The 56047-nt window shown below is 49.6% G+C and carries 67 protein-coding genes, 1 tRNA gene and 1 pseudogene (1 of these 69 cut by a window edge); 57 read left to right on the top strand and 12 right to left on the bottom strand.

The features are described from left to right. From rpoC to GN241_14870, 42 genes are all read left to right on the top strand, one after another. Positions 1-1779 carry the final stretch of a DNA-directed RNA polymerase subunit beta' gene (gene rpoC / locus GN241_15075; GenBank protein XAT58567.1) on the top strand. 2439 nt of this gene lie to the left of the window's left edge, so the window shows 1779 of its 4218 coding nt (coding positions 2440-4218); its start codon lies off the left edge, out of view; the stop codon is at positions 1777-1779. A 702-nt stretch (positions 1780-2481) separates the two neighbouring features. Beyond that, positions 2482-2853, top strand: coding sequence for a 30S ribosomal protein S12 (locus GN241_15070; GenBank protein XAT59309.1), 372 nt, complete (start codon positions 2482-2484; stop codon positions 2851-2853). Between the two features lie 12 nt (positions 2854-2865). Continuing rightward, the gene (gene rpsG, locus GN241_15065) at positions 2866-3336 is read left to right on the top strand and encodes a 30S ribosomal protein S7 (GenBank protein ID XAT58566.1); all 471 of its coding nucleotides are present in this window, start codon (positions 2866-2868) and stop codon (positions 3334-3336) included. A 20-nt stretch (positions 3337-3356) separates the two neighbouring features. Further along, positions 3357-5474 (top strand): elongation factor G, encoded by a 2118-nt coding sequence (gene fusA, locus GN241_15060; protein ID XAT58565.1) that lies wholly within the window; start codon positions 3357-3359, stop codon positions 5472-5474. 85 nt (positions 5475-5559) lie between these two features. After that, positions 5560-6735, top strand: a complete 1176-nt coding sequence (gene tuf / locus GN241_15055) for an elongation factor Tu (GenBank protein ID XAT58564.1) — start codon at positions 5560-5562, stop codon at positions 6733-6735. 151 nt (positions 6736-6886) lie between these two features. Then, a complete protein-coding gene (rpsJ, locus tag GN241_15050) occupies positions 6887-7195 on the top strand; it encodes a 30S ribosomal protein S10 (protein XAT58563.1) in 309 nt (102 codons plus the stop codon). 13 nt (positions 7196-7208) lie between these two features. Further along, positions 7209-7931, top strand: coding sequence for a 50S ribosomal protein L3 (gene rplC / locus GN241_15045; GenBank protein XAT58562.1), 723 nt, complete (start codon positions 7209-7211; stop codon positions 7929-7931). Continuing rightward, positions 7928-8545, top strand: coding sequence for a 50S ribosomal protein L4 (rplD, locus tag GN241_15040; GenBank protein ID XAT58561.1), 618 nt, complete (start codon positions 7928-7930; stop codon positions 8543-8545). Before rplC ends, rplD begins: the two co-directional genes overlap by 4 nt. Further along, positions 8542-8838, top strand: coding sequence for a 50S ribosomal protein L23 (locus GN241_15035; protein ID XAT58560.1), 297 nt, complete (start codon positions 8542-8544; stop codon positions 8836-8838). The genes rplD and GN241_15035 overlap by 4 nt, the downstream gene beginning before the upstream one ends. 147 nt (positions 8839-8985) lie before the next feature. Further along, positions 8986-9828 carry a 50S ribosomal protein L2 gene (gene rplB / locus GN241_15030; GenBank protein ID XAT58559.1) on the top strand — a complete coding sequence of 281 codons (843 nt, stop codon included), beginning with the start codon at positions 8986-8988 and terminating at the stop codon, positions 9826-9828. A 3-nt stretch (positions 9829-9831) separates the two neighbouring features. Further along, positions 9832-10110 carry a 30S ribosomal protein S19 gene (rpsS, locus tag GN241_15025; protein ID XAT58558.1) on the top strand — a complete coding sequence of 93 codons (279 nt, stop codon included), beginning with the start codon at positions 9832-9834 and terminating at the stop codon, positions 10108-10110. A 3-nt stretch (positions 10111-10113) separates the two neighbouring features. Further along, entirely contained in the window at positions 10114-10494 is a 381-nt protein-coding gene (gene rplV, locus GN241_15020) for a 50S ribosomal protein L22 (GenBank protein ID XAT58557.1), read from the top strand. After that, a complete protein-coding gene (gene rpsC / locus GN241_15015) occupies positions 10494-11201 on the top strand; it encodes a 30S ribosomal protein S3 (protein ID XAT58556.1) in 708 nt (235 codons plus the stop codon). The genes rplV and rpsC overlap by 1 nt, the downstream gene beginning before the upstream one ends. Before the next feature lie 12 nt (positions 11202-11213). Continuing rightward, positions 11214-11627 carry a 50S ribosomal protein L16 gene (gene rplP, locus GN241_15010; GenBank protein ID XAT58555.1) on the top strand — a complete coding sequence of 138 codons (414 nt, stop codon included), beginning with the start codon at positions 11214-11216 and terminating at the stop codon, positions 11625-11627. A gap of 100 nt (positions 11628-11727) precedes the next feature. Further along, the gene (rpmC, locus tag GN241_15005) at positions 11728-11940 is read left to right on the top strand and encodes a 50S ribosomal protein L29 (GenBank protein ID XAT58554.1); all 213 of its coding nucleotides are present in this window, start codon (positions 11728-11730) and stop codon (positions 11938-11940) included. 3 nt (positions 11941-11943) lie between these two features. Next, positions 11944-12174 carry a 30S ribosomal protein S17 gene (gene rpsQ, locus GN241_15000; protein XAT58553.1) on the top strand — a complete coding sequence of 77 codons (231 nt, stop codon included), beginning with the start codon at positions 11944-11946 and terminating at the stop codon, positions 12172-12174. Between the two features lie 73 nt (positions 12175-12247). Beyond that, a complete protein-coding gene (gene rplN / locus GN241_14995; protein XAT58552.1) occupies positions 12248-12616 on the top strand; it encodes a 50S ribosomal protein L14 in 369 nt (122 codons plus the stop codon). Beyond that, complete coding sequence (locus GN241_14990) at positions 12616-12927, top strand: 50S ribosomal protein L24 (GenBank protein ID XAT58551.1); 312 nt, start codon at positions 12616-12618, stop codon at positions 12925-12927. The genes rplN and GN241_14990 overlap by 1 nt, the downstream gene beginning before the upstream one ends. Beyond that, entirely contained in the window at positions 12920-13483 is a 564-nt protein-coding gene (rplE, locus tag GN241_14985) for a 50S ribosomal protein L5 (GenBank protein ID XAT58550.1), read from the top strand. The genes GN241_14990 and rplE overlap by 8 nt, the downstream gene beginning before the upstream one ends. Positions 13484-13504: 21 nt before the next feature. Then, positions 13505-13810, top strand: a complete 306-nt coding sequence (gene rpsN / locus GN241_14980) for a 30S ribosomal protein S14 (protein ID XAT58549.1) — start codon at positions 13505-13507, stop codon at positions 13808-13810. A 12-nt stretch (positions 13811-13822) separates the two neighbouring features. Beyond that, on the top strand, positions 13823-14215 hold the full coding sequence (rpsH, locus tag GN241_14975; protein XAT58548.1) for a 30S ribosomal protein S8: 393 nt from the start codon (positions 13823-13825) through the stop codon (positions 14213-14215). Between the two features lie 11 nt (positions 14216-14226). Next, positions 14227-14760 carry a 50S ribosomal protein L6 gene (gene rplF / locus GN241_14970; GenBank protein XAT58547.1) on the top strand — a complete coding sequence of 178 codons (534 nt, stop codon included), beginning with the start codon at positions 14227-14229 and terminating at the stop codon, positions 14758-14760. 12 nt (positions 14761-14772) lie between these two features. Then, a complete protein-coding gene (gene rplR / locus GN241_14965; protein ID XAT58546.1) occupies positions 14773-15132 on the top strand; it encodes a 50S ribosomal protein L18 in 360 nt (119 codons plus the stop codon). 12 nt (positions 15133-15144) lie between these two features. After that, positions 15145-15720: a 30S ribosomal protein S5 gene (gene rpsE, locus GN241_14960; GenBank protein ID XAT58545.1), complete on the top strand. Its 576-nt coding sequence runs from the start codon at positions 15145-15147 to the stop codon at positions 15718-15720. A gap of 11 nt (positions 15721-15731) precedes the next feature. Then, complete coding sequence (rpmD, locus tag GN241_14955) at positions 15732-15923, top strand: 50S ribosomal protein L30 (protein XAT58544.1); 192 nt, start codon at positions 15732-15734, stop codon at positions 15921-15923. Positions 15924-16419: 496 nt separating this feature from the next. After that, entirely contained in the window at positions 16420-16899 is a 480-nt protein-coding gene (locus GN241_14950) for a 50S ribosomal protein L15 (protein XAT58543.1), read from the top strand. Positions 16900-17009: 110 nt separating this feature from the next. Then, positions 17010-18371: a preprotein translocase subunit SecY gene (secY, locus tag GN241_14945; protein ID XAT58542.1), complete on the top strand. Its 1362-nt coding sequence runs from the start codon at positions 17010-17012 to the stop codon at positions 18369-18371. Beyond that, positions 18368-19009 carry an adenylate kinase gene (locus GN241_14940; GenBank protein ID XAT58541.1) on the top strand — a complete coding sequence of 214 codons (642 nt, stop codon included), beginning with the start codon at positions 18368-18370 and terminating at the stop codon, positions 19007-19009. The genes secY and GN241_14940 overlap by 4 nt, the downstream gene beginning before the upstream one ends. A gap of 193 nt (positions 19010-19202) precedes the next feature. Beyond that, entirely contained in the window at positions 19203-19571 is a 369-nt protein-coding gene (rpsM, locus tag GN241_14935) for a 30S ribosomal protein S13 (protein XAT58540.1), read from the top strand. Positions 19572-19586: 15 nt separating this feature from the next. Next, on the top strand, positions 19587-19979 hold the full coding sequence (gene rpsK / locus GN241_14930; GenBank protein XAT58539.1) for a 30S ribosomal protein S11: 393 nt from the start codon (positions 19587-19589) through the stop codon (positions 19977-19979). 113 nt (positions 19980-20092) lie between these two features. Then, entirely contained in the window at positions 20093-21109 is a 1017-nt protein-coding gene (locus GN241_14925; GenBank protein XAT58538.1) for a DNA-directed RNA polymerase subunit alpha, read from the top strand. A 128-nt stretch (positions 21110-21237) separates the two neighbouring features. Next, positions 21238-21657 (top strand): 50S ribosomal protein L17, encoded by a 420-nt coding sequence (gene rplQ, locus GN241_14920; protein XAT58537.1) that lies wholly within the window; start codon positions 21238-21240, stop codon positions 21655-21657. Positions 21658-21787: 130 nt separating this feature from the next. Then, on the top strand, positions 21788-23176 hold the full coding sequence (locus GN241_14915) for a PDZ domain-containing protein (GenBank protein XAT58536.1): 1389 nt from the start codon (positions 21788-21790) through the stop codon (positions 23174-23176). Beyond that, on the top strand, positions 23173-24483 hold the full coding sequence (locus GN241_14910) for an AAA family ATPase (GenBank protein XAT58535.1): 1311 nt from the start codon (positions 23173-23175) through the stop codon (positions 24481-24483). The genes GN241_14915 and GN241_14910 overlap by 4 nt, the downstream gene beginning before the upstream one ends. A 48-nt stretch (positions 24484-24531) precedes the next feature. Then, a complete protein-coding gene (gene crcB, locus GN241_14905; GenBank protein ID XAT59308.1) occupies positions 24532-24885 on the top strand; it encodes a fluoride efflux transporter CrcB in 354 nt (117 codons plus the stop codon). Next, complete coding sequence (locus GN241_14900) at positions 24882-25931, top strand: RluA family pseudouridine synthase (protein XAT58534.1); 1050 nt, start codon at positions 24882-24884, stop codon at positions 25929-25931. The genes crcB and GN241_14900 overlap by 4 nt, the downstream gene beginning before the upstream one ends. After that, positions 25932-26597, top strand: coding sequence for an HAD-IA family hydrolase (locus GN241_14895; protein ID XAT58533.1), 666 nt, complete (start codon positions 25932-25934; stop codon positions 26595-26597). A 3-nt stretch (positions 26598-26600) separates the two neighbouring features. Further along, on the top strand, positions 26601-27308 hold the full coding sequence (locus GN241_14890) for an ATPase (protein XAT58532.1): 708 nt from the start codon (positions 26601-26603) through the stop codon (positions 27306-27308). 200 nt (positions 27309-27508) lie between these two features. After that, on the top strand, positions 27509-28525 hold the full coding sequence (locus tag GN241_14885) for a transporter substrate-binding domain-containing protein (protein XAT58531.1): 1017 nt from the start codon (positions 27509-27511) through the stop codon (positions 28523-28525). A 153-nt stretch (positions 28526-28678) separates the two neighbouring features. Continuing rightward, complete coding sequence (locus GN241_14880) at positions 28679-29848, top strand: ABC transporter permease subunit (protein ID XAT59307.1); 1170 nt, start codon at positions 28679-28681, stop codon at positions 29846-29848. A gap of 1 nt (position 29849) precedes the next feature. Then, positions 29850-31136 carry an ABC transporter permease subunit gene (locus GN241_14875; GenBank protein ID XAT58530.1) on the top strand — a complete coding sequence of 429 codons (1287 nt, stop codon included), beginning with the start codon at positions 29850-29852 and terminating at the stop codon, positions 31134-31136. A gap of 12 nt (positions 31137-31148) precedes the next feature. Next, positions 31149-31916 (top strand): ATP-binding cassette domain-containing protein, encoded by a 768-nt coding sequence (locus tag GN241_14870; GenBank protein XAT58529.1) that lies wholly within the window; start codon positions 31149-31151, stop codon positions 31914-31916. A 6-nt stretch (positions 31917-31922) separates the two neighbouring features. Here the strand turns inward: GN241_14870 and GN241_14865 are convergent, their stop codons facing one another. The 10 genes from GN241_14865 to rpmH all read right to left on the bottom strand — a co-directional run bounded on the left by GN241_14865 (position 31923) and on the right by rpmH (position 39307). Continuing rightward, positions 31923-32441: a histidine phosphatase family protein gene (locus GN241_14865; GenBank protein XAT58528.1), complete on the bottom strand. Its 519-nt coding sequence runs from the start codon at positions 32439-32441 to the stop codon at positions 31923-31925. Continuing rightward, on the bottom strand, positions 32438-33040 hold the full coding sequence (locus GN241_14860; protein XAT59306.1) for a ferredoxin: 603 nt from the start codon (positions 33038-33040) through the stop codon (positions 32438-32440). The genes GN241_14865 and GN241_14860 overlap by 4 nt, the downstream gene beginning before the upstream one ends. A 139-nt stretch (positions 33041-33179) precedes the next feature. Continuing rightward, positions 33180-34049, bottom strand: coding sequence for an acetylglutamate kinase (gene argB / locus GN241_14855; GenBank protein ID XAT58527.1), 870 nt, complete (start codon positions 34047-34049; stop codon positions 33180-33182). Between the two features lie 70 nt (positions 34050-34119). Continuing rightward, positions 34120-34770 (bottom strand): YihA family ribosome biogenesis GTP-binding protein, encoded by a 651-nt coding sequence (locus GN241_14850; protein ID XAT58526.1) that lies wholly within the window; start codon positions 34768-34770, stop codon positions 34120-34122. After that, the gene (locus GN241_14845) at positions 34767-35522 is read right to left on the bottom strand and encodes an MOSC domain-containing protein (protein ID XAT58525.1); all 756 of its coding nucleotides are present in this window, start codon (positions 35520-35522) and stop codon (positions 34767-34769) included. Before GN241_14845 ends, GN241_14850 begins: the two co-directional genes overlap by 4 nt. Beyond that, complete coding sequence (yidC, locus tag GN241_14840) at positions 35519-37324, bottom strand: membrane protein insertase YidC (protein ID XAT58524.1); 1806 nt, start codon at positions 37322-37324, stop codon at positions 35519-35521. The genes GN241_14845 and yidC overlap by 4 nt, the downstream gene beginning before the upstream one ends. 247 nt (positions 37325-37571) lie before the next feature. Further along, positions 37572-38396 (bottom strand): tRNA 2-thiocytidine(32) synthetase TtcA, encoded by an 825-nt coding sequence (gene ttcA / locus GN241_14835; GenBank protein ID XAT58523.1) that lies wholly within the window; start codon positions 38394-38396, stop codon positions 37572-37574. Positions 38397-38485: 89 nt separating this feature from the next. Further along, positions 38486-38713, bottom strand: a complete 228-nt coding sequence (gene yidD / locus GN241_14830; GenBank protein XAT58522.1) for a membrane protein insertion efficiency factor YidD — start codon at positions 38711-38713, stop codon at positions 38486-38488. Next, the gene (gene rnpA, locus GN241_14825) at positions 38710-39096 is read right to left on the bottom strand and encodes a ribonuclease P protein component (protein XAT59305.1); all 387 of its coding nucleotides are present in this window, start codon (positions 39094-39096) and stop codon (positions 38710-38712) included. Before rnpA ends, yidD begins: the two co-directional genes overlap by 4 nt. A gap of 76 nt (positions 39097-39172) precedes the next feature. Continuing rightward, on the bottom strand, positions 39173-39307 hold the full coding sequence (gene rpmH, locus GN241_14820) for a 50S ribosomal protein L34 (protein XAT58521.1): 135 nt from the start codon (positions 39305-39307) through the stop codon (positions 39173-39175). 353 nt (positions 39308-39660) lie between these two features. Between rpmH and GN241_14815 the strand changes: the two genes are divergently transcribed. The 3 genes from GN241_14815 (at position 39661) to GN241_14805 (ending at position 42659) form a co-directional block, all read left to right on the top strand. Beyond that, positions 39661-41052, top strand: a complete 1392-nt coding sequence (locus GN241_14815) for a sensor histidine kinase (GenBank protein ID XAT58520.1) — start codon at positions 39661-39663, stop codon at positions 41050-41052. 72 nt (positions 41053-41124) lie between these two features. Then, positions 41125-41201 (top strand) — tRNA-Arg (locus GN241_14810). A gap of 159 nt (positions 41202-41360) precedes the next feature. Then, the gene (locus GN241_14805) at positions 41361-42659 is read left to right on the top strand and encodes a tyrosine-type recombinase/integrase (protein XAT58519.1); all 1299 of its coding nucleotides are present in this window, start codon (positions 41361-41363) and stop codon (positions 42657-42659) included. On the opposite strand, the gene GN241_14800 is transcribed toward GN241_14805, so the two are convergent. Continuing rightward, the gene (locus GN241_14800; protein XAT58518.1) at positions 42656-43417 is read right to left on the bottom strand and encodes a hypothetical protein; all 762 of its coding nucleotides are present in this window, start codon (positions 43415-43417) and stop codon (positions 42656-42658) included. The two genes, GN241_14805 and GN241_14800, sit on opposite strands and share 4 nt — an antisense overlap. A 165-nt stretch (positions 43418-43582) precedes the next feature. On the opposite strand from GN241_14800, the gene GN241_14795 reads away from it, so the two are divergent. The 5 genes from GN241_14795 (at position 43583) to GN241_14775 (ending at position 46282) form a co-directional block, all read left to right on the top strand. Then, on the top strand, positions 43583-43978 hold the full coding sequence (locus GN241_14795) for a DUF2306 domain-containing protein (GenBank protein ID XAT58517.1): 396 nt from the start codon (positions 43583-43585) through the stop codon (positions 43976-43978). Between the two features lie 395 nt (positions 43979-44373). Beyond that, positions 44374-44958 (top strand): hypothetical protein, encoded by a 585-nt coding sequence (locus tag GN241_14790; GenBank protein XAT58516.1) that lies wholly within the window; start codon positions 44374-44376, stop codon positions 44956-44958. A 301-nt stretch (positions 44959-45259) separates the two neighbouring features. After that, complete coding sequence (locus GN241_14785; GenBank protein ID XAT58515.1) at positions 45260-45409, top strand: hypothetical protein; 150 nt, start codon at positions 45260-45262, stop codon at positions 45407-45409. A gap of 102 nt (positions 45410-45511) precedes the next feature. Continuing rightward, positions 45512-45772, top strand: coding sequence for a hypothetical protein (locus GN241_14780; GenBank protein XAT58514.1), 261 nt, complete (start codon positions 45512-45514; stop codon positions 45770-45772). Between the two features lie 135 nt (positions 45773-45907). Beyond that, the gene (locus GN241_14775; protein ID XAT58513.1) at positions 45908-46282 is read left to right on the top strand and encodes a hypothetical protein; all 375 of its coding nucleotides are present in this window, start codon (positions 45908-45910) and stop codon (positions 46280-46282) included. Positions 46283-46807: 525 nt separating this feature from the next. Here the strand turns inward: GN241_14775 and GN241_14770 are convergent. Then, complete coding sequence (locus GN241_14770; protein XAT58512.1) at positions 46808-47080, bottom strand: DUF3764 domain-containing protein; 273 nt, start codon at positions 47078-47080, stop codon at positions 46808-46810. Positions 47081-47387: 307 nt separating this feature from the next. On the opposite strand from GN241_14770, the gene GN241_14765 reads away from it, so the two are divergent. The 7 genes and pseudogenes from GN241_14765 to GN241_14735 all read left to right on the top strand — a co-directional run bounded on the left by GN241_14765 (position 47388) and on the right by GN241_14735 (position 55906). After that, positions 47388-47588 carry a hypothetical protein gene (locus GN241_14765; GenBank protein ID XAT58511.1) on the top strand — a complete coding sequence of 67 codons (201 nt, stop codon included), beginning with the start codon at positions 47388-47390 and terminating at the stop codon, positions 47586-47588. A 260-nt stretch (positions 47589-47848) separates the two neighbouring features. Next, on the top strand, positions 47849-49675 hold the full coding sequence (gene nadN / locus GN241_14760; GenBank protein ID XAT58510.1) for an NAD nucleotidase: 1827 nt from the start codon (positions 47849-47851) through the stop codon (positions 49673-49675). Between the two features lie 120 nt (positions 49676-49795). Then, positions 49796-49999 (top strand): annotated as a pseudogene (locus GN241_14755) (hypothetical protein). 495 nt (positions 50000-50494) lie between these two features. Then, on the top strand, positions 50495-51514 hold the full coding sequence (locus tag GN241_14750; protein ID XAT58509.1) for a phosphonate ABC transporter substrate-binding protein: 1020 nt from the start codon (positions 50495-50497) through the stop codon (positions 51512-51514). Positions 51515-51663: 149 nt separating this feature from the next. Next, positions 51664-52662: an ArsJ-associated glyceraldehyde-3-phosphate dehydrogenase gene (locus GN241_14745; GenBank protein XAT59304.1), complete on the top strand. Its 999-nt coding sequence runs from the start codon at positions 51664-51666 to the stop codon at positions 52660-52662. Continuing rightward, positions 52659-53927 (top strand): organoarsenical effux MFS transporter ArsJ, encoded by a 1269-nt coding sequence (gene arsJ, locus GN241_14740; GenBank protein XAT58508.1) that lies wholly within the window; start codon positions 52659-52661, stop codon positions 53925-53927. Before GN241_14745 ends, arsJ begins: the two co-directional genes overlap by 4 nt. A gap of 314 nt (positions 53928-54241) precedes the next feature. Beyond that, positions 54242-55906 carry a hypothetical protein gene (locus tag GN241_14735; GenBank protein ID XAT58507.1) on the top strand — a complete coding sequence of 555 codons (1665 nt, stop codon included), beginning with the start codon at positions 54242-54244 and terminating at the stop codon, positions 55904-55906. Positions 55907-56047 lie beyond the last annotated feature (141 nt).

Below are 56047 nucleotides of genomic sequence, written 5' to 3'. Positions count from 1 at the left end.
GAACAATCCATCACGGCTGAAACGGCCGTCAATGATGGGGAAGTTGTTTCATCGCTGGCCGAGCGCGTGTTGGGCCGGGTTGCCGCCGAGGATATTTTACGCCCCGGATCGGAAGACGTGTTGGTCGCAAAAGGCGAGCTGATCGATGAGATTATGGCCGATAAGATCGATGATGCGGGTCTGCAAACAGCGCGCATCCGCTCTCCTTTAACCTGCGAAGCTGAAGAGGGCGTTTGTGCATTGTGCTACGGGCGTGATCTTGCGCGTGGTACCATCGTGAATACGGGCGAAGCGGTGGGCATTATCGCGGCGCAGTCAATCGGTGAACCTGGCACGCAGCTGACAATGCGGACATTCCACATTGGCGGCGTTGCGCAAGGGGGCCAGCAATCCTTCTTGGAAGCCAACCAAAGTGGTGTGATCGACTTTGAGAACCCGCAAACCTTGAAAAACGCGCAGGGCGACATGTTGGTCATGGGGCGCAATATGAAGTTGCGCATCCTAGATGAAAATGGTGATGAATTGGCCAGTCATAAATTGGGCTATGGCACGAAGTTATTTGTTGCCGAAGGGGCCAAGGTCGAACGCGGCGATAAATTGTTTGAGTGGGATCCCTATACTTTGCCGATCATCGCCGAAAAAGCCGGTGTCGCCAAACATGTGGATCTGGCCAATGGCGTTGCGGTGCGTGAAGAAACCGATGACGCTACCGGGATGACGCAGAAAATTGTGATTGACTGGCGCGCTGCCGCAAAGGGCAGCGAATTGAAGCCTGAAATTATCCTTGCTGGTGAAGATGGCGAGCCTGTGCGCAATGAGGCGGGTAATCCGATCACCTACCCAATGTCGGTTGATGCGATCTTGTCGGTGGAAGATGGTCAAGAGGTGAAAGCGGGGGATGTGGTTGCACGTATTCCGCGTGAAGGGGCCAAAACAAAAGATATCACAGGTGGTTTGCCGCGGGTTGCTGAATTGTTTGAGGCGCGCCGTCCAAAAGATCATGCGATTATCGCGGAAGTCGATGGATATGTACGTTTTGGGCGCGATTATAAAAACAAGCGCCGGATCAGCATTGAACCGGCCGATGAATCGCTGGATCTCGTCGAGTATATGGTTCCAAAAGGAAAGCATATTCCGGTTGCCGAGGGCGATTTTGTTCAAAAAGGCGATTATATCATGGATGGTAACCCAGCCCCGCATGATATTCTGGCAATTATGGGCATTGAAGCTCTGGCAAATTACATGATCGATGAGGTGCAGGATGTATATCGTTTGCAAGGCGTGAAAATCAACGACAAGCATATCGAGGTGATCGTACGCCAGATGCTGCAGAAATGGGAAATCGCCGAGAGCGGCGATACCACATTGCTGAAAGGCGAACATGTTGATAAGGCTGAATTTGACGCTGCAAATGAAAAAGCCCTTTCAAAAGGCGGGCGTCCGGCGCAGGGTGAACCTATTTTGCTGGGCATCACAAAAGCATCCTTGCAAACGCGCTCGTTTATCTCTGCCGCATCGTTCCAGGAAACCACACGTGTTCTGACCGAGGCGTCGGTGCAAGGCAAGCGGGACAAATTGGTTGGTCTTAAGGAAAACGTGATCGTTGGGCGGCTTATTCCAGCGGGCACAGGGGGCGCAACGCAACAAGTTCGCCGTATCGCCACAGAGCGTGACAATGTGGTGCTGGAAGCGCGCCGCGAGGAAGCTCAGGCTGCGGCCGCCTTAGCCGCACCCAGCGAAGATGATGTGTTTAAAGAGGCTACGACAAGCGAAAGCTAAACACCTTTTGCTGTTAAAAATTTAAAAAAGCCCGGCCTTAAGTCGGGCTTTTTTTATAAGCGTTGATCGGATCAAGCGCTGCGCATATCTGCGCCCTGAGCGCGCTGTTAAGATATCTCAAACTTGCAGAAGAGCGCTATTTCAGGCCGGTTGAAACACTGCGGAGTACTGGTTGGCAAAGGCGGAATCAAGCAGTGACGCGGGCCGTAAATCGCGGTGGCGTGTGAAGATGCTTGCAACATTGGTAAGGCGTTCTATGTTGATTTTTTATCCAGCTAAAACGCATGATCCAAACGCTGGTTGAATTTCGGGATTTGATGCATGGGCTTTGAAATAAAACCCGTAATATAAGAGGGTTGTCGCCGGATATCGCAAAGCGGTCAGACGGCGCGACCACGACTTTCTTCGGCTCGATCTGCCGGGGTAAAGCCGCAGCTTTTCAGGCTGTTGACAAGCGTTCCGACTCCCCCTATACGCACGACACGTCGAGTCATGGGATGTTTCTCTGGCTTTGGCTTCAGAATTGAAGTGGTCAAGATCCAGGCAGTGCCTCGATCCTCTGGAAAACCCACCGCGTCGTTCCCAAGAACGAGGGGACCGGTGCGGTGTTTGTGTTATGCGGACGCGTTTGGCACAGAAGAATGAACTGCATGGGCTGCGCTCATGCGCCCAGAAACGACGAGCGAACGGGGAATAACCGGAATGCCAACGATACAACAGCTGATCCGCAAGCCGCGGCAGCCCAAAGTAAAACGCTCCAAATCCATGCATTTGCAGGAGTGTCCACAAAAACGCGGTGTGTGCACGCGCGTTTACACCACCACGCCGAAAAAGCCGAACTCAGCCATGCGGAAAGTTGCAAAAGTGCGCTTAACAAATGGGTTTGAGGTGATCAGCTACATCCCGGGTGAAAAGCATAACCTTCAAGAACACTCAGTGGTTTTGATCCGCGGGGGTCGCGTAAAAGACCTTCCTGGTGTTCGTTATCATATCTTGCGCGGTGTTCTAGACACGCAAGGGGTTAAAGATCGTAAACAGCGCCGCTCTAAATATGGCGCCAAGCGTCCGAAATAAAAGGATTAACAAATGTCTCGTCGCCACGCCGCCGAAAAACGTGAAATTTTACCCGATGCCAAATTTGGCGATCGGGTTATTTCGAAATTTATGAACAACCTGATGATTGATGGTAAGAAATCGATCGCTGAGACCATTGTATATAACGCGTTGGACCGGGTTGAGGATAAAATCAAGCGCGCGCCCGTTGAGGTGTTTCACGAAGCGTTGGATAATATCAAGCCAGCCGTTGAGGTGCGTTCGCGCCGCGTTGGTGGTGCCACCTATCAGGTCCCCGTTGAGGTGCGCCCCGAGCGTCGCGAAGCGTTGGCCATTCGTTGGTTGATCAAAGCGTCTCGTAGCCGCAACGAAAATACGATGGAAGAACGCCTTGCGGGTGAGCTTTTAGACGCTGTAAATTCGCGCGGCTCCGCCGTGAAAAAGCGCGAAGACACGCATAAAATGGCCGATGCGAATAAAGCATTTAGCCACTACCGTTGGTAATTTAAAGAGGCTGCACTGAAATGGCGCGCGAATATAATCTAAAAGAATACCGTAATTTTGGCATTATGGCCCATATTGATGCGGGTAAGACCACTTGCTCAGAGCGGATTCTGTATTACACGGGGAAGTCGCATAACATTGGCGAGGTGCATGATGGTGCCGCAACGATGGATTGGATGGAGCAAGAGCAAGAGCGTGGTATCACAATCACCTCCGCTGCGACCACCACGTTTTGGGAGCGCACCGAAGATGGTGAGACGGCGCAATCGCCCAAGCACCGTATGAACATCATCGACACCCCGGGCCACGTTGATTTTACGATTGAGGTCGAGCGGTCTTTGGCGGTTTTAGACGGTGCAATCGCCGTTTTGGATGCAAATGCAGGTGTTGAGCCGCAAACCGAAACCGTGTGGCGTCAAGCTGACCGCTATAAAGTGCCGCGGATCGTTTACGTGAATAAAATGGATAAAATTGGCGCAGATTTTTTCAACTGTGTTCGGATGATTCAGGATCGCACCGGCGCCGTACCTGCGCCGATCCAAATCCCTATTGGTGCAGAGAACGAGCTTGAGGGCTTGGTCGATCTGATAACGATGCAGGAATGGGTGTGGGTTGGTGAAGATTTAGGCGCGACATGGGAATTGCGCCCGATCCGCGAGAGCCTTCAGGACACTGCTGACGAATGGCGCGCCAAGCTCATCGAAACTGCGGTTGAGATGGATGATGATGCGATGATGGCGTATCTAGAGGGAGAAGAGCCCGATGCAGCCACGCTGCGCGCGCTGATCCGCAAGGGGACGCTCGAAATTAAATTCATTCCAATTTTATGCGGCTCGGCCTTCAAAAACAAAGGCGTACAACCGCTGTTGAATGCTGTGATTGATTATCTGCCGAGCCCGCTGGATGTCGCTGACTATATGGGTTTCCGTCCTGGTGACGAAACAGAAACCCGTGATATTGCACGCCGTGCGGATGACGATATGCCGTTTTCAGCGCTTGCGTTTAAAATCATGAACGACCCCTTCGTGGGGACGCTTACATTTACGCGCATTTATTCAGGCAAGATGAATAAAGGTGACGGGATCTTTAACTCGACCAAGGGCAAAAAAGAGCGCGTTGGCCGCATGATGATGATGCACTCGAACAATCGCGAGGAAATTGAAGAGGCATTCGCGGGAGATATTATCGCGCTTGCTGGTTTGAAAGATACGACAACGGGCGATACGCTGTGCGATGTGAAAGAGCCGGTGATTCTGGAAACAATGACCTTCCCCGATCCAGTGATTGAAATCGCAGTCGAGCCGAAGACCAAGAATGACCAAGAGAAAATGTCTCAAGGTCTCGCGCGTTTGGCGGCAGAAGATCCCTCGTTCCGGGTGGAAACTGATCTTGAGAGTGGCCAGACCATCATGAAGGGCATGGGCGAACTGCATTTGGATATTTTGGTGGATCGCTTAAAGCGTGAGTTCAAAGTGGAAGCCAATATTGGTGCGCCGCAAGTGGCTTATCGCGAGACGATTGGCCATGAGGTTGAGCACACGTATACGCACAAAAAACAGTCTGGTGGGTCTGGGCAGTTTGGTGAAGTGAAATTGGTGATCACGCCAACAGAGCCTGGCGAAGGGTACTCATTTGAAAGCAGGATTGTTGGTGGTGCAGTTCCAAAAGAATATATCCCCGGCGTTGAAAAAGGCATAAAGTCAGTTATGGATAGTGGGCCCTTGGCGGGCTTCCCGGTGATTGATTTCAAAGTGTCACTGCTGGATGGTAAGTTTCATGATGTGGATAGCTCGGTTTTGGCATTTGAAATCGCTGCGCGGATGTGTATGCGCGAAGGGATGAGAAAAGCCGGCGCGAAGCTTCTTGAGCCGATCATGAAGGTCGAAGTTGTAACGCCTGAGGATTATACAGGCAACATCATTGGCGATCTGACCTCCCGACGGGGTCAGGTGCAAGGTCAAGAGCCACGTGGCAACGCGATCGCGATTGAGGCCTTCGTACCTTTGGCGAATATGTTCGGTTACATTAATAACTTGCGGTCTATGTCTTCTGGGCGAGCGCAATTTACGATGACGTTTGATCATTACGACCCGGTTCCACAGAATATCTCTGAAGAAATTCAGTCAAAATTTGCCTAAAAACGGGCATGGGCTTGGGGCCCATGCCAAAGCAACACTTTAGGGCCGAGAGCGGTCTTGTAAACTAACGAAAAAGGAGGCCACCATGGCAAAGGAAAAGTTTGAGCGTAGTAAGCCGCATTGCAACATCGGCACGATTGGTCACGTTGACCATGGTAAGACGACATTGACGGCTGCGATTACGAAGCAATTTGGCGAATTTCAGGATTATGATCAGATTGACGCTGCGCCGGAAGAGAAAGCCCGCGGGATCACGATTTCGACGGCGCATGTTGAATATGAAACCGAAAGCCGTCATTACGCGCATGTGGATTGCCCCGGCCATGCTGATTATGTGAAAAACATGATCACGGGTGCGGCGCAGATGGATGGCGCGATTTTGGTTGTGAACGCGGCCGATGGCCCTATGCCGCAAACGCGCGAGCATATTTTGCTTGGCCGTCAGGTTGGCATTCCTTCGATGGTTGTGTTCCTGAACAAAGTTGACCAGGTGGATGACGAAGAGCTTCTTGAGCTGGTTGAGATGGAAGTGCGCGAGCTTCTCAGCACGTATGATTACCCAGGTGATGATATTCCGATCGTTGCCGGCTCTGCTTTGGCGGCGCTTGAGGGCCGCGATGCGAATATCGGTGAAGAGAAGATTTCTGAGCTGATGGCCGCTGTTGACAGCTATATCCCGCAGCCGGATCGCGCGATTGATCAGCCGTTCTTGATGCCGATCGAAGATGTGTTTTCAATCTCGGGCCGTGGTACGGTTGTGACCGGGCGGGTTGAGCGCGGTGTGATCAATGTGGGCGATGAGATTGAGATCGTTGGCATTCGTGACACGGGCAAAACCACCTGTACGGGTGTTGAAATGTTCCGCAAGCTGCTGGATCGCGGTGAGGCGGGTGACAATATCGGCGCCTTGTTGCGCGGTGTTGATCGTGAAGGCGTTGAGCGGGGTCAGGTTCTGTGTAAGCCAGGTTCTGTGAAGCCGCATACAAAGTTTGAGGCTGAAGCCTATATTCTGACCAAGGAAGAGGGTGGCCGTCATACGCCGTTTTTTGCCAATTACCGCCCCCAGTTTTATTTCCGTACGACGGATGTGACCGGAACGGTGAACCTACCCGAGGGAACAGAGATGGTGATGCCGGGCGATAACTTGAAGTTCGAAGTGGAACTGATTGCGCCAATCGCGATGGAAGATAAGCTGCGCTTTGCGATCCGCGAAGGCGGCCGCACCGTCGGCTCAGGCGTCGTGTCAAAAATTATCGAGTAAGAGTTACTCGAGCTGGTAACAGGCCCGTCGGAACTGCGTCGGGCCTGACTTAAAATTGGCACTTACGCAGTGCCGTATGTGTTCGATGAAGGGGGTGGAATGACCTGGCCTCTTCCTCTCAACTCTAACGCCGAGAAAAAAGGCTAAGACTATGCAAAGCCAAAATATTCGTATCCGGTTGAAAGCGTTTGACTTTCGTGTTCTGGATGCAAGCACGCAGGAAATCGTGAACACGGCCAAGCGCACTGGCGCATCTGTTCGTGGTCCTATTCCGCTGCCGAATAAAATTGAAAAATTCACCGTTCTGCGTGGTCCTCACGTGAATAAGAAATCACGCGATCAGTTCGAAATCCGTACTCATAAACGGCTTTTGGATATCGTTGACCCAACACCTCAGACCGTCGATGCTTTGATGAAGCTCGATCTTGCTGCCGGCGTTGACGTGCAGATTTCGGTTTAAGGAGGGCAAACGGATGCGCTCTGGAATTATAGCAAAAAAGATGGGTATGACTCGTCTTTTCATGGAAGACGGCAAGCAGATCCCTGTCACCGTTTTACAAATGGATAATCTGCAGGTTGTTGCACAACGCACCTCTGAAGCAAATGGCTACACAGCTGTTCAATTGGGTGCTGGATCAATCAAGGCCAAAAACGTATCGCAAGCGATGCGCGGACATTTCGCCATGGCAAAAGTTGAGCCCAAGCGAAAAGTGGCAGAGTTTCGCGTTGCACCTGAGAATTTAATCGAGGTGGGCGCGGAGATCACTGCGGATCACTATGCGGCGGGTCAATATGTCGATGTGTCTGGCACATCGATCGGTAAAGGCTTTGCCGGAGCGATGAAGCGGCATAATTTTGGCGGACTGCGTGCCTCGCATGGTGTATCGATCAGTCACCGTTCGCACGGCTCTACGGGGCAGTGTCAGGGTCCAGGCAAAGTGTTCAAAGGTAAGAAAATGGCTGGCCATATGGGGGCTGCGAGAGTGACCACTCAGAATTTGCAGGTGGTTAAAACCGACGCGGATCGTGGATTGATCATGATCAAAGGCGCTGTGCCCGGTTCTAAAGGGGGTTGGGTCACCGTTAAGGATGCCGTCAAGAAGCCTTTGCCAAGCGATGTGCCGTTTCCGGCAGCTTTGCGCAGTGCCGAGCAGCCTGCGGCTGAAGCGCCTGCCACCGAAGGAGGTGACGCATGAAACTGCACGTGATTAAACTGGATGGCGCCGCTGCCGGCAGCATTGATTTGGACGAAGATATTTTCGGATTGGAGCCACGCGTTGATATTTTGCACCGCGTTGTGCGTTGGCAGCGTAACAACGCGCAGGCGGGCACGCATAAGGTAAAAACGCGGTCTGAGACCAGCTATTCCACCAAGAAGATCTACCGCCAAAAAGGCACGGGTGGGGCGCGTCATGGCGATCGCAACGCTCCGATCTTTCGCAAAGGCGGGATCTATAAAGGCCCAACGCCGCGTAGTCATGGCCATGATCTGCCTAAAAAGGTGCGTCAACTCGGCTTGAAACACGCTTTATCGGCAAAGGCACGCGACGGGTCGTTGGTTATTTTGGATGCAGCCACATCCGACGGTAAAACGGCGGCTTTGGCCAAGCAGGTAAAAAACCTTGGCTGGAAACGCGCCCTCATTATCGACGGTGCAAGCGTTGATGAGGCGTTTGCCTCCGCAGCGCGCAATATCACAGCTTTGGATATTCTGCCGACTGCTGGCGCGAATGTTTATGATATTTTGAAGCGCGATACTTTGGTTATCACTAAGGCGGGCGTTGAAGCTTTGGAGGCCCGGTTCAAATGAGCGTTAAACCTGAATTATATGACGTGATCCGCAAGCCGATTGTGACCGAAAAGGCAACAATGGCGTCAGAGTCTGGCGCGGTTGTGTTTGAAGTGGCGATTGAATCAAATAAACCGCAAATCAAAGAAGCTGTTGAAAGCTTGTTTGGTGTGAAGGTGAAGGCGGTAAATACCACGATCACGAAAGGGAAGACCAAGCGGTTCCGGGGCAGCCCGGGTCGGCGCAAAGATGTCAAAAAAGCCTATGTGACGTTAGAGGATGGAAACACTATCGACGTCAGCACAGGTCTTTGATAGAAGGCAACGAATCGTAGCAGCTCCAAGCCTCGCTTGGGGCTGCGTCGTTTTAAGAACGGGATCCTTTTGATCCAAATTTGGCCACCTTCGGGGGCTTCACCATAGGCAGAGTTTCTGCCGCTAAGCAAACGGAAGACAGAAAGCATGGCACTAAAGTCGTATAAACCGACGACGCCGGGCCAGCGCGGGCTGGTGCTGATCGACCGTTCGGAGCTTTGGAAAGGACGTCCGGTTAAATCCCTTACTGAGGGTTTGACAAAATCGGGCGGTCGGAACAATACCGGACGTATCACCTCGCGTCGTCGTGGCGGAGGCGCAAAGCGTCTCTATCGCATCGTAGATTTTCGCCGCAACAAATTGGATGTTGCGGCAACGGTTGAGCGGATCGAATATGATCCCAACCGGACTGCTTTTATTGCATTGGTTAAATATACCGATGGTGAGCAGGCATATATCCTAGCGCCCCAGCGCCTCGCTGTGGGTGATCAGGTGATTGCCGCTGCCAAGGCAGATATTAAGCCGGGCAATGCAATGCCCTTCTCGGGTATGCCGATCGGTACCATCGTGCATAATATTGAATTGAAAGCTGGCAAAGGCGGTCAAATCGCTCGGGCGGCTGGAACATATGCGCAGTTTGTTGGCCGCGACGGTGGATATGCACAAATCCGATTAAGCTCGGGTGAGCTGCGTTTGGTGCGCCAAGAATGTATGGCCACCGTTGGCGCTGTATCAAACCCCGATAATAGCAACCAAAATTTCGGTAAAGCGGGCCGCATGCGCCATAAAGGCGTACGTCCCTCTGTTCGCGGTGTTGTTATGAACCCAATCGATCACCCGCATGGTGGTGGTGAAGGGCGTACTTCAGGGGGGCGTCATCCAGTGACACCTTGGGGTAAACCTACCAAGGGCAAACGCACACGTAATAAAAACAAAGCGTCGCAAAAGCTTATTATCCGCTCGCGCCACGCCAAGAAGAAGGGGCGTTAAAAAATGTCTCGCTCTGTTTGGAAAGGTCCTTTCGTTGATTCCTATGTGCTTAAGAAAGCCGAGGCATCTCGCGCAAGTGGACGCAACGAAGTGATCAAGATCTGGTCTCGTCGTTCAACAATTTTGCCCCAATTCGTGGGTTTGACTTTCGGTGTTTATAATGGCCGTAAGCACATCCCCGTGATGATATCTGAAGATATGATCGGTCAAAAATTTGGCGAATATTCGCCAACCCGGACCTATTACGGTCACGGTGCCGATAAAAAAGCGAAACGGAAGTAAGCCATGGGCCAAGATAAAAATCCCCGCCGCGTGGCCGAGAATGAAGCTATGGCAAAACTGCGTATGCTTCGAACTTCCCCGCAAAAGCTGAATTTGGTTGCAGGAATGATCCGCGGTCAAAAAGTTGGCAAAGCTCTGAATGATTTGACGTTCAGCAAAAAACGGATTGCGATTGATGTGCGTAAATGCCTTCAATCAGCGATAGCCAATGCTGAAAATAACCACAATTTAGATGTTGATGAATTGGTGATCGTTGAAGCCTATGTTGGTAAGAATATCACGTTGAAACGTGGTCGCCCACGGGCGCGAGGCCGGTTTGGACGGATTATCAAGCCGTTCTCAGAGCTCACCATCAAAGTGCGTCAAGTTGAGGAGCAAGCCTAATGGGACAGAAAATTAATCCAATTGGTATGCGCCTGCAGGTCAACCGGACTTGGGATAGCCGCTGGTATGCGGATACCAAAGATTACGGGAACTTGTTGCTTGAAGATCTGCGCATGCGCGAATTTATCAAGAAAGACTGCGCGCAGGCTGGTGTGTCTCGTGTGATTATCGAGCGCCCTCATAAAAAATGCCGGGTTACCGTTCATACGGCGCGCCCTGGAGTGATTATCGGCAAAAAAGGCGCTGATATCGAAACGCTGCGTAAGAAGCTGGAAGATATGACGGCATCCGAGTTGCATTTGAACATCGTCGAAGTGCGCAAGCCTGAGCTTGATGCTCAATTGGTTGGCGAAAGTATTGCGCAGCAATTGGAGCGCCGGGTTTCTTTCCGCCGCGCCATGAAGCGCGCAGTGCAAAACGCTATGCGGATGGGCGCTTTGGGTATTCGTGTTAACGTCGCAGGTCGTTTGGGCGGGGCGGAAATCGCGCGGACTGAATGGTATCGCGAAGGCCGCGTGCCACTGCATACTTTGCGCGCTGATATCGATTATGCGAATGTTGAAGCCGCAACACCCTACGGGATTATTGGTATCAAAGTGTGGATTTTTAAGGGCGAGATTATGGAGCATGATCCGCAAGCCCGCGATCGCAAAGCACAAGAACTTCAAGACGGTCCAGCACCTCGTGGTGCCGGCGGTCGGCGCTAGGGGGAGTAGACCATGCTGCAACCAAAACGCACAAAGTTCCGTAAAATGCATAAAGGGCGGATTCATGGTGAAGCTAAGGGCGGATCCGATCTTAACTTTGGCACCTACGGTTTGAAGGCCACTCAGCCTGAGCGCATTACTGCGCGCCAAATTGAAGCCGCGCGTCGTGCAATGACACGGCACATGAAACGACAGGGCCGCGTTTGGATTCGTATTTTTCCGGACACACCTGTGACCTCAAAGCCAACCGAAGTTCGGATGGGTAAGGGGAAAGGTTCTGTCGATTTCTGGGCTGCCAAGGTAAAGCCCGGCCGGATCATGTTTGAGATTGACGGGGTCGATGATTCTGTGGCAAGGGAAGCACTTCGGTTGGCGGCGATGAAATTGCCTATTAAGACAAGAGTTGTCATCCGCGAAGATTGGTAATTTTAGCTGGCCCCTGTGTTTGCGGGGGCCTGTTATTTTGTCCACTAGAGCAAGGGTAACCCAATGGGGCCTTCTGGTGATGTAGAAAAGGAATAAGGCGATGGACGCCAATGAACTTCGAAATAAAACACCGGACCAGCTGCGTGATGAGCTGGCAGGTCTGAAAAAAGAGGCCTTTAACCTGCGCTTTCAGCAGGCCACAGGGCAGATTGAAAATACAGCCCGTATGCGCTCAGTTAAGCGCGATGTGGCCCGTGTGAAAACGATCTTGAACGAAAAAGCAGCCAATGCGGCCGCTGAGCAGGGAGCCTAAGCAATGCCCAAACGAATTTTACAAGGCGTTGTGACAAGTGACGCTAATCAACAAACGGTTACTGTATCTGTTGAGCGTCGTTTTAAGCACCCAGTTTTGCAAAAGACGATCCGGAAATCAAAAAAATACCGGGCGCATGATGAAAATAATACTTTTAAGGTCGGCGATGCGGTTCGGATTATCGAATGTGCACCAAAGTCCAAAACCAAACGCTGGGAGGTTCTGCAGGCGTAAGCCGAAAGACCTTTTAGTTTAATCGAAACCCTGGGGAACAGGTGAAAGCCCCCCACAGGTCGGGAGAAACCGAATGATCCAGATGCAAACCAATCTGGATGTAGCTGATAACTCCGGCGCACGCCGGGTACAGTGCATCAAAGTGTTGGGTGGTTCCAAGCGTAAATACGCATCCGTGGGCGACGTGATCGTCGTTTCGGTGAAGGAAGCCATCCCGCGCGGTCGAGTGAAAAAGGGCGATGTGCGTAAAGCCGTTGTCGTTAGAACCGCCAAAGAAGTCCGCCGTGAAGATGGTACCGCGATCCGATTTGACAGCAATGCTGCCGTGATTTTGAACAATAGCGGCGAGCCGATTGGTACGCGTATTTTTGGGCCAGTGGTTCGCGAATTGCGCGCCAAAAGCTTCATGAAAATTATCTCACTTGCCCCGGAGGTGCTGTAATGGCTGCGAAACTTCGTAAGGGTGACAAAGTAATCGTTCTTGCCGGCAAAGATAAGGGCAAGGAAGGCACGATCGCTTCTGTCGACCCATCTGCCTCAAAGGCAATTGTTGAGGGGATCAATATTTCGATCCGCCACACCAAGCAAACGCAAAACTCGCAGGGCGGACGTTTGCCCAAAGCGATGCCGATTGCGCTGTCTAATCTGTCTTTGATCGATGCCAATGGCAAAGCAACACGCGTTGGCTTCAAAATCGAAGATGGTAAGAAAATGCGCTTTGCCAAAACAACAGGAGACGTGATCGATGCTTGATACTGCTGATTACACCCCCCGTTTGCGTGCATTGTATGATGAAAAAATTCGCGCCGCGATGAAAGAAGAATTTGCATATAAAAACGATATGCAAATTCCACGCCTTGACAAAATTGTTCTGAATATCGGCGCTGGTAAGGCGGCGGTTAAAGACAGTAAGAAGGCCAAATCTGCACAAGCAGATCTGTCGACGATTGCTGGACAGCAGGCGGTTATCACCAAGGCAAAAAAATCTATCGCGGGCTTCCGGGTGCGCGAGGAAATGCCAATGGGTGCGAAAGTCACGCTGCGCGGCGCGCGGATGTATGAATTTCTTGACCGGTTAATCACGATCGCGATGCCCCGTATCCGCGACTTTCGGGGTGTGTCTGCAAAAAGTTTTGACGGCCGCGGCAATTATGCGCTGGGAATTAAAGAGCATATCGTTTTCCCAGAGATTAATTTCGACAAGGTTGATGAAAACTGGGGTTTTGACGTTGTCATTGCCACCACCGCAAATACCGACGCTGAAGCCAAGGCGCTGTTGAGCCATTTCAACATGCCCTTCAATAGCTGATCCGCGAAAAGGAGTTTAGACATGGCTAAGAAAGCAATGATCGAACGCGAAAAGAAACGCGCGCGCCTGGTGGCAAAATTTGCCGAAAAGCGGGCTGCGCTGAAAGAAATCGCGAATGATAACAATCTGCCAATGGAAGAGCGTTTCAAAGCGCGTTTGAAATTGGCGAAATTGCCCCGCAACAGCGCGGCAAACCGCATGCATAACCGCTGCGAATTGACCGGTCGTCCGCATGCGTATTATCGCAAGCTCAAGGTCAGCCGGATTATGCTGCGCGAGTTGGGTTCCAACGGGCAACTGCCCGGCATGGTTAAGTCAAGCTGGTAAGGGAGAGATATTATGAATGATCCTATCGGCGATATGTTGACGAGAATCCGCAACGCTCAAATGCGCGGAAAATCAGTGGTGTCGACGCCTGCCTCGAAATTGCGCGCTTGGGTTTTGGATGTGCTGAAAGATGAGGGTTATATCCGCGGTTATGAAAGCATGACGGGCAGCGATGGCCATCCTGCGCTTGAAATCAGCCTTAAATATTATGATGGTACGCCTGTTATTCGTGAATTGAAGCGGGTTTCAAAACCCGGTCGTCGCGTTTATCTGGGCGTGAAAGATATTCCTTCCGTCCGTCAGGGCTTGGGTGTGTCGATTGTCTCAACTCCGAAAGGGGTTATGTCGGATGCGGCTGCGCGCACTGCCAATGTTGGTGGTGAAGTGCTCTGCACAGTCTTCTAAGGGGGTCAGGAATGTCTCGTATTGGTAAAAAACCTGTCGAGCTACCAACGGGCGTAAGCGCGTCGGTATCTGGCCAGATGATCGAAGTGAAGGGTCCAAAAGGTACTCGCAGCTTCAAGGCGACTGATGATGTGACCATCGCAGTGAATGAAAACGCCGTTGCGGTTACCCCGCGTGGCAGCTCAAAGCGCGCGCTTCAGCAATGGGGTATGAGCCGTACGATGGTTCAAAACCTCGTGACGGGTGTCACAACCGGGTTCAAAAAGGAACTTGAGATCACCGGCGTTGGATATCGGGCACAGTTGCAGGGCAATGTTCTGAAGTTGAACCTTGGACTGTCGCATGATGTTGATTTTCAAATCCCAAGTGACGTAACTGTGACGGCGCCAAAGCCGACAGAGATCACTATCGAAGGCATTGATGAGCAACGTGTAGGCCAAGTGGCCGCTAATATACGTGAATGGCGGAAACCTGAGCCTTACAAAGGCAAAGGGATCCGTTACAAAGGCGAATTTATCTTCCGCAAGGAAGGGAAGAAAAAGTAGGGACGCAAAATAATGGCAAATAGCAAAAGACAACTGTTCTTGAAGCGCCGTCTGCGCGTTCGGAACAAACTTCGCAAGGTAAATGCAGGGCGCGTGCGCCTGTCGGTTTTCCGCAGCAATAAAAACATCAGCGTTCAACTGATCGATGATGTGAATGGTCGTACGTTGGCCGCTGCCTCGTCTTTGGAAAAAGACTTAGGCATCATTGGAAAAAACAACGTAGAGGCCTCTGCCAAAGTGGGCGCGGCAATTGCCGAGCGCGCAAAAGCAGCAGGCGTTGATAACTGCTATTTCGATCGCGGTGGGCTTCTCTTTCATGGACGTGTCAAAGCTTTGGCTGATGCCGCCCGTGAAGGTGGACTTAAGTTTTAAGGAGACGAAGATATGGCTAGAGAACAAAACAACCGGGGCCGTCGCGATCGTGATGAAGCGCCTGAGTTCGCCGATCGTCTCGTTTCGATCAACCGGGTGTCAAAGACCGTTAAAGGTGGGAAACGCTTCGGCTTTGCCGCATTGGTGGTTGTGGGCGATCAAAAAGGCCGCGTGGGCTATGGCAAAGGGAAGGCGAAGGAAGTTCCTGAAGCCATCCGCAAAGCAACCGAGCAAGCCAAACGCCAGATGGTGCGTATTCCATTGCGCGAAGGCCGCACTTTGCATCACGACGTACAGGGCCGTCATGGCGCTGGTAAAGTTGTAATGCGCACCGCCGCAACGGGTACAGGTATCATTGCTGGTGGTCCGATGCGGGCTGTGTTTGAGATGCTTGGCGTGCAGGATGTTGTTGCAAAATCAGTTGGATCGTCAAATCCATATAACATGATCCGCGCAACAATTGACGGTCTGTTGAATGAATCGAGCCCTCGTATGGTGGCGCAACGCCGTGGTAAGAAGGTTGCTGATATCCTGAAACGCGATGAGCCCGCGGCAGCAGCCGACGCGGTTGAAACCGCAGAAGCTTAAGGACCAAAAGAATGGCGAAAACAATTGTTGTAAAACAAATCGGGTCTCCGATCCGCCGCCCTGCAAAGCAGCGTCAAACGCTGATTGGTCTGGGCCTCAACAAAATGCACAAAACCCGTGAGCTGGAAGATACCCCGGCGGTGCGCGGTATGGTGAATAAAATCCCACATATGGTTGAGATTATTGAAGAGCGCGATAATTAAAGCGCGCCCTTTAAAAGTGACAATAAAAGCGCCTCGGGGATTTCCCGGGGCGTTTTGCCCTTTGAATACGGAGATCATTTGGCACGATTGACACATGACGCCGTATTCTTTTTTGAGATCAGCGCGGATCAGCCGGCATTCGACTGACCAGCTGCACCTTCCGGCGAAGTTTGCACGAAGCGCGCTTGTTCATTTTACGCCCGCTTGTTGCGATGAAAGGGATTGCTCGCGATAAAACCTTAGTCAAGTTGCGCGCATGAACCACAGGCTTTTGTTGGGCCGCTTTTGACAGCGCCGAAATGGGGCGTTGCGGAGGCTTTACCGGCGTCGAAACCATTTGGCACAATGATCTGAATGCTGGGTGCTCTAGGGCTTGCATGAAGGAGTGTCTGAGTCTATACGCCTCCGGTGGCCTTTTGAGGTCACAGAATCAAGTGCAACGCCGTGTTTGCCCCTTTGGTCGCTCGAAGGGCAGTTCCGGCAAAGGAGAAGCGACATGAAATTACACGAATTACACGATAATGAAGGCGCAACACGCAAGAAGAAACGCGTGGCGCGCGGTCCAGGCTCTGGCAAGGGTAAAACTGCCGGCCGTGGTATCAAAGGTCAAAAATCACGATCAGGTGTGGCGATTAACGGGTATGAAGGCGGCCAGATGCCTTTGTATCAACGTTTGCCAAAGCGCGGCTTTAGCAAGCCGAACCGTAAGAAATTTGCTGTTGTAAACCTGGGTTTGATCCAGAAATTTATTGAAGCCGGTAAATTAGACGCGAAAGCAGATATGTCGGAAGATGCTTTGATCGCGTCTGGCTTGGTGCGCCGCAAATTGGACGGAATTCGCATTTTGTCAAAGGGCGAGTTGACCTCAAAAGTGTCTCTTACGGTGACAGGCGCGTCAAAATCTGCCATTGCAGCGGTTGAAAAAGCCGGTGGCAGCCTGACAATTGCAGCGCCAGTGGCCGCAACTAAAGAATAACATCTTGTGAAGCCGCTTTGGGCTGCTTACATAGAGGTTGAAGTTTTCCATAACGCCGCCGACGAGCCGGAAAACGCTCTTGGCGGCGTTTGCTATAAAGAGAGATTGAAATGGTATCCGCAGTAGAGCAAATGGCCGCAAACACCAGCTGGGCAGCCTTGGGTAAGGCGACCGATCTGCGGAACAGAATACTATTTACCTTGGGTCTGTTGGTGGTTTACCGCCTTGGCACGTTTATTCCCGTTCCAGGTATTGATGGCGCCGCGTTGCGTGAATTTATGGAACAGGCGCAGGGCGGCATAGGTGGCATGCTCACGATGTTTACGGGCGGCGCACTTGGACGGATGGGTATTTTCGCCCTTGGTATCATGCCTTATATCTCGGCCTCTATCATTGTGCAGCTGATGACATCGATGGTGCCCCAGCTAGAGCAGCTTAAAAAAGAGGGCGAACAAGGCCGTAAGAAAATCAACCAATATACGCGCTATGGAACCGTCTTTCTAGCCACGTTGCAGGCCTACGGATTGGCGGCCAGCTTAGAAGCAGGTGATTTGGTTACCGATCCTGGTATGTTTTTCCGCGTGTCTTGCCTGATCACGCTGGTGGGCGGTACGATGTTTCTGATGTGGCTGGGCGAACAAATCACAGCCCGCGGCATTGGCAATGGGATTTCGTTGATCATTTTCGTCGGCATTATTGCCGAAATTCCCTCTGCTTTGGCGCAATTCTTTGCCTCTGGACGTTCTGGTGCGATCAGCCCGGCGGTTATTGTAGGCGTGATTGTGATGGTGATCGCGACAATCGCCTTCGTGGTATTCATGGAGCGCGCTCTGCGCAAAATCATTATCCAATATCCGCGCCGTCAAGTTGGCATGAAGGTGATGGAGGGGCAAAACTCGCACCTGCCTGTAAAAGTGAACCCGGCCGGCGTGATTCCAGCGATCTTTGCCAGTTCATTGCTGCTTTTGCCGACCACTGTCAGTACGTTTTCAGGGTCGCAAACCGGCCCGGTTATGTCGACCATTCTGGCATATTTTGGCCCCGGCCAGCCACTCTATCTGGCCTTTTTTACGGCTATGATCGTGTTCTTTGCCTACTTCTATACGTTCAATGTCTCGTTCAAGCCAGATGATGTGGCCGATAATCTAAAGAACCAGAACGGTTTTATCCCCGGTATTCGCCCCGGGCAAAAAACGGCTGAGCATCTTGAATATGTGGTGAACCGCGTGCTGGTCTTGGGGTCAGCTTATCTTGCTGCCGTGTGCCTTTTGCCTGAGATTTTGCGCGGCCAACTGGCGATTCCGTTTTATTTTGGTGGAACCTCGGTTTTGATCGTGGTGTCTGTGACAATGGACACGATTCAGCAAGTTCAATCGCATTTGCTGGCACATCAGTATGAAAGCCTTATCCAGAAATCGCAGCTGCGCGGCAAAGGCAAGGCGCGCCGGAAAAAAGGACCTGCTCGTCGATGAACATCATTCTTTTAGGTCCGCCTGGTGCAGGAAAAGGAACGCAGGCGCGACATCTTGTTGACACCCGCGGCATGGTACAGTTGTCGACTGGTGATATGTTGCGTGATGCCAAAAGCAGTGGCAGCGAGATGGGCCTAAAAGTGGCAGAGGTGATGGCGCGCGGGGATTTGGTCACGGATGACATTGTGATCGGTTTGATCCGCGAAAAACTGTCAGAGGCAAATGCCGGCGGTTTTATTTTTGACGGGTTTCCCCGGACGTTGGGGCAGGCCGTGGCGCTCGACGCCCTGTTGAAAGAATGTGGCCAATCATTAGCATCGGTTATCGAGATGAAAGTGGATGATGTGGCTCTTGTGGCGCGTATCACAGGGCGCTCTACATGCGCTTCATGCGGTGAAGTGTATCATGACATCACCAAACCTCAGCCTGCCGACGGAATATGTGTCAATTGTGGCGGCACCGAGTTCAGCCGCCGTGCGGATGATAACGCGGAAAGCTTGCGTCAACGTTTGATGGAATATTACAAGAAAACATCGCCGCTTCTTGGGTATTATTTTGCTCATGACAAGCTGGTATCGGTGGATGGTCTTGCCAGCATTGATACGGTTCAATCTGAAATCGCCAACATCTTGAATTGATCGAAGGTTTGGGCTTGACTGGGTCTTTGAATTCTCTTAAGGGCTGACACTTCTGAACTGAACGAGTTTTGCAGGTAAACGTTTCTATCTGCAAGATTACCTGAGACAGCTTCGATCCCGGCCAAGGCAGGCGATCGGACGTTGTGAAAAAAGGTTCCGGGATTACGGAACCGCAACGAAAAGGAAATATAACGTGGCACGTATCGCCGGCGTAAATATCCCGACGCATAAGCGGGTTCCAGTCGCCCTTACCTATATCACCGGAATTGGCCTGTCTTCGGCCAAAGCCATTTGCGAAGCCGTCAATATTGACCAAGCGCGTCGTGTAAATGAATTAAGCGATTCAGAAGTGCTGTCAGTGCGCGAGCATATTGACGCCAATTATTCGGTTGAAGGCGACCTGCGCCGCGAGACACAGATGAACATCAAACGCTTGATGGATCTTGGTTGTTATCGTGGTCTGCGCCATCGTCGTAACCTTCCAGTTCGTGGTCAGCGTACGCATACCAATGCGCGCACCCGGAAGGGCCCTGCCAAAGCCATCGCTGGCAAGAAAAAATAGGAAAGGGCATAGATTATGGCACGAGATACTCGCCGTGCAGGCAAGAAGAAGGTTTCCAAGAATATCGCAGCCGGTGTTGCGCATGTGAACTCTTCATTCAATAATACTAAAATCCTCATTTCCGACGTGCAAGGCAACGCGATCGCGTGGTCTTCGGCTGGTACGATGGGCTTTAAAGGTTCGCGCAAGTCAACACCATATGCTGCGCAGATGGCCGCTGAAGATGCAGGGCGCAAAGCACAGGATCATGGCGTGAAAACGCTTGAGGTCGAAGTGCAAGGGCCCGGCTCTGGCCGAGAAAGCGCGTTGCGTGCTTTGGCCGCCGTTGGGTTTAACATCACATCCATTCGAGATGTGACACCGATGGCCCATAACGGCTGTCGCCCACCAAAGCGCCGCCGGGTATAAACCCGCGCTATGTTTGAAAGAGGGGTGCCCGCAGGCAGCCCTCTCTTCGTGATTTTAACCTCGGGCGCGACTGGCTATTTGGTCATGGGGCAGTTGCAAGAATGGAGGGACGCATGATCCATAAAAATTGGGCTGAATTAATCAAACCCGCACAATTAGAGATTAAACCGGGAAACGATCCGGCTCGCGTGGCCACAGTGGTTGCAGAACCATTGGAACGCGGTTTTGGATTGACATTGGGCAACGCGTTGCGCCGTGTTTTGATGAGCTCGCTGCAAGGTGCTGCGATTTCAAGCGTACAAATCGATAACGTGCTGCATGAGTTTTCTTCGGTTGCCGGTGTGCGGGAAGACGTAACAGACATTGTGTTGAACCTTAAGGGCGTGGCCTTAAAGATGGAAGTTGAAGGGCCCAAGCGCCTGTCGATCAGCGCAAAAGGCCCCGGTGTAGTCACCGCTGCCGATATTTCTGACAGCGCAGGTATCGAAATTTTGAACAAATCGCATGTGATCTGTCATTTAGATGATGGGGCAGACTTGTTCATGGAACTGACGGTGAACACCGGCAAAGGCTATGTCTCTGCAGATAAAAATAAAATGGAAGATGCGCCGATCGGCCTTATCCCTATCGATGCGATTTATTCGCCGATCAAAAAAGTATCATATGATGTGCAGCCAACCCGTGAGGGCCAAGTGCTTGATTATGACAAATTGACCTTGAAAGTTGAAACAGATGGTTCTTTAACGCCGGATGATGCGGTGGCCTATGCAGCGCGTATTATGCAGGATCAATTGTCGATCTTCGTGAATTTTGATGAACCAGAAACTGCGGGTCGCAATGAAGATGAAGACAGTCTCGAGTTTAATCCGCTGCTGTTGAAGAAAGTGGATGAGCTAGAATTGTCGGTACGCTCGGCAAATTGCTTGAAAAATGATAACATCGTTTATATCGGTGATCTGATCCAGAAGACCGAAGCCGAGATGTTACGGACGCCGAATTTTGGCCGCAAATCTTTGAACGAAATCAAAGAAGTTCTGTCTGGCATGGGCTTGCATCTTGGAATGGATGTCGAAGATTGGCCACCGGATAATATCGAAGATCTGGCAAAGAAATTCGAAGATAATTTTTAGGAATAGGGCGGGAGTAACGCCCGCCTTTTAAATGCCCGCTTGATGCGGGGAAAACAGGGCATCTGCCCCAAGGAGAGTGGCTGACACGCATCGGCTGCCAGACAAAGCAAAAATATAGGAGATGAAAAATGCGTCATGCAAAAGGATACCGCCGGCTAAACCGGACCCACGAACACCGTAAAGCGCTTTGGGCGAATATGGCAGGATCTCTGATCGAACATGAGCAGATCAAAACCACGGTTCCAAAAGCCAAAGAGCTGCGTCCGATCGTTGAAAAGCTGATCACATTGGGTAAACGGGGTGATCTGCACGCGCGCCGTCAGGCCGCCGCGCAGTTGAAAGAAGACCAATATGTCACAAAGCTATTTGATGTATTAGGCCCACGCTACAAAGAGCGCCAAGGTGGTTATGTTCGGATTATGAAAGCTGGCTTTCGCTATGGCGATATGGCCCCAATGGCGATTATTGAATTTGTAGATCGTGATGTCGATGCAAAAGGCGCGGCGGACAAAGCCCGCGTTGCCGCCGAGGAAGCTGCTCAGGACTAAGCGTCGCGCGATTGAGAACATGTATTGCCCCCGGTCTATTGGCCGGGGGTTTTTGTTTTTCAGAAGATATCTTGTAAATTCCTGAGCGCTTGCGCATATCTTTGAGGCCGGCTGTTTAAAAGGTTTAAAAATGCGTTTTGGGATTTTACTTTGGCTCTTTGCGATCTGGGTGGCGCTGCCCCTTGTTGCGGGTGACAGGGTGCCTCAATCGCGCGCAGAGATGACCTTGAGCTTTGTGCCCTTGGTGAGAGCTGCCGCGCCGGCTGTGGTGAATATTTATGCCCAGCGCCGGGTGGAAACGCGTGGGCGCAGTCCGTTTGCAGATGATCCCTTTTTTGGCAATTTTTTCCAAAATTTCGGTGCGCAGCGGCCTCAAATTGAAAACTCATTGGGTTCTGGTGTATTGGTGTCGAGCGATGGTTTGATCGTATCGAATTATCACGTTGTGGCCCAAGCAACCACAATCCGCGTGGTCTTGCAGGATCGGCGTGAATATCAGGCCCAGGTTTTGTTAAGCGACGAAATAGCGGATTTGGCGGTTTTGCAATTGCTGGCAGCGCCCGATTTGCCGTTTTTGACGCTGCGAGAAAGTGAAACGGTTGAAGTTGGTGAATTGGCGCTGGCGATTGGAAATCCATTCGGGGTGGGCCAAACGGTCAGCAGCGGGATTATTTCAGGATTGGCACGCTCAGGCGCAGCCATTGGCAATCAGCGCGGTTATTTTATTCAAACAGATGCGCCCATTAATCCAGGAAACTCTGGTGGAGCATTGGTTGATATGCAGGGGCGGCTCATCGGCATAAACACCTCGATACTTACGCGCTCAGGTGGCTCAAATGGTATCGGCTTTGCAATCCCAGCCAGTTTGGTTGAACAATTTGTGGCGCAAGCACGAGCTGGCGCGTCATCGTTTCAGCGGCCTTGGGCGGGATTGGAGGCGCAAACACTCACCTCCGATATCAGCGATACGCTTGGCTTGCGCCCCTATGAAGGTATTTTACTGACCGAGTTACATCCGCAAAGTCCATTTCGCGCAGCAGGGTTTCAGATTGGTGATATTGTCAAGGATGTGAATGGTGCTGCAGTGACCACACCAGAAGAGATGCTGTATAGATTATCCGTAACAGGCTTGGGCGCATTTGCAGAAATAACGCGCCTACGAGACGGTCGTGCCAGTGTGATTGCGATTGAATTATCCGCCGCGCCAAATATCCCGCCAGCGATCGAAACCGTGTTGTCTAGAAATAGCGTTTTATCAGGGCTTAAAGTCAGCACGGTAAATCCTGCTATACAAGAGCGTTATAAATTAAGCTGGACCAGCGTTGGTTTTGTTATCTTAGACACTGGGCCATTGGGGGCGCGGATTGGGTTGCGGGTTGGCGATGTGATCCTTGCGGTGAACGGAGAGGCGCTGGAACAGCTTCAAGATATTGACCGAAGATTAAGAGCGGCCAATGGCCGGGGTGAAATCGTTGTTTTGCGCGGAGCACGGCGCTTGGCGTTGCGGTTTCGGTTATGAGCGACCTTTTTTCCAGCGATGCAGATGCGGCTCAGGGGCCGGTTCCTTTGGCTGAGCGCTTACGCCCAAAAACCGTTGAGGAGGTGATCGGGCAGGCGCAATTATTGGCGCCGGAGGCGCCCTTGGGGGCGATGCTTGCCTCCAGACAGTTGACGTCGTTGATTTTCTGGGGGCCACCTGGCGTGGGAAAAACCACATTAGCCCGCTTGTTGGCTGATCATACAGATCTTTTCTTTGAACAAATCAGCGCAATTTTTTCGGGCGTTGCAGATTTGAAAAAATGTTTTGAAGCAGCGCGTTTGCGGCATAAAAATGGGCGTGGAACATTATTATTTGTGGATGAGATCCATCGGTTTAACCGCGCGCAGCAAGATGGGTTTTTACCCTATATTGAAGACGGTTCGATTTTATTGGTGGGGGCCAGTACCGAGAACCCTTCGTTTGAGCTGAATGCAGCGCTTTTATCGCGCGCGCAAGTGTTGGTGCTGACGCGCTTGGCGGATCCTGATTTGAGGCAATTGATGGCGCGGGCTGAAGCCGTTTTGAACCGCGCCTTGCCATTAACCGCTAAGGCGAAAGAGTTGCTGATTACGATGGCCGATGGGGATGGCCGGATGTTGTTAAACTTAATCGAACAAACTTTGGCATGGCCGGTTTCAGCGCAGGTCAGCGCAGAGGCTCTGGCAAAGCGGCTCAGCCGCCGCGCTTCGCAATATGATAAATCGGGCGATGGCCATTATAATTTGATTTCCGCTTTGCACAAATCCGTGCGCGGCTCTGACCCGGATGCGGCGCTATATTGGCTGGCACGCATGCTCGAGGGGGGCGAGGATCCACGTTATCTGGGGCGGCGCATATTGCGAATGGCGATCGAAGATATTGGTTTGGCAGATCCGGATGCGCAACGGATCTGCCTAGAGGCTTGGCAAAGTTACGAGCGGTTGGGCAGCCCGGAAGGTGAGCTGGCGCTTGCACAAGCGGTGGTTTATCTGGCGTTGGCGCCTAAATCCAACGCGATTTATGCCGCTTACAAAGCTGCCCTCCGCGCCGCCTCCCGCGGCGGATCGCTTCCCCCGCCAAAGCATATTTTGAACGCCCCGACGGGCTTGATGAAAGATCAAGGCTATGGCGCCGAATATGCTTATGATCATGACGCCCCTGACGGGTTCTCTGGGCAGGATTATTTTCCGGAAGAGTTAGCGCGGCTGCGGTTTTATGAACCGGTTGAGCGGGGGTTTGAACGCGATCTGATAAAGCGCATTGCTTATTTCGATAAATTAAGAGCGCGTCGGCGCGATAATCGGTGATCCGGCTTTGGCTTGACATTGGCGCGAGCAGAGCGGATGAGCACGGCTATGGTTTATCTTCTTGTGGCTTGTGGCGGCGGCATTGGTGCGCTTTTGCGTTTTTGTTTGGTTCAAACGGTGGCGTTTCCTTACGGCACGCTAAGCGTGAACGTGATCGGATCATTCTTGATGGGGCTGGCCTTTGCCTATTTCGCCGGTCGGTTGGGTGAGGTCGCGCCTCTGTTTTTGATGGCGGGCATTTTGGGAGGCTTCACCACGTTTTCCGCGTTTTCGCTGGATTTGCTGAAGCTGCTGGATATGGGGCGGTTCGGATTTGCCTTTGCCTATATATGTGCCAGCGTTCTGGGCGGTTTGGCGGCGGTTTTTCTAGGGTTTATAGCAATGCGATTGGTATCGTCATGAGCGGAGTACAAAAACTAACGGTTCAGGAAGGCAGCGTTGATCAAAGGTTAGATCGCTGGTTGCGCCATTGTTTTCCGCAATTGGGCCAAGCGCGCATCGAACAGATGTGCCGAAAAGGAGAGCTGCGCGTTGACGGCAAACGCTGCAAAGCCTCGACGCGTATCGCCGCCGGCCAAGAGATTCGTATCCCTCCCCTAACCGATAGTGATTTGAAACCGAGGGCGGTGGTTGCGCGCAGCGTGAGCTCGCAGGATTCTCGGATGATACAAAATGCTGTTCTGTATAAAGATGATCACATCATCGTGTTGAACAAGCCGCCGGGGCTGGCCACGCAAGGGGGAAGCAAACAAAATCGCCACGTGGATGGGCTGGCCGATGCGTTGCGCTTTGGTCATGATGAGAAGCCACGTTTGGTGCATCGCTTAGATAAGGATACCTCGGGCATTTTGGTTCTGGCGCGTCATCGCGCGGCTGCCAGCGCCCTAACGGAAGCGTTTCGGCATCGTGAAACGCGTAAAATCTACTGGGCGGCGGTGGCCGGAGTGCCTGCCCCTAAATCGGGCACTATCAAATATGGATTGGTGAAATCTATGGGTCATGGCGCCAAAGGTGCGGGCGAAAAAATGCACTGCGTTCATCCACGTGATGTGGCTTCTGTTGAAGGCGCGAAACGCGCTTTAACCGATTATAGTGTGCTCAGTGCTTTGGCCAAACGGGGCGCATGGGTGGCTTTGGCACCGATCACGGGCCGCACGCATCAATTACGCGCGCATATGGCGGAAATCGGCCATCCCATTATTGGCGATGGAAAATATGGTGGATCCAGCCAAGACAATTTAGGCGATGGCTGGGGGGCTCAACTGGGCGGCGATATCAGCCGTAAGCTGCATCTACACGCGCGCTTTTTGCGGATCGAACACCCTGTTCATAAAAAACCAATCAGTTTCACGGCTGCGTTAAGCGAACATATGCAGCGCACTTGGGATACGTTTCAATGGGACACGCATGATATTGAAGACGATCCGTTTGAAGATTTTATGGGATAGATTTTGGCGCCGTTTTTGATTGTTTTTGATGTTGATGGTACGCTTGTGGATAGCCAAGCCCATATTATTGGTGCGATGGGTCACGCTTTTTCTGTGCTCAGACGCCCAATGCCGCCGCGGCAAGATGTTTTGGCTTGCGTCGGGCTGTCGCTGCCAGAGGTGTTTTATCGCTTGGTGCCGCAGGTTGATCATGAGGAACGTGATTTGGCAGAAAAAGCCTTTAAACAGTATTTTGCCGGGCAGCGCGCAGACCAATCAGATCCGGGTTTTTATGCAGGGGTCCTGCCCCTTTTGCGGCAGCTTCATCAGGATCCGCAGTTTGTCTTGGGGGTGGCAACGGGAAATTCGCGCAGAGGCTTGAACGCCTTGTTAGAGGCAAGCGACTTGCATTCTTATTTCCTCACAACGCAAACTGCGGATGAGCACCCCTCAAAACCGCATCCTAGCATGTTGCATCAGGCGTTATTGGAGACCGGAACTGAAGCGCGCCGCGCCGTGATGATTGGAGATACCAGTTATGATAGAGATATGGCGCGCGCGGCAGGTATGCACGCGATTGGTGTGACATGGGGTTATCATAAGGCGCATCAGCTTTCTGGTTGCACGCATATTGCACAAACGGTGTCCGAGTTGCCGGGCTTTATTTCTCAAATAATGAAAGCATAGATCATGGCTTATTGGCAGCAAAAACGATTCTGGACGCAGGTTGAAATTGCGCAGCAAGAGGTGGGCTATACGGTTTTGCTCGATGACCGCTTGGTTAAAACCCCTGCAAAAACGCTTTTGGCGTTGCCCTCGCAGGCTTTGGCCGAGGCGGTTGCCTCAGAATGGCGCGCGCAGGTTGAAACTGTTCGCCCTGAAATCATGCCCTATACCCGCCGCGCCAATGCCGCTTTGGATAAGGTGACGCCCCAATTCCAAGATGTTTTGAACATGTTGGCGGCTTATGGTGAAACCGATTTACTCTGCTATCGCGCGGCGCAGCCGGCCGAACTAAATGTGCGGCAAGCGGAGGCGTGGGATCCATTGTTAGAGTGGGCAGCGCAAACATATGGCGCAATTTTACACAGCACATCGGGGGTGACCTATCTGGCGCAAGCGGCAGAGTCTGTTTTGAACTTGGCAGCGCCGATGCAGGGCCTTTCAGCGTTTCAGTTAACCGCTTTTCATGATCTGGTGACATTTCCGGGCAGTTTGGTTGCGGCTTTGGCGGTTATAGAAGGTCATCTTAAGCCTGAACAGGCGTGGGAATTATGCCGGATTGATGAAATTTGGCAGGAAGAACAATGGGGAATCGATGAAGAGGCTGCCGCGCATGCCGCGCTGAAAAAATCTGATTTTCTCGCCGCGTATGATTTTTTTACACGCTGTGGTTGAAAAATAGGCGGCGCTCGCGGGTGATGGAGCTTTGAGCCAATTCAAATCATGGTTTTGGTGATAGATTGCTTGACGATAATATAAAAAATTGGCCACACTGCGGAATCACTTGAGCTTTTGGCGCAGGTTATTTTGTGAGGTTAGACATACCGTTCTAATCAAAAGTCCCAGTTTGGGAAAACCATCAGAAAGAGGTAAAGATGAAAAAATCCTTAGTTTTAGGCGCAGTTACCCTAGCAGCGATGTCTGCTGGCAGCGTATTTGCGGGCACAGCGGATGACGTGAAAGCACGCGGAAAGTTAAATTGTGGTGTTTCCACAGGTTTGATTGGGTTCGCAAGTCCTGACGCTAACGGTGAGTGGGCTGGTTTCGATGTTGATGTTTGCCGCGCCGTCGCAGCAGCTGTTTTAGGTGATTCAACTGCTGTTGAGTTTGTACCAACAACCACCAAGACTCGTTTCACCTCGCTTCAATCGGGTGAAATTGACATGCTGTCACGGAACACAACTTGGAGTTTCCAGCGTGATACTGAGCTTGGATTAGATTTTGTAGGCGTGAACTACTATGACGGACAAGGCTTTATGGCCTCTGCCGATCTGGGGGTTTCTTCGGCTACTGAGTTGGATGGCGCAACAATTTGTATTCAAACAGGTACAACGACTGAGTTGAACTTGGCGGATTTTTTCCGGTTGAACAACATTTCTTATGAACCAGTTCCAATTGAAACGAATGCCGAAGCACAGCAGCAATATTTAGCTGGTGCATGCGATGCTTATACGACAGATCGTTCAGCGTTGGCGGCTACTCGGACAAGCTTCGAAAAGCCAGATGACCATGTTGTTTTGCCAGAAATCGTTTCTAAAGAGCCGTTAGGTCCTGTTGTACGCCATGGTGATAACGAATGGGGCGATATTGTGCGTTGGACTTTGAACGCGATGATCACTGCGGAAGAGTTTGGCGTGACTGCAGCTAACGCAGCGGATTTGGCAGCCAATTCAAACATTCCAGAAGTTAAACGTCTTTTGGGTACAGAAGGTAAATTGGCGGATTACCTAGGCCTGGATGCATCATGGGCTTTGCGGGCAATTCAAGCGGTCGGAAACTACGGCGAGTCATTTGACCGTAATATTGGTGAAAGCACTCCTATTAAGTTGAATAGAGGTGTAAATTCTTTGTGGACTGATGGTGGTCTGATTTACTCACCCCCTTTCCGTTAAGTTACAAAATAGAAAGGGCGCTTTTGTAGCGCCCTTTTTTTATTGATTTATTTCCAAAATTGCGCGAGATAAGCGCCGTTATTTTAGAAAAAGTCTGGAACCCCCTATATGTCTCTTTCTGTCCAAACGGACGTGTCCGAATTTCGTCTATCAATGCTGATAAACGATAAGCGTTATAGGTCATATACTTTTCAATTTCTAGCGTTGATGGTTCTGATTTGCTTGATGGCGTTTCTGGGATGGAACCTATTGCAGAATTTAGCTGCAGCAGGTTTGGATATTTCTTACGGTTTTTTGGGTGAGCCGGCGGGTTATGATATTAATCAGCGTTTGATCGAGTATGACAGCCAATCTACACATCTGCGAGCTTCAATCGTTGGTGTTTTAAACACTCTTTTGGTTGCTGTTTTAGGATGTATAACGGCCACTATTTTTGGCGTGATCGCAGGTGTTTTACGACTCTCAAACAATTGGCTCGTTGCCAAAACTATGGCCGTTTATGTGGAAGTGTTTCGCAATATACCAGTATTGATCTGGATCCTGATTATAAACGCGATTTTTTTATCAGTGTTACCTCAACCGCGCGCGTTTCGGGGTGAAAATCCTGAAGCATCAATGTTGTTCGATTCCTTTGCCTTCACCGGTCGCGGGATCTACATGCCAAAACCGGTTTTATATGATGGTGGCTGGATCGTAATTGTTGCATTCATCCTATCGCTTATCGCGGTTCTTTTTTATCGCAGATACGCGCGCAAAACTTTGTTTGATCATGGGGTTATTCTACCCGTGCTTTGGCCGAGCTTAGCTATTTTATTTGTGCCAACGCTGGCGATGTTTTTTCTGTTAGGAAACCCGATTGGTTTGGAATACCCGGCATTGAAAGGGTTTAATTTCAAAGGCGGTATCTGGGCGCGCGGATCCTTATTATCACTTTGGTTCGCGTTATCGATTTATACCGGCGCGTTTATTGCCGAAAACGTAAGAGCGGGCATTCAAGCGGTGTCAAAAGGTCAAAGCGAAGCAGCCGCCTCGCTTGGTTTGCGACCGGGGCGGATTATGAACCTCGTGATCCTGCCGCAAGCTCTGCGCGTAATTATTCCACCGTTGATTTCAAATTATTTGAACCTGACCAAAAACTCATCGTTGGCGATTGCCGTGGGGTATATGGATGTTACTGGTACTTTGGGCGGTATTACGTTGAACCAGACGGGGCGGGCCATTGAAACTGTTCTCTTGCTAATGGCCTTCTATCTCATAATTTCGCTTGGCATTTCTGCCATCATGAATGTCTATAATCACTCGATTAAATTGAAGGGGCGATAAGATGGCCAAGCAAGTTACAGCCTTTGTCCGCCACACAGCCTTGCCGCCGGCACCGCCGCCTTCTAGCCAGTCTGGTGTGGTGAAATGGTTGCGTGAGAATTTATTTTCATCGGTCTTTAACTCTTTGATGACAGTTTTAGCAATTTACCTTTTGTATAAAATTGCTGCAGCGATTGTTCCTTGGCTCTTAAACGGAGTATGGACGACATCTTCGCAATGGGAATGCTATGAAGTTCTCGACGGTCTATCTGGTGGGTGCTTTTCTGTATTAACTGAACGCTGGAACCAATTAATTTTCGGTTTCAAATATCCAAAGGAACTCTATTGGCGTCCTAGTCTTAGCTTTGTGCTGTTGCTGGTTGCTGTCGCGCCTGTGCTGTTCTCGAAACTTCCACGCAAGATGCTGGTGTTCACTGCGATTTACCCATTTTTAGCCTACTGGTTGATTTGGGGGGGAAGTATCGTAACACCTGTCGTTGGATTGGTTGGATTTATCGCTGGTTATAAAACCTTTCAAATGATGGCCAAACAAAAATTCGCTGTGGCTTTATTCGCTGCCGCATTGGCAGCCTTCCTCAGTTGGTATTTGGGCGGTTATCTAAGCGCTCCACTCAGCAATTTCATCGCGCTTGAAGCTGTTCCGAGCCGCGATATGGGCGGCTTTATGTTGAATATCATTTTGGGAACTGTTTGCGTGTCTTTATCGGTTCCGCTGGGGATTTTGCTCGCCTTGGGCAGGCAGGCAGATTTGCCAGTCATTCGGGTGATTTGCGTTGTGTTCATCGAATTTATTCGAGGCGTGCCGCTGATCACCTTGTTATTTGTGGCCAATGTTGTCTTGGCGTATTTTCTGCCGCCGGGCACCAATTTTGATCTGATCTTACGGGTCATCATTATGATCACGCTGTTTTCGGCTGCCTATATTGCCGAGGTTATTCGGGGCGGGTTAGCAGCTTTGCCAACTGGGCAATATGAAGCGGCGGGCAGTTTGGGCTTAGATTATGCGCAGTCGATGCGTCTTATTATTCTGCCACAAGCTTTAAAGATCTCTATTCCCGGGATTGTAAATGTTGCCGTGGGGCTTTTCAAAGACACTACATTGGTCTCGATTATCTCGATGTTCGATTTGGTCGGAATGATCCGTGGCCCCATCCTTGCCTCCACCGAGTGGAATGGGATTTATTGGGAGCTGCTTGGCTTCGCGGCAGTTTTGTTTTTTATCGTGTGCTACGGCATCTCGCAATATTCACAATGGCTCGAGCGACAGCTCGCAACCGATCACCGTTAAAAGGTAGCTTTTATGACACAACCTGCAAAATTGACCGTCTCAGACGAAATCGCGATCGACATCCAAAGCATGAATAAATGGTATGGTGCGTTTCACGTCTTGCGCGATATCAATCTAACGGTGAACAGGGGGGAGCGGATCGTGGTCTGCGGCCCGTCGGGGTCGGGGAAATCGACATTAATCCGCTGTATAAACGCTTTAGAGGAACATCAGCAGGGTAAGATCACGGTTGATGGTACAGTGTTGTCTTCCGATCTTAAGAATATTGATAAAATTCGGTCTGAAGTGGGCATGTGTTTTCAGCATTTCAACTTATTCCCACATTTAACGATTTTAGAAAACTGCACGCTTGCACCGATTTGGGTGCGTAAAACACCCAAAAAAAAGGCGGAAGAAACCGCAATGCATTTTCTAGAAAAGGTAAAAATTCCAGAACAGGCTGATAAATATCCGGGTCAATTATCTGGCGGGCAGCAGCAGCGGGTGGCCATCGCGCGATCGCTTTGCATGAAACCGCGGATTATGCTCTTTGATGAACCGACATCGGCGCTTGATCCAGAAATGATCAAAGAGGTGTTAGATACTATGATTGCCTTGGCCGAAGACGGCATGACGATGATTTGCGTCACGCATGAGATGGGCTTTGCCCGGCAAGTGGCCAATCGTGTTATCTTCATGGATGAAGGGCAAATCGTCGAACAAAACGAGCCTGAAGAGTTTTTCGAAAACCCGCAATCGGACCGGACAAAATTGTTCCTAAGCCAGATTTTAGGTCATTAACGGCTGCTAGCGACGCGGGTCGTTTGACAGGTTCATGCGCACATCTTCGGGGCTTGCAAAATTGACCGAGGTGGCTGCGCCCCAGGTAAGTGCGCGCCAATCCTCTATCGGCAGATCAGCTATCCAGATCGCGCCGGGTGGAAAGGCTTTGAATTCTGGGTTGTCCGACCTCTTTTTGCGCAAACGGTTGGCCAGATCGGAAATCCCAAAATTATGCCCAATCATTAGAACTGAGGATCCAGTAGCCTTTTTCAGAGCACTCAGTAGCGTTTCTGCGGGGGCAAGATAAAGAGTTTTTGAGAAAAAAGCGGGGCAATTTTCTAATTGCAATAAGTCATAGGTTTCGGCTGTACGCTTTGACGCTGAGACCAAAGCGCTTTGCGGTTGGCAACCATGCGCGTAGAACCAGTGTCGCATATGCGCGGCGTCCTGCTGCCCGCGGGCGCTTAACGGACGCTCAAAATCGCTGGGTTGTTCAAAATCATCGGATTGCGCATGACGCATCAAAATCAGGCGCTTACTCAATTTGCAAAGGTCTTCATGTGAAATGCCGATTGCGCCTGCGGGCGCGCCGCGTTTTTGCTAACAGGGCAGGCCCTGCGCGCGGCGCAGCCCGTCGAACGGCAGCTTAAACTGTCTGGCCCGTTGATATGAGCGCGGCAGCCTGCAACATCATAGGCGCGGTGTTTAAAAGCCTCGACGGGGCAAGCGTTTTGACAGGGGGCAGAACAGCCGATGCAGGGCGAAGGGTTGGTCTGAGGTAGGTCTAGATGCCATGGCAGGGCAAGCGCGCCTCGGAAAGAAACGTATAAACCCATTTGTTGATGAACCAACAGGCGAATGGGCGAGCTAAAGATATTTCCGCAGCGCAAAGCCCATGAATAAAAAGGAGCATAAGGCGGCCCGCCGAATGGAAAGACGGCCCAAGCGCCCAGCTTTTTTGCCAAATCGGACACAACCCGTTCAGACCACCGGTCAAGCGGGTCCGGTGCACCATCTGTCTTTTCTGGGCTATTGGCGAAAATAGGCCAGAAATGTTGATCTCTGGGGCCAAGCAAAATCAGTGTTTTACAGCCTTCGGGAGCCAGATCGGTTTTGTCTGGGTGCAGCCCGCCTAAAACCATCAGACCGGTTGCATCCACCAGCTGCGTGACTTCTAAAAAGCGCTCAGAGGCTTGGGTAGGATTCATCTGCTTGTATCACTGGTCGCCTGAGCGTCTGGTGAGTTTGCACAACGCGCAGCCCTATGCGGCGGGGCTTTTATCAAGGTCGAGCGTCACGAATAAGAGAGCCCGCGCCATGTTCTGTAAACAGCTCAAGCAAGCAGGCATTTTGTGCGCGCCCATCTAAAATAACAACAGCGCGCACGCCGCCATTCAGGGCTGCAAGCGCTGTTTCTGTTTTGGGAATCATGCCGCCTGCGATCACGCCCTCCTGCGTCATCTGACGAATTTGGGCGGCGGTGAGTTCGGTGAGAACATTGCCGTTTGCATCCTTAACGCCCGCAACATCTGTAAGCAGTAAAAGGCGATCTGCCTTCAAGGCCGCCGCGATCGCCCCGGCTGCGGTATCCCCATTCACATTATAGGTTTCGCCTTTTTCGCCAGCGCCAAGCGGCGCAATCACTGGGATCAAGTCATTGTCAAAAAGCGTTTTCAGAACGCTTGGATCAATCTTGCTGGGGGTGCCAACCAGCCCAAGCGCGGGGTCTGTCTGCGTGCAGAGCATCAGATTGCTGTCTTTGCCTGACAAACCAATGGCGCGCCCACCTTGCTGGTTGATTGCTTGTACGATGCGCTTGTTTACGGATCCCGATAAAACCATCTCAACCACTTCGATGACCTTATCATCCGTGACGCGTTTGCCATTTACAAATTCTGATTGAATGTTCAACTTATCCAGCATGGTGTTGATCATAGGTCCGCCGCCATGCACGATGATCGGATTAATCCCAACTTGCTGCATCAGCACCACGTCGCGGGCGAAGCTTTCCATTGCCGCGTCGCTGCCCATGGCATGGCCGCCAAGTTTGATCACCACGATCGCGTCATCATAGCGCTGCAGATAAGGCAGGGCTTCAGATAATGTTCTGGCTGTGGCGATCCAATCGCGGTTCATATCTTGCGTTTTCATCTTATTTACCTTGTACTGCACCAGTCTCTAAGATTGTTCCAAAAGGTGCAAGAGCCTGCGCACCTGTGGCTTAGATGAGCCCTGCGATTGTTGCGCGCAATGTTTCGACACCCATACCTTTTTCTGAAGAGGTGAGGATAACCTCGGGATAGGCGGCCGGGTGTTTGCTCAGCGCGCCGCGCACTTGCTGCAGCAAGGCCTCTTGCTCATGGGCTTTTATTTTATCTGCTTTGGTCAGCACGCATTGAAAGGTAACGGCGGCGCTGTCGAGTAGGCTTAAAATTTCTTCATCTACCGATTTTACTCCGTGGCGCGCATCAATCAACACGAAGGCGCGGCGCAAAGAGCGCCGTCCTGATAAATATTTTTTGAGCAATCTTTGCCATTTTTCCACAACCGGTAAGGGCGCATTGGCATAGCCATATCCTGGCAAGTCGACCAAATAATGGCTGTCAGCTGCGGTGAAAAAGTTGATCTCTTGGGTGCGCCCGGGCGTGTTTGAGGTGCGCGCCAACGCTTTGCGCCCGGTCAGCGCATTGATCAATGTCGATTTACCTACATTCGAGCGGCCGGCAAAACAAATTTCGATCCGATCATCCGCGGGCAAGCCATCTATCGCCACAACACCTTTCAGAAAGTCAGTTGGCTGGGCGAATAAAAGGCGGCCTTTTTCGCGCAGGACTGCGTCGGGTGCTTCGGCTAAAGGGAAGGTCATTGTCATGGGTTTGGGGCTTTTGCGCTATCGTTTAAATGGATCGTGCCGGTGTTGAGCACGCGGGCATAGACGCAGAAATCTTGATGATCCCATGTCTGCAATATACCCAGCGTATCTGCATCACGCCGGCCTGTTTCAGGATTGGCTGTGGTGGCCAGACAGCGCTGAACCCGTTCGCAGATTTCAAATTGAACTTCGCCAATTTCAATAATGCGGCCAATCCAATCAAATTCTTCCCAAGGGGCCAGACCATCCAACCAAATATTTGTACGCCAGCGCAGCGCAGACAGATCACGCCCCAGCTTTTGCGAAACGGTGCGATGCGATGACAGATTGCCAATGCTGATCGAGGGGTAATCGGTGTCGGTAAGCCCGCATTCTGCGGCGCGGATCAAGCGCGCTGATTTGGCTCGGTTTTCGGGCATAAGCGGCGCTGACCACTCTAAAAACCGATTTTGATCGCCCGCATCATCAGGGTTGAACTGCAGGTCGGGCAAATCGGGATGGCGCATATGCATTTGCCCCCTATCCGCGTCCCAGCGGCTGTTTATGGCCATCAATAATGGCGCTTTTGCCCCGCGGCTAAAGTTTTGACATGGCACCCAGACAGAGCCATCCGCCGTCGAGTTTTCATGCGCAACCGCCCAATGGCGATCCCATGGCAGCGTTTTGCCTGCGCTGAGTGGCACAGATTGCAAAGCTTCGCGCCCATGCGACTTGATGGGGTATCGCCATATTTGCGCCACTGTCGCCATTATTTTTTGCCCGGTTTGGACTTTTTCTTGAAGCTGGCGATAACATTGCCGAAGACATCTGGCTTATAGCCTTGACTGCGCATGATCAGATATTGTTGCGTAAATGTGATCGTATTGTTGGCGATCCAATAGACAACGAGCCCGCTCGCAAACGTGCCCAGCATGAACATAAACACCCAAGGCAACCAAGCAAAGATCATGGCTTGGGTCGGATCGGTGGGGGCCGGGTTCAATTTTTGCTGAATCCACATCGAAATACCCAATAAGATGGGTAGCACACCCAAAGAAATAATCGCCAATATCGAATTGGGATCGGGGGGTGTAAAGGGCAGCAAACCAAACAGGTTCAAAATAGAGGAAGGATCCGGCGCGCTCAGGTCCTTGATCCACCAAATCCAAGGGGCATGGCGCAATTCAAGAGTGACGAAAATCACCTTATAAAGCGAGAAGAAAATTGGAATTTGCAACAGGATGGGCAAGCAGCCTGACGCGGGATTTACCTTTTCTTTCTTGTAAAGCGCCATCATTTCTTGCTGCAGTTTCTGGCGGTCATTGCCAGCCGCTTCTTTCAGCTTTTCCATTTCTGGCTGTAGCTCTTTCATCTTGGCCATAGAGACGTAGGATTTATAGGCCAAGGGAAATAACAGCGCTTTTATCAGCAATGTGAGCCCGATAATCGCCCATCCCATATTGCCTATCAATGCGTTCAGCCAATGCAAAACCGCAAAAATCGGTTTGGTCAGAAAGAAAAACCAACCCCAATCAATGCTGTCGAGAAATCCATCTACGCCGGCTTTTTCATAGGCGCGGATCGCATCCCATTCTTTTGCACCCGCAAAAAATTGAGTGGTCACCTCGGCGCTGGCACCAGGTGCCAATGACTGGCGCGGCAAAACCACTTCGGTTTGGAATATATCAGCCGATGCAAAATATTTTGCGGTTGAGCGGAACGCCAATCCGGGCGCAGGCGCCAGTGTGGTCATCCAAAAATGATCGGTAAACCCGGTCCAGCCGCTTGCCGCCACTTCAATCCGCTCCGCATGCGTGCCCTCGCGCGGGTCGATTTCGTAATCGCGCAAATTGTCATAGCTTTCTTCTGCCAGCTCTCCATCTGACATCCGCACCAACCCCTCGTGCAAAATGAAAAAGTTCTTCAAATCCGTGGGCTCACCATGGCGGCGGATCAAACCATAGGGGCGCAGTTGAACCGGTTGTGACGCTTGGCTCGTAACCGATTGGCGGATGGTGAACATATAGTCTTCATCCACCGAAATCATGCGGCGGAAGATCAGATCGGCGGGGCTTTTCCAGAACAAAGTGACCGGCGCATTGACGCGCAATGTGGTGTTGCCGTCCACGGCCCAAAGCGTTTCTGGCGTCGGCGTATCGCCCGGCTGTAGGCCAGACAGGCCCGCCCATCCAAAGGCCGCATAATAGGCACCAGGCTCATCAACGGGTCTTAGCAGGGTCACATCCGGTGAGCCTTCACTTAAATGAACCCGGTAATCCAGCAATGACAGATCATCAATGCGCCCGCCCTTCAAAGAAATCGAGCCATTCATACGATCCGTTTCAATCGCGATGCGTGGCGCTGTCTCTGCTGTTGTCAGCTTGGCTGGGCTATTATTGAGTACCGGTTCATCGCCCGCTGGCAGCGTCAGGTCCGTGGTATCGGTCTGTTGGCTCTGGGCTGGTGTTTCCGGCTGCAGCGGGGCTTCGGGCGGAGGAAAGAGCACGAACCAGATGATAATGACCAAAAAGCTAAGCGCTGAGGCCAATATAAGGTTCTTATTCTGATCATCCATAACATATTTTCCCGATAGAAATTCCTCTGCTGGGTTCAACAGAGTACGGGGCAAAAGGTCAAGGGTTTAAGCCCCATTTTCTATAATTAAACCTGTTTAAAGGGCGTTTGCTGCGCAACGGAAACATTCGGTCAGCTGCGCTATGCGGCTTGCCTGAAGCGCACAGCCACTGCTGGCTTTATCGCATCTGGCATCAAACCGCCAACCTGCGATAGATTTTAAAGGGGTTTATTCGGCCAGTACCGATCTATTTAACGGTTAATCCGGCGAAATCGAACAGGTTGGGATCCAGCAAATGTGAGGGTCTGGCATTCATTAAGGCGCGGAACATCACCTGCCGTCGGCCCGGGCTGTTGCGCTCCCAGCTATCCAAAATCTGTTTCACTTGCTGGCGCTGAAGCCCGTCTTGCGAGCCGCATAAATCACAAGGGATAATCGGGTATTGCATGGCTTTGGCAAATTTCTCGCAATCAGCTTCTGCCACATGGGCGAGGGGGCGATATAGCAACAGATCCCCCTCTTCGTTCAAAAGCTTCGCAGGCATGGAGGCTAAGCGACCGCCATGAAAGAGGTTCATAAAAAAGGTTTCCAGAATGTCATCTCGGTGATGACCCAGCACAATCGCGCTACAATTTTCCTCGCGCGCGATACGGTAAAGATTGCCCCGTCGCAAGCGCGAACATAACGCACAAAATGTGCGCCCCTCGGGGACTTTCTCTTTCACAATTGAATAAGTATCCTGATATTCAATTCTATGCGGCACCTGCATTTTTTCCAGAAACGCGGGAAGCACGGTTTGGGGAAACCCCGGTTGCCCCTGATCCAAATTGCAGGCCAGCAATTCAACGGGAAGAAGGCCGCGCCATTTCAACTCATAAAGCGCAGCCAGCAGCGTGTAGCTGTCTTTGCCTCCGGATAGGCAAATAAGCCAGCGCGCGCCGCGCTCGACCATACCGTATTGCTCTATCGCTTCGCGGGTGTTGCGAATGATCCGTTTGCGCAGCTTTTTGAACTCTGTGGTGTTCGGAGCACCTTCGAAAAGCGGGTGTATATCACTGTTCTCATCAAGCATAATTGGGCTTTAGACGTTTGAAACGGCTGGGGCAAGCCGTGTCTAGAACGTAAAATGTAGAAGGAGACTGATTTTTGCGACCTCTCAAGTTATTTCGCGTCTGGTACATCATCAACGCCATGCGCGCCCCAGGGGTGACAGCGCAGGATGCGACGCACTGTCAGCCAGCTGCCTTTAAACGCCCCATGACGTTCCAAAGCGATTAGGGCATAGGCGCTGCAGGTGGGATCAAAGCGGCAACTGCGCCCGACCCAAGGCGAGAAAATCAACCGATAACCTTTTATCGGCAACGCCAATATCTTGGCCAATAACGTCATCGGGTTTCGCTCTGATGCAGCTTTTTTATAGCGAAGCGCAGGTTTTCAAGCAGCATGTCAAACGGCTGGTTTATTGTGGTTTGGGCGCGGCCAATTAATACATAATCCCAACCGTTACGGCCAAGGTGCGGCAGCACACTGTTCGCCAGGGCTCGCAGCCGGCGTTTGGCGCGATTGCGCGCAACTGCGTTGCCCACTTTTTTCGAACAGGTGATTCCATAGCGCGTCTGCGGCGCGCTTGTTTCCACGCGCTTGCGGGCTTGTAAAACAAGCCCAGTGGTTGACACGCGCTTCGCCTTCGCCGCGGCAAGATAATCGGACCTCTCGCGCAATTTTACCAATGGCGCGGCATGAGCGGTTTTTGGTTCTACGAAAGGTGCCATGGCCTGCGATGAAGACGCGGTTTCCTCATGCATCTCAATCTCCCATATCGATGGGCAGGCCGGTCAAAATGGCAGGTTAAGCGCTTAGCTCTTTGCGTCCGCGCGCACGCCGCGCGTTCAAAATTTTACGGCCTGCTTTTGTTGCCATGCGAGCGCGAAATCCGTGACGCCGCTTGCGCACGAGATTAGAAGGTTGAAAAGTGCGTTTCATCGCAATGACTCCGTATCTGCCAGATGCCAGCTGCATCTTTAAAAATATAAACCTCGCCTATACGGGCGCTTAACTGATATGTCAAACCGTTGTTGTGCTGAAAATTGGTTTCTGGGCGTTTTTAAGAGCCTCTGCGCGCATTGCTGCGTCTTTCTTACATGACTATTGCAACGACGCGACGGCCTTTTTGCAAAACTTTATTTGCGACCGGCGCTAAACCTGCGTTATTCATAGGCTATTTACACTGTCAAATTCGTATTCACGAATTCATCCAAAGCGTATGGGGCATGATTGGGTTAGGGCGATGCTTAATTTCGGTTGTATTATGTTAGCGTTCAGGGCTTTTTGGCGCGATGTTTAATTCTTTATCAGGGCGATTCTTTCTATTAACGGCTGTGTTTGTTCTATTGGCAGAAGTGTTGATTTTTGTGCCCAGTATTGCGCGGTTTAGATCTGATTTTCTAATGGCCCGCGTCGAGCGGGCTCAGATTGCCTCACTGGTTTTATTGGCGGATGATATGATTTCGACTGAGCTTGAGCGCGAACTTTTATTGAATGCTGGCGTTTATAATGTGGTTTTGCGGCGGGACTCGTCGCGCCAACTTGCTTTGGCATCTGAGTTGCCCGCGCCCGTGTCTCAGACATTTGATCTCAGACAACCGGCATGGACGGCGCTGGTGCGCGATGCGTTCCGGCGGTTAAGCAAACCCGAGTTTGAGGTGGTGCGGGTAATCGGTGATCCGAAGCTGAAAGCCGGAAGTTTGATCGAAGTCACTTTGAACACGGGTCCTTTAAGAGATGCGATGTGGGCGTTCAGCCAGCGCATTTTGATCTTATCAGCGCTTTTGTCTGTGGCGGCTGCGCTTTTGCTTTTTGTCGCTACGCGCTTTATGATCGTAACGCCCATTCGCCGCGTGATTGCACAGATTGAGAATTATCAAACGGCGCCTGAAGAGGCACAGCGGATTATATCGTTGAAGGCTGGGATCGTAGAATTGCGCGCTGCAGAGCTGGCGTTGCAGAGTATGCAAAAAAATCTGACCAGCGCGCTAAATCATAAAGAACGTTTGGCACAGCTGGGCGAGGCGGTTGCGAAAGTCAGCCATGATTTGCGGAATATACTGACCACGGTGCAGTTGATTTCTGAGCGATTGACGCAAAGCGAAGACCCTGTAGTGATGCGGCTTGCGCCGAAATTAGAGGCCAATGTGGCCCGTGCCGTTACGCTTGCGGAAACTACTTTGAGCTTTGGGCGCGCCAGTGAGCCCGCGCCAATTTTGGGTCAGGTTGATCTCACATCCTTGCTTCAGGATGTGGTTGAAACCGAATTGATGGCGATAAGCCAATTGCAGATCGAGGTGAGGTTTGAGATATCTGAGAATCTGATCATTCGCGCCGATCGCGAGCAATTGCATCGCGCTTTAAGCAATCTTGTGCGCAATGCGCGTCAGGCGCTTGCTGATCAATCGCAGGGTGGCGCGATCGTGTTAAAAGCTTGGCAGAACCCACAGTTTTGGTTCATTGATGTTGTCGATAATGGTCCCGGTTTGCCTGAAAAAGCCAAGGCGCATCTTTTTAAACCGTTTCAAGGTACGGCGAAGGGGGGGGGATCCGGATTGGGCTTGACCATCGTTCAAGAACTGATGCGTGGGCATGGGGGTAGCGCAGAGTACTTAGAGGTAAATGGATCCGGGGCTTGTTTCCGGCTTATGTTGCCAAAGTTGACCTACGATAATGCTAAATAGTGCTTAAAAAACTTCATGTGTTATAATCGGCACTTGCAAAGCGCCGCGCCCTAGCTTAGAGCGTCGTGCAAGGCACCGGTAGCTCAGCTGGATAGAGTACTTGACTACGAATCAAGGGGTCGGGGGTTCGAATCCTCCCCGGTGCGCCATTTTCTTCCAGTCTTTTGAATAAATTCAATGATACCAGTTGCTTGGACCATTTATCGGGACCGCTTTTGGGACCACTCGGTCAGATTTTGCTGTATTTCGTCAAAGCTGGACAGGCAAAGAGGGTTGATCCGCCTCACAGTTAGATTCAAAACTATGAGATGGACCCCAAGATGCCAAAACTCCCCGCCTATGTCTTTAGACGCCAGAATGGCTCGTATCGCTATAAAAGAAACGTTCCTAAAAGGCTCAGACACCTGATTGGAAAGGATACGCTCTACAGGCAGCTGGGGGAGAGCTACTCAGAGGCGATGAACGCCCTTCCCAAAGTGCACTTGGAAATAGAGCAGCTGTTTGCAGCAGAAGAGATGATGCCCGCCAATGAACGAGCCCTGACCTTCATCAGAGCAGCGCTGGGCGAGGAAGTTGCGGATATGGTCAGCGCGGGGCAGGTGGTTGAGTATAGCCAAGAGGACTATGCGCTGAATGAGCTGGCCCAAACGATTGCTGGGAAACTGCCACAGGAAGTGGTGAGGCAAGTCTATAACGGCAAGCTACAGTCGCCGCCCATGACACTGGATACAGCCTTAAGTGAATACGCAGCTTATAAAGCCGGGGAAGGTGTGAGAGATAAAGATGCTGCCCTGCGTATCAAGAAGCTGCGCAAAGACCTTAAAAGCAGCCTGGGAGAGCATAAGCTGGAAAAGGGTAGCCTGGCAGAGATTACCAGAGCAGATGCCAATGCCTTTCGGGACCACTTACTGGAGCGAATGAAGCCCAACTCAGTGCTGAGGAATGTGGCCGTTGTAAAGGCAGCCGTTAACTACGTGATAACGGAGCATAGCCTTACCATCCCAAACGTGTTTAACGGGCTAAAGATAAAAGGGGCAGGGGCCAGCGTCGAGGATAGGCATCCGCTGAGTGACGAGCATATCGCCATAGTAACTCCCTGCTATCAGAATGACCCGCTTGCCTGGGCACTCTTCATCACCTTGATAGATACAGGCGCAAGGTTGTCTGAGATTGTGGGGCTAGAAGTCCAGGACGTGGACCTGCAGGAGCGCTCAGTAACCATACGCCCCAACAGCATTAGAGGTCTCAAGACGAAGGGATCACATAGAACACTCCCACTGAGCCACAGGGCAGCAGAGACACTGCAGGAGCACAGGAAAGGCAAGGAGGATGGGGAGGCTATATTCCCCAACTACGCTCGCCCTCGTGGCAATGATGCTGCCTCAGCCATGCTCATGAAGCGCTTACGCAGGGCCATCACGGACAAAAAGCTGACGATGCATTCACTACGCCACCGTATGAAAGACAAGCTGAGGAATACAGGCTGCCCTGAAGCCATCTCCATGGCGATCCTAGGGCATGGCTCTAACACAGTCGCTGCCAACTATGGCTCAGGCTATGCCCTAGACGTCATGCGAGAGCAGATGGAAAAGGTGTGGAAATTTTAGAAGCTGTAAGAAAGCCCTAAAATTGCTGCTGTATTTGAACCTTTGGTTATAATTGGGCTATTTTTTACCTTACTAGGCAAAAAATTTGTGGTGATGTTCGCAAAAGCACCAATTTCAGGGGTGATATTGAAAAACGTATTCACAGAGAGGTAAGTTATTGCCACCGGGCCAGGAGCATATGCCGCCCTGCCCACTTCAGCTTCAGATGATTTCACGCCAAAAAAGTATTCTGAACGGTTGCTGTCGTAGTTTTTCGATCCCAGTGAGAATATTATGGGCTGTCCACCAATTGGAATGAACTGACTGAATGCGAGATCAACGAGTGTACCATTAAATTCATTGGTAACTTCGCTTGCCATTTTCAGTTTGAGCGTGGAACCACGAATGATATCAACCGAACCCAAGATCACTCCATCGAATGTCATTTTGCGATCCATTCCTGAAAGCGTGGTTGAGTCTGAGCTATCATAGGGACGGAAATTGGGGGTGATAGCTGCACTCATATTAAAGGCCTCGTTGTCTATGAATTGATAAGACACACCTTCTCGCAACCCCACTTTCACTTTATTATTTTCATAAGCGATAGAGGGCATTAACCGTGAGGTTGAGCCAACTCCAGTGTAAATGGAGTTACTATTTATGTAAGCAGCACCAACGGAAAAGTTCGAGGAAGTCTCTGCTAACAGACCACTGCCAAAGCATATCGACACCACACCAATCAAACGTAATAAAACTTTATCCACCCTTTCGTCTCCCATATGAGTGACTCATAAGTAAGCCGCTTAATTAAAAATCCAAGACCGTACGGTTTTATTGAGACTGTGAAGATACATAATCATCATAGTACATGGTTCAAACACAGTCGCTGCAAACTGCGATAAAAACTGTGCCTTAGATGTCATGCGAGAGCACATGGAGAAGTTGTGGAGTTAAACATTCTACATACAGCGTTGGCTCCGATTCCATCGCATGCATATGCAGCGTTTCTGGCAGTGCTTTTGGGTGGCGTACAATTAACAAGACCAAAGGGCACAACCGCACATAAATACCTTGGATACGCTTGGGTCATTCTAATGCTTTGGGTGAGCATCAGTAGTTTTTGGATCCAAACACTCAAAGTAATAGGTCCTTTTAGTCCGATCCACTTCCTCTCTATTTTTACAATTTTGTCAGTTTTTGATGCTATCAAATCAGCCAAAAATGGTAATATCAGGCGTCATGAAGGAACGATGAAACTTCTATACTTGTTAGCACTTATTGTGACGGGTCTCTTCACACTGCTTCCAGGGCGCATAATGAATTCCGTATTATTTGGCTAATCGAAACGAACTTAGTACTAGAGTGCCCCAGAGTGGCAAGAGGAGACACTTTAAGGGCTAAGCATAAGTGGGGTATCAAAAAAGGAAGTGCTTAAAGAGAGCATCAGAGAGCAACCCCAGTGACGTAGAAAAAATATCCTAAAGCTATGGAAATAAAGACAGCTCTAATAGCAGACGATAAAGAATAAATTGTGTTGTAGTTTGTTCTAAGCTGACAGGGTGTTGGGAACACCCAAACCCTTATGTATTATATATTATATATTACGAATTAAGTATTACGTCTTACATATTACGTCTTACGAATTACCCCTTACAGCTTATCCTTTAACCCTGCCTTAGGAGCCTTTCCTGAGGTGTTTTTTATTTATGTATTAAGAACAGAAAGATAATTTAGAATGACCAAGTATATTGATCCAAAGCTTTCACAAGAGGCCCTAGAAACCTACCAAGGCTATAGCCTTCAGGTGTTTACATCAGGGCGCATTAAGCTCAGCTTTCATAAGAGCCATAAAGACAGAGTAGAGTATTATGCAGTAAAGCCTAAGCGCTCCCGAGAAGCTTATAAGCGTCAGTATAATCGTAGTGCTTTAACTAAGCCCGAGCATTACCAGTTAATGGAAGAGCTACTGGCTGAACACCCCAACAGCCTCATCTACAGGGTGCACCTTAAAGGGGATATCAATGCCACTGCTGATAATGCCCATGTGTTTGTCTTAACAGAAAAGAAGCATCTGTATGTGTTGCTTGATACGCTAACCCACCAATGGAAGCTACCAACTCAAGTCATAAACGCTTTGCTAAAAGCAAGTGGTCCTAAGAAGGGACGCAGTGCTATCTTCAATGAGTACATGGCCAGCTATCAGCATGACTGGGTGGATATGACCTTCACTGAGCAGGACTACAGAGATGGGTATCGTGCAGATACAGTTAATAGATCTGTTCACCAGGTCAGTCATCAAGAAGATGACTTTACGTTCTAAACCTAAGAGGCCCTATCATCCACGTGGTAGGCTTGAGAGCCATAACGTTCAAACTCAAAACTCAGAGAGCAAAGCGGACCTTCGCTGCAGTGGACCCCAATGTCAGCTATGCGGACTTTCCCGACATTGGATTTCCCACCTTCGTTCACGCGGCATTGTATCGCATCTGCTGCGATCACTTCGCTGCAACGCAGCTCAAATCGCGGAAGCGCTCATAACCGGGCGGAGTCGTCGACCTCTTCCAAACTGTCTTAGGCCCTTAGAACTGCAACAGTATTTTTTGGCATAGGAGAATTTTAGGATGACTCGGAAGCGATATTCTAATGAAGATGGGTTGAAGCTATTACGCGAGATTGATGTTCATTTGCACGACGGCTTGGACGTTATGAGCGCGTATCGCAAAGCTGGGATTTCAGCTTGGGTTTTGAAAGTTTACGGAAAAATGGGTTAACTTGAAAAAAAACAACGCCAGTAAAGCAAGTTTTCGGATCGTTTTATAAACTTGTTACAAAATGTTGATACTTAAACATACAGCACAAATTTGAGGTTAGAGATGCTGAGTCGAGAAAAAGATTTACACTTTAAAATTTCAACGCGTGAGGTTACGCGCAACCGATTTGTTATCCATGGTACTTCAAAAATTTATCACGGCGGAAAGATCTATCTTTCTCTGGAAATGATGGAAGAGAATGCAGGCTCTGGAGGTTTGGTCAGTGGGTGTGCCCGCAGTGTTATGCTCGATGCTAAATCTTTTCACTCTTCAATTACTGGTAAATGGCAGCAAAAAAGGAGTATCTTGAAATTAAGTTTTTGAGCTCGATAGCTGGCCAACAAATAAACTTATGTACAGCACGAATCGATGAAAACCACGATGATTTTATTCTGGAGAACTACGACTTTGTTTAATTGACCTAGTTATTTTTTCAGTTCGACCCAAAGAAGAAATTTGATGAATCCTAAAGAAATAATGCAAAAATATTTCATTTGTTTTGAAAGAGGCGATTGGGAAGATTTTCGCAACCTCCATTCTCACAATGTCATCGTCCATCTAAATGGAATCCACAAGTTATCTGGGCGTTACTCTGGATTTACTGATTTCATGGATAATTTAGTATCAAAAATTTCCACAATATTTCCCAAAAATTTTTCTGTCACACCTTTAAAAATGATAAATGAAGATAATGAAATTTTTATCCACGCTATCGTTTTAGCAGATAGACTCGAAGCATATTTTGCTTACAGAGCTACTATAGAAAATGGTAAAATAGCTAAGCTTTGGATATATTCGGATAGCCAGAAATTAGCTAATTCATTCCAAACATAGTCGCGCAACAATATTTTGCACTTCCGTTCGTCAAAAAATAATGTCCTATTTTTGGCAGCTTATTTATAACTAGGGCACAACTCCATGCGCATGACAAGCAAGGGCATAGATATCCCCTCTTAAGCTACAAAATGTAAATAAAATTTAACGACATACGAAGCGTAACGTTCCTATCGAATTATGGAAAAGCTACGAGAAACAAGAAGAAGTCACGTCGGTAATAGTCGATATTGCAGTCATACACTGCAAATACCAGTCCGAAAGCTTATTGTGAATTCGATGCTATCGTTGACTGTGTTTGAAGCGATAACGAACATCTTTTTCTTTAAATCCCGCGTGATAGCCCTGGCGGGAAGTCAAATCATATATGGAAGTATTTTTAAATTTACTATGTGAGGCAAAAGGCTCCTAATAGGCTTTGATCATTGGTTTAAAAGAGCTTTCCAAGCCTTTTTATTTCTAGGTTTTGCAGCTATGAGTGGAGTACATTTTATGCGTACCGCTTTGGACAATACGTAATGTTTATTAAGCAGCATGTGCAATGCAGTAAATCAAATCATCAGATGCAGCGCTTTTGAGAGCAAGTAAATCACTATTAGTATGCAGATGATATTCAAACTCTTCAAGCGATGGAGCGTACATTACAACCCTCACTTCAGTTGAGTCATTCACTTTGTGGCCTCTATAACGACTTTTGATGCCATACTTCAAACTTCTCATTTCGTCATTGGCATCAAATTCATCAGCCCAAAGATCATACGGTTTATTAATTTTTCCCTTTAAAACTATGATTGGCATTGTGACATCCCCTAAATTTGGGAGCCTTATAATTCCTGAGTGTAACAGAATAAAAACTGTCGATAGAGTTCGAAAGCCTGAATTAAATTTTCTTAGTATCAAAACTTATAGATTTTATATTTTTTATAAAATTCATATGTTTTATACTTAATCTGGGGTTAACGACTGCCCCATCGGCAGGGTATTCGCGATAAGGGAGTATGTTGTAGTTTAGAAAAAATACTCTGAAACTCCGAGAAAGAGTAATAAATCTGTTACCATTGACCGTTTACAATGACCCCATAGCAAGATTTTTTGGGGGAAAAATATGCTTGATTATAACTCTATTGGAACTGTTATTGTAAAAAATAGTGAGAGCGGAGCTCTTGCTGAAGCAATTCTTATTGCAAGAGCTAGAGGGCATCTAAATGTAAATCTAAACGGGATTCCAATCACCTTTAATCGGAATAAAAAAAACCGTTATGTGGCAACTTTTGCAAGTTTAAAATTCGAATTGGTTAGTGGCTAAGGAGCACTAAAAAGCTTCGCTATCGGAAAGCTATAATTCTGCGTAACTTATATTTTCGGTTGCAAAACTTACCGGCGCTATCCGAGTATAGACCGAGGGCGAACTTAGTTCTGATCGTTCAAAATTGAGCACAGCGGAATTTACCAGTTTCAAGGTGCGCGGATCATGAGCCAAGTGCCTACTCAAATAAATTCCCAAAATGCTTGAGGAAGCGGGTACAATGAATTCCTATTTTTAGGGACATAAACTGGAGAAAATCTATGAAAAGCGATTTATCTGAAAGATTACGTAAACTACGCAAAGCCTTTGCGTTCACCGGCGCAGCTGCACTAATTTTGGGAGCGGGGCTCTCACATGCTGGAGATCTGACAATTCTTCATATCAACGACCACCATTCTCATTTAAAACCAGACAGTCGAATGAGCCTCAATTTAGACGGAAAATCTACAAGAGTACGCTCTGGTGGTATGCCAGCGGTTGTAGCTAAAATGAAGGAACTCGAAGCATCTAAAGCTAACGTTCTCAAACTTCATGCTGGTGATGCCGTTTCAGGATCACTTTTTTTTACTCTATTTAAAGGCGAAGCAGATGCCGCTCTTATGAATGAAGTATGCTTTGATGCATTTGCTCTTGGAAATCATGAATTTAATGAGGGCGATGCCGGATTAGCAAAATTCCTAGATTTCTTGAACGCTGGCGAATGCAATACACCAGTACTCGCCGCTAATGTTAAACCAGAGGTGGGCGTGTCAGCACTTACTCCAAAAAGTGAAACCGATTATATTCAACCTTACACGGTGATTGATGTAGCAGGAACGAAGGTAGGCATTATTGGCATCGACATCGTTCGAAAAACCATAATGTCTTCGAGCCCGGATGATACAACTAGGTTTCTAGATGAAGCTGAAACATCCCAAAAAATGGTAAACGAATTAAAAGAAGCTGGCGTAAATCGCATCGTAATAATGGCGCATTATGGATATAAAAATGAGCTTGAACTAGCAGCGAAAATTGATGGTGTTGATGTAATTATCGGTGGCGACTCACACACTCTCTTGGGTGATTTTGAAGAAATTGGACTCAATTCTGCTGGTCCATATCCCACAGTGGTTGAAGGTGTTGGCGGTAATTTAGTTTGCGTTGCCACTGCTTGGCAATACAGTCAAATTGTTGGGGAGTTAAATATTTCTTTCAACGATGCTGGTGACGTGGAATCTTGTTCAGGTCTGCCGCACGTAATGGTCGCAGATAGCTTCAAGAGAAAAAACGATGAAGGCGACCGGGTTGAAATCGAAGGCGCAGATCGTGATGCAGTATATGCGCAGATCAATGCCGACCCAAAGCTTTCCATTGTTGAGGAAGACGCACAAGCTGCTTCTGTTTTAGCCTCCTTTAACGAGAAGGTTGAGGAAATGCAGGCAATAAAGGTTGGTGTAGTTACGGAAAACCTCTGTCTAGCCAGAATTCCTGGCGATACGCGGTCAAAATTATGCTCCCCAGAGGATACTGCAAGTAAAGGTTCTGATATCTCGATGCTTGTGGCACATGCTTTTCGTGAAATGGCAAAAGCGAGCGATATTGCGATCCAGAACGGCGGTGGCGTTCGTACCGATATTGCAAAAGGCGATCTGACAATGGGTGATGCTTACAAATTGTTACCTTTTGCAAATACATTGGTCGAAATGGATATGACCGGTGCAGAAATCAAAAGTGTGCTGGAAGAAGCGCTTGACTATGCCTTACAGCCGGACGGTTCCACAGGTGCATATCCATATGCCGCAGGCTTGCGTTGGCATGTTGACGCTGCAAAACCAACAGGCCAGCGTCTCAGTAAAATGGAGTTCAAAGGACGAAATGACAGTTCTTGGAGCCCACTGGACAGTACAGCGACTTACAAGCTGGTAACTAACAACTATATCGCTGCAGGCCGTGATGGGTATCTCACCTTTAAAACTGTTAAAAATGATGGCCGATATTTGGATACGTATTTAGACTATGCGCAGTCATTTGTAGACTACGTTCGTGAGCGTGGAAGTGTTGGTAAGTTGCCAGAATCTGAGTATTCGACACAAACAATTTCAAAATAGATAATGAAAGTGCTTGGAGGCGCGTGATAAGCGCCTCCTCAATTTCTGTTCGTCCATTAAAGAAAAACCTGCTAACCAAAAGGCAGCGGTCACCGCCATCAGGACGATCATATCAATAGCATGAACTTCCTAGTCAATGAGATTGTCTCCTTCATCTCGCAGTTCATGAGCCTTCAGCCGGGCGACATCATCTCGACCCGCAGGTCTCCGGGCGTCGGGTTGGGGCAGAAACCGAAACCGATCTAGCTGAATGCCGGGCAAACGATTCGGCTGAGCATTGAAGGGCTCGGAAAACAGGAACAATCGACGGCTTCTCATATCTAAGCATCAATAGCAGCTGGAAGCGAGCGTTGTGAGGCCGAAATGACAAATACGCGCCGCGTAAACCTCGAAGGAAAAACTAAATGACGTCGATCAAATCAGTCAGAGCACGGGTCTGTCGCTGGAAAGGGCAAACGGTTCCATTACCGGGCAACTTCTGCACGAATGCGGGACCGCTTTTTGGGCTATTCATGTTTTGATGACTTTTAATCAACTATAATTAAATGATATTTTAGAAAAGAATGGTTGTGCCCTCTGGGCACCAAGTTATCAAAGCTTTATTGGAATTTTTTGGCGTCATAAGCTTTATAAAACCTACAATAAAATTACTAACCTGATCACAATAGGATTATCGCAAAATCAAGTAGTTTTGCTTTGAGCAAAAGTTCATCAAATTTTTACAAAACTGTCATTTCAATTTTACAAACCTTTATTAGCCAGCGGGTATTCGAGCAATCGGCTCGCGTCTGTTTAAAAGTCTATAACAAGGAATGATTTATGACCTTTTTAAAAATAGCAGTCTCGACATTAACTGCAGTGTCATTATCAGCGAGTTTTGCTTTTGCTCGCGATAACGTACATGCGGCAGGTTCATCAACGGTGCTACCTTACGCCGCAATCGTCGCTGAAGCTTTTGGAGAAAATTTTGATTTTCCTACACCGCTGATCGAGTCTGGTGGTTCTGGAGCGGGTCGCAAAAAAATGTGCGAAGGGGTTGGCGCTAACACAACAGATATTGCAAACTCATCCAGCCGGATAAAGCAGAGTGACATAGATAATTGTGCATCGAATGGTGTGACCGATATTATGGAAGTGCGTATTGGGTACGATGGCATAGTATTCGCAAGCCGGTTGGAAACCAAAGGTTTTGAAAACCTAACACCGATGCACATTTATTTGGCGGCAAGTGACAAATCTAATGCATCTAATTGGCAAGCCATAGATCCTGCTATGCCAGACCGTGAAATCATGTTGTTTATCCCAGGAACAAAGCATGGAACTCGTGAAGTATTTGAGACAAAAGTAATGTTGGCAGGCTGTAAGAAGGCCGGTTCTTATGATTTGTTCTTCAAACAGAATGGCGGAGATAAAAAGAAGGCCGAGAAAGAGTGCTTCAAAGTTCGCACCGACGGTCGTTCTGTAGATATTGACGGCGACTATACCGAGACTTTGGCACGTTTGGCATCAAATCCAAACGGCATTGGTGTTTTCGGTTTAAGCTTTCTATTGAATAATACTGACACGATATATGCAGCAAAGATAAATGGAATTGAAGCTTCTACGGAGACCATTGCAAGTGGTGTCTATCCAGTGTCTCGCCCTCTGTATTTTTACGTCAAAATGCAACATTTGGGAGTGATCCCAGGATTGCAGGAATATGTTGATTTCTTCGTCAGCGATGAAATTGCAGGTCCAGACGGCCCACTGTCTGAATACGGCTTGGTTTCCGATCCTGAATTGGCGGCTACTCAATCCATGGTTGCAAACGGTGGAACTAAAATGGGTCCGTTGAATTAATCGAAACAAGATTTCTGAAGTGAGCGCGCTGTACAGAGTGCGCTCTTTTCATTTGTTCTAAACTGAATATTACTTTCTAGGTCCAATTCGGGACCCAAAAGCCGGTATTATAGCTGATGAAGCTCAACGTTGATAAAAAAGTTAAGCCGATGCTACGTGTAGCGATCAACGGCCTTGGTCGTATCGGAAAGCTTGCTCTGAAGCCATTGCTAGAACGCGGTGTAAAGATCGCGTGGATCAATGATGCTGTCGGCGACCCAGAGATGCACGCACATCTGCTCGAGTTTGATACGGTTCATGGCCGATGGACAGCAGATTTTTCATACGATGCTGATAGCCTCACAATCGATGGTACGCGCGTTCCGTTCATTGGGACGTGGGACATATCGGAGCTGCCTCTGGACGGTATCGATGTGGTTATCGACTGTACTGGGGTCTTTAAGACAGAGGCTAAGATCGCGCCCTACTTTGATGCCGGGGTAAAGAAGGTTGTGGTGTCAGCGCCGGTTAAGGACGTTAATGCCGCGAACATCGTTTATGGTGTCAATGAAGGCATCTATGACCCAGACCACCACCGCATTGTTACTGCAGCCAGTTGTACGACTAATTGTCTTGCTCCTTTGGTGAAAGTGATCCATGAGAACCTGACCATCAAACACGGGTCGATCACGACGATCCATGATGTAACGAACACCCAAACGATTGTAGACCGGCCTGCTAAAGACTTGCGCCGAGCCCGATCTGCGCTGAACTCTCTGATCCCGACCACCACAGGCAGTGCCACGGCGATCACACTGATCTACCCGGAACTGACAGGTCGCTTGAATGGGCATGCCGTACGGGTCCCCCTGCTTAACGCTTCTTTGACGGACTGCGTGTTCGAAGTAGAGCGCGCAACGACAGCGCAAGAGGTCAACGGCCTGTTCAAGGCCGCAGCAGAGGGACCTTTGCAGGGCATTCTGGGCTACGAGGAACGACCTCTCGTATCGACCGATTACACTAACGACACACGCTCCTGCATCGTGGATGCGCTATCGACCATGGTCATCAATGGTACGCAGGTGAAGATTTATGCGTGGTACGACAACGAGATGGGCTATGCCTACCGTCTGGTTGATGTGGCCTGTATGGTTGGGGACAGTCTGTGAGAGACACTTCCACGTGGCCCAAGGGCCTACCTGCCTATATCGCGGTCACGGTGGCCTATTGGGCTTTCATGCTGACCGACGGTGCCTTGCGGATGCTGGTGCTGCTGCACTTTCACACGCTTGGGTTTTCGCCCGTGCAACTGGCCTACCTGTTCGTGCTTTACGAAATAGCAGGCATGGTCACTAACCTTTGTGCAGGATGGATTGCTGCAAGGTTCGGGCTCACATCGACACTTTATGCAGGGCTTGGCTTGCAGGTTTTGGCGTTGTTGGCCATGGCGCAACTTGATCCTACATGGGTAGTCGGCGCGTCGGTTGTTTACGTAATGCTGGTCCAAGGCGCAAGCGGTATGGCAAAGGACCTTGCCAAGATGTCATCCAAGTCCGCCGTCAAACTGCTTGCACCGTCAGGTGAGGGAGGGCTGTTCCGCTGGGTCGCCATCCTTACCGGTTCAAAAAACATGGTGAAGGGGTTGGGCTTTCTTCTCGGGGCTTCATTGCTGGCCACGCTAGGCTTTGTCTGGTCGATGCTTGGGATGGCCGCTATTCTGGTTGTAATTTTGCTCGCTGTCCTGATTGCCATGCCCGCCGGTCTGCCTAAGGGCCGCAAGGGCGTGAAGTTTTCTGAAGTATTTTCAAATTCAGCTAACGTGAATTGGCTGAGTGCCGCTCGGGTGTTCCTGTTCGGCGCGCGCGACGTCTGGTTTGTTGTTGGTATTCCGATCTATTTTTATGCGGTCCTTTCGGACGGTACAACCGTGGGAAATCGCACGGCCTTCTTTCTGATCGGCACGTTCATGGCACTTTGGGTGATCCTCTATGGCTTGATACAGGCCAACGCCCCGCGCATTTTGCGCGCAAAGACGCGGTCCATAGATGAGCTGATAAAAGTCGCACGCGATTGGGCGTGGAGACTCGCCGCAGTTCCGGCCATTCTAACAGGCGTTGCGATCATCGCGGGCGAGCCGCAGCTTTGGTTGACGATCAGCCTCCTGGCAGGGCTCTTGATCTTCGGCATTGTTTTCGCGGTGAACTCATCACTTCACTCCTACCTCATTTTGTCTTTCACCAAGGCAGAGCGGGTCACGATGGATGTAGGCTTCTATTACATGGCCAATGCGGCGGGCCGTCTGGCAGGAACGTTATTATCCGGCCTTACCTATCAGATTGGTGGGCTTCCCTTGATGCTTGGCGTAGCGGCGTTCATGGTTGCACTTTCGGCAATTATGGTTGGGCTTCTGAAGCCAGAGCGTTCGCAGCCATAATGATTGTGGCTATCAGTCCAAGATAGATAACCGGCGAACGATTATTTGGGAAGCTGGCATTAATGACGCCGCGGCATTGGTCAATGTGGGCTCCTAGCAGCCATTCGCCGCAATCCGATTAAATGTCTGCTTTGCGTATAGCGTGCCAAGTGCCCTGTAAATCTTGATGCAGGACCCCAAACAGCCTCCCCCCTTTCTTCGGTGGAGGTTTTTTAAGCTTTGCGTCAGTTGAAAAAGGTGGACTTGATGAAGGCGATGTCCTGATGCATCATTCAAAGTGATACTTTAGAGCTTATAGGACTAAAGGGCTGTGAATGGGTGAAAAAGAGAAAACTAACTTCAGCCTGACTGGAATAGAAGATGATCTCATTAAGGCGGCGGTACAGGAAACAATTGGCCGAGAGCATACCGAAGAAGAGCTGGAACTGCTTGGATTAGAAGTGGCTGAAAATAGTCCTGAATTTGCAATTTTAGAACAACGTCAAAAGCAAGGTCTGTGGAACTACCCCTTTGATGGCAGTGAGGTATTTTCGCCGCTCGATGAGAATGGTGATGAAATTATCCCAACTGATATAGAGATCTTAAGGTTTGTCGCTGCAAAGTTTGTAAAGCGCGAAATGAATTTTTTCGAGATTACGAAACTTGAAAAGCCAATAACAAAATTCGATCTGCAGCCCATAGTTTTTACGTTAATCCGTTCGACTTTCCCAAAATATGAATTACCCAAAGAAAAACTAAAATCGCTTATGGATGCGCTAACAAGTAATCCCACGGCTGAGCCAGGTTTAAGCATTCCTGTTTGGAATGGGAAAACAATGACAGAGCCCGGAAATACAGAGAGCTTAATCTTTGATAATGGACAATTTACAATCAATCTTTGGCAAGAGCCGAGCTATCGGAAACTAACCCCTAGAGATAATTCGCTAGGAGTTTTTGAAGAATTTCTAACATTCATTTTTAAAAATCCTGCAGAAAAAGAAGTCTTTCTGGACTGGCTGTCGTGGTGCTTACAAAATGAAACTGACAAGCCCTCTTGGGCAATATTTCTATTTTCTGAGAAACATGGCACCGGAAAATCTACACTTGCTTCGGTCGTTAAAAAGCTTTTTGGCGAAGAGAATGCTTCTGAACAGCAAGGCATCAAGCCGATTATAAGCCGCTTCAATAAGTCCATTTTGCATAAAAAGCTCATCTATGCCGAAGAAGTAAAAGTTGCCCAAAATTCTGATGACGGAAATAAACTCAAGACCTTAATTTCTGAACGTCAAACTATGGCGGAAAGTAAAGGAAAAGACATTGAGCCTGTAGATCATAGGTGCTGCTTTATTCTTACGACCAACCACAAACCAATATGGTTAGAGTCCGGTGATAGACGGTTTTATATTATCCATGTCGATCATGAAGGCTTTGCGGCTGGGGGAGCCAAGTACGAAGAATTCGTAGCTCTAGTGCAAAGAGTAAAGCAGACATATGACAGACCGATTGATCTTGCATCGCTCTATGGTGCTTTAAAAGAACGTAAACAGTCGGCCATCTTCGATCCTTATTCTTTAAATGTGAATAAAGTGGCAACGGATATCATGAAGGAGATAAATGCGCTTTCACCTGATATTGTCGAAGAGATGCTTGAGGAATTTCTTCGAGAGCATGGCATTCTTTTTGTACCGGTGAGGTATGCCAATAAGGTTGTAGAGTTTTTTGCGCATAGAAATCCGAATGCATCAAAATATAGCTTTGATCGTTTAGGTTGGAAAAAGAAGAAGTTTGCTTGGGGCGGCAAGGGCCCAGCTTGGGCTTTCTATGACCCCCAATCTAACCCAGAGAAAGGACGGCTGCAGACAAAAAACTTTGTGGAGACAATAGAAAATCATCTTAACCGGACCTTGGGCCCAGCATTAAACGAAATTGGGTTTGGAATTAATTTTGAAATGATGGAACGCAAAGCTCCCAAAACACAAGAGAATGATGCTCCCTTCTAATAACAGTTCCTTAGAGCTTTGGTTAAGTGGGCTGGAGCTGCGACAACAAAGGTTTGAAAGAGATGCGTTGTTTTTACTTACTGCTAGTGAACGCCGCTGCTGGTGGGCAGAAATTATAGAAAACCCGGATAATGCAAACAG

This window comes from Rhodobacteraceae bacterium IMCC1335, from assembly GCA_039640495.1.
GTDB lineage: Bacteria > Pseudomonadota > Alphaproteobacteria > Rhodobacterales > Rhodobacteraceae > Thalassovivens.
This window is presented reverse-complemented; position numbering and strand designations above follow the sequence as displayed.

Bases quoted from the DNA above. Each gene is read 5' to 3' on its own strand.
- secY (XAT58542.1), top strand. From the start codon at position 17,010: ATGGTATCCGCAGTAGAGCAAATGGCCGCAAACACCAGCTGGGCAGCC.
- rpsG (XAT58566.1), top strand. From the start codon at position 2,866: ATGTCTCGTCGCCACGCCGCCGAAAAACGTGAAATTTTACCCGATGCC.
- rpmC (XAT58554.1), top strand. From the start codon at position 11,728: ATGGACGCCAATGAACTTCGAAATAAAACACCGGACCAGCTGCGTGAT.
- crcB (XAT59308.1), top strand. From the start codon at position 24,532: ATGGTTTATCTTCTTGTGGCTTGTGGCGGCGGCATTGGTGCGCTTTTG.
- GN241_14775 (XAT58513.1), top strand. From the start codon at position 45,908: ATGAATCCTAAAGAAATAATGCAAAAATATTTCATTTGTTTTGAAAGA.
- GN241_14805 (XAT58519.1), top strand. From the start codon at position 41,361: ATGGACCCCAAGATGCCAAAACTCCCCGCCTATGTCTTTAGACGCCAG.
- argB (XAT58527.1), bottom strand. From the start codon at position 34,049: ATGAAAACGCAAGATATGAACCGCGATTGGATCGCCACAGCCAGAACA.
- GN241_14880 (XAT59307.1), top strand. From the start codon at position 28,679: ATGCTGATAAACGATAAGCGTTATAGGTCATATACTTTTCAATTTCTA.
- nadN (XAT58510.1), top strand. From the start codon at position 47,849: ATGAAAAGCGATTTATCTGAAAGATTACGTAAACTACGCAAAGCCTTT.
- rplP (XAT58555.1), top strand. From the start codon at position 11,214: ATGCTGCAACCAAAACGCACAAAGTTCCGTAAAATGCATAAAGGGCGG.
- rplF (XAT58547.1), top strand. From the start codon at position 14,227: ATGTCTCGTATTGGTAAAAAACCTGTCGAGCTACCAACGGGCGTAAGC.
- GN241_15035 (XAT58560.1), top strand. From the start codon at position 8,542: ATGAGCGTTAAACCTGAATTATATGACGTGATCCGCAAGCCGATTGTG.
- rpsE (XAT58545.1), top strand. From the start codon at position 15,145: ATGGCTAGAGAACAAAACAACCGGGGCCGTCGCGATCGTGATGAAGCG.
- rpsC (XAT58556.1), top strand. From the start codon at position 10,494: ATGGGACAGAAAATTAATCCAATTGGTATGCGCCTGCAGGTCAACCGG.
- rpmD (XAT58544.1), top strand. From the start codon at position 15,732: ATGGCGAAAACAATTGTTGTAAAACAAATCGGGTCTCCGATCCGCCGC.
- rplR (XAT58546.1), top strand. From the start codon at position 14,773: ATGGCAAATAGCAAAAGACAACTGTTCTTGAAGCGCCGTCTGCGCGTT.
- fusA (XAT58565.1), top strand. From the start codon at position 3,357: ATGGCGCGCGAATATAATCTAAAAGAATACCGTAATTTTGGCATTATG.
- GN241_14850 (XAT58526.1), bottom strand. From the start codon at position 34,770: ATGACAATGACCTTCCCTTTAGCCGAAGCACCCGACGCAGTCCTGCGC.
- rnpA (XAT59305.1), bottom strand. From the start codon at position 39,096: ATGGCACCTTTCGTAGAACCAAAAACCGCTCATGCCGCGCCATTGGTA.
- GN241_14885 (XAT58531.1), top strand. From the start codon at position 27,509: ATGAAAAAATCCTTAGTTTTAGGCGCAGTTACCCTAGCAGCGATGTCT.
- GN241_14890 (XAT58532.1), top strand. From the start codon at position 26,601: ATGGCTTATTGGCAGCAAAAACGATTCTGGACGCAGGTTGAAATTGCG.
- rpsK (XAT58539.1), top strand. From the start codon at position 19,587: ATGGCACGAGATACTCGCCGTGCAGGCAAGAAGAAGGTTTCCAAGAAT.
- rpsN (XAT58549.1), top strand. From the start codon at position 13,505: ATGGCTAAGAAAGCAATGATCGAACGCGAAAAGAAACGCGCGCGCCTG.
- yidD (XAT58522.1), bottom strand. From the start codon at position 38,713: ATGACGTTATTGGCCAAGATATTGGCGTTGCCGATAAAAGGTTATCGG.
- GN241_14750 (XAT58509.1), top strand. From the start codon at position 50,495: ATGACCTTTTTAAAAATAGCAGTCTCGACATTAACTGCAGTGTCATTA.
- GN241_14950 (XAT58543.1), top strand. From the start codon at position 16,420: ATGAAATTACACGAATTACACGATAATGAAGGCGCAACACGCAAGAAG.
- rplC (XAT58562.1), top strand. From the start codon at position 7,209: ATGCGCTCTGGAATTATAGCAAAAAAGATGGGTATGACTCGTCTTTTC.
- GN241_14870 (XAT58529.1), top strand. From the start codon at position 31,149: ATGACACAACCTGCAAAATTGACCGTCTCAGACGAAATCGCGATCGAC.
- rpsH (XAT58548.1), top strand. From the start codon at position 13,823: ATGAATGATCCTATCGGCGATATGTTGACGAGAATCCGCAACGCTCAA.
- GN241_14785 (XAT58515.1), top strand. From the start codon at position 45,260: ATGACTCGGAAGCGATATTCTAATGAAGATGGGTTGAAGCTATTACGC.
- GN241_14900 (XAT58534.1), top strand. From the start codon at position 24,882: ATGAGCGGAGTACAAAAACTAACGGTTCAGGAAGGCAGCGTTGATCAA.
- GN241_15070 (XAT59309.1), top strand. From the start codon at position 2,482: ATGCCAACGATACAACAGCTGATCCGCAAGCCGCGGCAGCCCAAAGTA.
- GN241_14875 (XAT58530.1), top strand. From the start codon at position 29,850: ATGGCCAAGCAAGTTACAGCCTTTGTCCGCCACACAGCCTTGCCGCCG.
- rpsS (XAT58558.1), top strand. From the start codon at position 9,832: ATGTCTCGCTCTGTTTGGAAAGGTCCTTTCGTTGATTCCTATGTGCTT.
- tuf (XAT58564.1), top strand. From the start codon at position 5,560: ATGGCAAAGGAAAAGTTTGAGCGTAGTAAGCCGCATTGCAACATCGGC.
- GN241_14925 (XAT58538.1), top strand. From the start codon at position 20,093: ATGATCCATAAAAATTGGGCTGAATTAATCAAACCCGCACAATTAGAG.
- rplN (XAT58552.1), top strand. From the start codon at position 12,248: ATGATCCAGATGCAAACCAATCTGGATGTAGCTGATAACTCCGGCGCA.
- GN241_14915 (XAT58536.1), top strand. From the start codon at position 21,788: ATGCGTTTTGGGATTTTACTTTGGCTCTTTGCGATCTGGGTGGCGCTG.
- GN241_14940 (XAT58541.1), top strand. From the start codon at position 18,368: ATGAACATCATTCTTTTAGGTCCGCCTGGTGCAGGAAAAGGAACGCAG.
- yidC (XAT58524.1), bottom strand. From the start codon at position 37,324: ATGGATGATCAGAATAAGAACCTTATATTGGCCTCAGCGCTTAGCTTT.
- rpmH (XAT58521.1), bottom strand. From the start codon at position 39,307: ATGAAACGCACTTTTCAACCTTCTAATCTCGTGCGCAAGCGGCGTCAC.
- rplB (XAT58559.1), top strand. From the start codon at position 8,986: ATGGCACTAAAGTCGTATAAACCGACGACGCCGGGCCAGCGCGGGCTG.
- rplQ (XAT58537.1), top strand. From the start codon at position 21,238: ATGCGTCATGCAAAAGGATACCGCCGGCTAAACCGGACCCACGAACAC.
- rplD (XAT58561.1), top strand. From the start codon at position 7,928: ATGAAACTGCACGTGATTAAACTGGATGGCGCCGCTGCCGGCAGCATT.
- rplE (XAT58550.1), top strand. From the start codon at position 12,920: ATGCTTGATACTGCTGATTACACCCCCCGTTTGCGTGCATTGTATGAT.
- GN241_14990 (XAT58551.1), top strand. From the start codon at position 12,616: ATGGCTGCGAAACTTCGTAAGGGTGACAAAGTAATCGTTCTTGCCGGC.
- GN241_14860 (XAT59306.1), bottom strand. From the start codon at position 33,040: ATGGTTTTAGGCGGGCTGCACCCAGACAAAACCGATCTGGCTCCCGAA.
- GN241_14800 (XAT58518.1), bottom strand. From the start codon at position 43,417: ATGGGAGACGAAAGGGTGGATAAAGTTTTATTACGTTTGATTGGTGTG.
- GN241_14735 (XAT58507.1), top strand. From the start codon at position 54,242: ATGGGTGAAAAAGAGAAAACTAACTTCAGCCTGACTGGAATAGAAGAT.
- ttcA (XAT58523.1), bottom strand. From the start codon at position 38,396: ATGCTTGATGAGAACAGTGATATACACCCGCTTTTCGAAGGTGCTCCG.
- GN241_14910 (XAT58535.1), top strand. From the start codon at position 23,173: ATGAGCGACCTTTTTTCCAGCGATGCAGATGCGGCTCAGGGGCCGGTT.
- rpsQ (XAT58553.1), top strand. From the start codon at position 11,944: ATGCCCAAACGAATTTTACAAGGCGTTGTGACAAGTGACGCTAATCAA.
- GN241_14765 (XAT58511.1), top strand. From the start codon at position 47,388: ATGCTTGATTATAACTCTATTGGAACTGTTATTGTAAAAAATAGTGAG.
- GN241_14790 (XAT58516.1), top strand. From the start codon at position 44,374: ATGACCAAGTATATTGATCCAAAGCTTTCACAAGAGGCCCTAGAAACC.
- GN241_14780 (XAT58514.1), top strand. From the start codon at position 45,512: ATGCTGAGTCGAGAAAAAGATTTACACTTTAAAATTTCAACGCGTGAG.
- GN241_14745 (XAT59304.1), top strand. From the start codon at position 51,664: ATGCTACGTGTAGCGATCAACGGCCTTGGTCGTATCGGAAAGCTTGCT.
- GN241_14815 (XAT58520.1), top strand. From the start codon at position 39,661: ATGTTTAATTCTTTATCAGGGCGATTCTTTCTATTAACGGCTGTGTTT.
- GN241_14770 (XAT58512.1), bottom strand. From the start codon at position 47,080: ATGCCAATCATAGTTTTAAAGGGAAAAATTAATAAACCGTATGATCTT.
- rpsJ (XAT58563.1), top strand. From the start codon at position 6,887: ATGCAAAGCCAAAATATTCGTATCCGGTTGAAAGCGTTTGACTTTCGT.
- rplV (XAT58557.1), top strand. From the start codon at position 10,114: ATGGGCCAAGATAAAAATCCCCGCCGCGTGGCCGAGAATGAAGCTATG.